The sequence below is a fragment of the Larkinella harenae genome, from assembly GCF_054780515.1.
The window spans coordinates 1-57671 of the sequence record NZ_BAAGWE010000002.1; the positions used below are offsets into that span (position 1 = coordinate 1).

Here is a 57671-nt window from a genome sequence, read left to right on the forward strand (position 1 = left end):
TAGGTAGGTTGCTTACGCGTTACGCACCCGTGCGCCACTAATGCATTGCTGCATCCGTTCGACTTGCATGTATTAGGCCTGCCGCTAGCGTTCATCCTGAGCCAGGATCAAACTCTCCATTGTAAATAATAAACTAACAATTGTACTTGTCAGGTCGCCTTTCTTGGCTTGGTTGCTGTACTGTCCACTACGTCAAAGAACTTAATTTTCCGCGTTTGGAAAATGGCTGATTGAACTGTTATTATTCGTTGCTCAATCTCGGTATGTTGTTTCCCTCATTTGGGATTGCAAAGGTAGCAGTTTGTTTTTGTTTTTCAAAAGAAATTTAAAAATTTATTTTTTCTTTTCTTTTGAACTTTTCCGAGATAACCGACTCATAACCACTTGGTTAGTTCCGCCTGCTACCGGTTGGCTGCTCTGCGCTTCCCCGATTTGGGACTGCAAAGTACCGCATTATTTTCCCGTTTGTCAAGACATAAAACGAAAATAATTGGGTAACTCCTTTTTAAAATTTATTATTCAATTCTTTTTCAAGAAGTTACCCAATAAAAAAACTTCAAAAAAATTATCCGAGACGAATTAAATGGTTCTTTTTGCCCTTGGAAATAACCAAGTACCGTTTCTGAAGCCATTCCAACTCTTCCAATACCGTCGAATCGCTAACTTTCTGTTTATTAATGCTCACCGCATTCTGTGCCAGCGCCCGCCGGGCTTCTCCCTTTGAAGCATATAGCTCTCCACGCGTAGCGACGGCCAACAGATCAATGAGATCCTTGCAGGCTTCCCATTCATCAGTGCTAATCTCCGTTTGGGGCACTCCTTCAAAAATAACCGCAAATTCATCCGCTTGAATGGTACGCAGCGTATCCATCGTCGCTTTTCCGAATAATACTTCCGAGGCTTTGACAGCCAGATCGTATCCAGTCTGCGAATGCACCCGAATCGTTACGTCTTTTGCAATCGCTTTTTGCAAAATCCGCAAATGGGGTGCTTCGTTATGCTGTTGCTCCAGGTCTTCGATTTCCTCACGGGACAAAAGGGTAAACACGCGAATGAGCCGCGGACAGTCGGCGTCGTTGGCATTAAGCCAGAACTGGTAGAACTGATACGGAGACGTCATCGCCGGATCGAGCCAGATATTCCCCCCTGCTGATTTTCCGAATTTAGTTCCGTCCGCCTTTGTGATCAGCGGTGTGGTCAGGGCAAAAGCCTGGTACTCTTCCCTCCCTTCTTTACGCCGAATTAGTTCGGTTCCGGTGGTGATGTTCCCCCACTGATCCGAACCGCCCATCTGAAGTCGAACGCTTTTATTCTTGTAAAGCCAGTAAAAATCGTATCCTTGTAATAATTGGTAGGAGAATTCGGTAAAAGAAAGACCGGTTTCAAGCCGCTTTTTCACAGAGTCTTTCGCCACCATATAATTTACGGTCAGGTGGGTGCCGGCTTCGCGCAGAAACCCTAGAAACGATATCTCTTTAAACCAATCGTAATTGTTGACCATTTCGGCCGAATTTGTTGCCCCATCAAACGTCAGGAAGCGGGCCAGCTGCTGTCGAATCCCTTCCTGGTTATGCCGCAACGTTTCTTCGGATAAAAAATCGCGCTCGGTGGACCGACCGGATGGATCTCCAATCATGCCAGTGGCCCCACCTACCAGTGCAAACGGTTTGTGGCCCGCCCGCTGAAAGTGAACTAGCAGCATAATCGTAGCCAGATTGCCAATGTGCAGGGAAGCCGCCGTTGGATCAAAACCGATATACCCGGCCGTTGATTCTTTACGGAGTTGTTCTTCGGTTCCGGGCATCATGTCCTGCAACATGCCCCGCCAGCGGAGTTCTTCAATAAAATCAATCATACAATTAAAGAAAGAAGGGAGAAAAGCAGAAAAGGAAAGAAATCGTGCGTTAGCCTTTTTACTTTCTCTTGATTTTCAGGTTGCAAAGATAAAATTGTCAGGGCAAAAGCAGTGAGGAGTCACCGTAACTTAAAAAACGATAACCGTTCTGCAAACCTTCCTGATAAATGGTTAGCCAGTTTTCACCCACAAAAGCCGCGACTAATAAAATAAGGGTGGAACCCGGCTGGTGGAAATTCGTCACCAAACCGTCGACGATCCGAAACCGATAACCAGGCATGCAGTAAATTCCGGTATGCCCAATGACCTGCTCCTGCCCCGCTGTAAGAAGATGCGTCAGAATAGCCTGCAATGCTTCCTTTGGTGATGGAACTTCGTTTTCCTGAACAGAATACGCGTATTGCTGATCCAGCTCAAAAGGTTCCGGTTCATTCCTGAGCAGACGCACTCCAAACCAATACAGACTTTCCAGTGAACGCATTGAGGTTGTCCCCACGGCAATCACCGGTCCGGCGTGGCTGATCAGTTTCTCCAGATTTTGACGCGAATATACGACCTGCTCCGTGTGCATCGTATGCTGACGTACATCCGTGGCTTTGATCGGCTGAAAGGTGCCGGCTCCAACGTGTAACGTCAGGTACTCGGTCTGAATTCCGTTCTGGGCAAGCTGTGTCAGTACCTCCGGCGTGAAATGCAACCCGGCCGTTGGGGCTGCCACCGCCCCTTCTACGCGCGAATAAACGGTTTGGTACGTATCCCTGTCGGCGTCGGTGACCTCCCGGTTCAGGTAAGGCGGCAACGGTATTTTTCCGGCTTCGTGGAGAAGGGCCGCAAACGACTCACTCCCGGACCACTCAAACCGGATGTGTGACTGATCGGCACTGTGCCAATGCGCATTTAGCAAAGTCGTCTGATCACCAACCCGGATTTCCTTCGTTAAAACCTCATCCGGCTTCCAACGCTTCCGGTTGCCAATCATACACTGCCAGGTACTTGTATGTCGATCCTGCATAGCCTCCGAAACCAGTCGATCGGCGGGCACAGGATTGAGCAAGAACAACTCGATAACGGCACCGGTTGCTTTCTGAAAATGCAGCCGCGCCGGAATTACTTTGGTGTTGTTGAACACCAGCAGGCTTTTTTCGGGCAACAGGTCCGGCAATTCAAAAAACGAGCGGTGTTCAATCCGACCTCCGCGGTAGGTCAGCAATCTGGACTCATCGCGCCGGGGCAACGGAAACCGCGCAATGCGTTCATCCGGAAGGTCGTACTGAAAATCGGCAAGCTGTAGTTCGTCCATGTTACTCTTCGGGCGTGGGCTTCATGGTTAACCGGATCGGTAAGGAAACGATTACAATTAAAATAATAGCTGCACAAACCGGAAACAGCCACTGATGGCCCGTCAGACTGGTGGATCCCAATTGCGTATTCAGACGACCCAGTACATACAAGGCCAGTGCCATTACGGTATTGACAGCCGCCATGATGCAGTAAAACCAGTTCTGAAAAATTTCGTCCAGTTGTTTCCGGTGTTCCAGCCAAAGCTGCTGATTCGGAATGGGCAGCGCCGTTCCGGATACTTTCGGAAACAGCTTCGTCAACATATTGATCAGTGTATTGTTGATCAGAAAAATAGCCACACAGCCGTAGAACAAATAATCCCGATCAATGAAAACATCCGGGCGGCTATCCGGCGTAAAGCTCACGGCAACGGTGGTTTCCAGCGAAACGTACGTATAAATTAAGATGGAGGCAAACCCGATCAGCGAGGCCAGCCGCCACAAACGAATGGCAAACGTGCTAACTTTCATGAATATAATTTGTTGACCTGATAACAGGCTTTGGGCCGCAAAGGTACGGGCTACAACGGAGTGTTCCCAAATTGGCTTAAAAGTTGACCGGAGAATTCTTTGACAAACTCTGATTTTCAGTCGTCATTTTTGCAAAACCTCTTTTTTACTCAATGAAAATTTACACCAAAACCGGCGATAAAGGCCAAACTTCGCTGATTGGCGGACGACGGGTGAGCAAAGCCTACCACCGAATCGATGCGTACGGAACCATAGATGAGTTAAATGCCTGCCTTGGCCTGGTTCGGGATCAGCCCATAAACACGAACCGAAAGGAGCTGCTCAAAGAAATTCAGGACCGGCTTTTTACCATCGGCGCTGAACTGGCAACAGACCCCGAAAAAACCGTTAAAAAACCGTTGCCCGCTATTCTGGATTCGGACGTGACCCACCTGGAACAGGCCATCGATGAAATGGAAGCCCACTTACCATCCCTGCGGGCCTTCGTTTTACCCGGTGGCCATCCGTCCGTTTCGTTTTGCCACCTGGCACGTACGGTTTGCCGCCGGGCCGAACGCCTGGTCATTGCCCTCAATGACGATGAATTCGTTGATCCGCTGGTGATTCAGTACCTCAACCGCCTGTCGGATTATCTCTTTGTCCTGGGCCGGAAAATGGTTCAGGAGCTCGACGTTGAAGAAATAACCTGGCAACCCCGGATCCCCTAGAAACCGGATCCATGCGTTTTTTTGCCAGTTTATGTAACCGCTAAAAAAATAATTAGCATAACAACTATTTTTCACTGGACACTTCCTGAAGTTTTCTATACATTTGCTGACAATCAACCCGCTGACGACTTTTTTAGTTGATCAGATTTGCCGATTACCATCATGACTACCGACTTATTAAACATCGAGCTGCGCAAAGCAGGACGCTCCCGGATTGAGGAGGTCGACTTCAACAACCTGCCGTTTGGCAAGCATTTTTCGGATCACATGTTTGTGGCCGATTTTGTGGACGGGCAATGGCAAGATCTACAAGTGGTGCCGTTTGACAATTTTACGTTCAGCCCGGCTCTATCGTCGCTCCATTACGGTCAGTCAATTTTTGAAGGCATGAAAGCCTATAAAAATGAAGCTGGTGAAGTGCTGATGTTCCGTCCACGGGAAAACTGGAAACGGATGAATGAATCGGCCAAGCGGATGTGTATGGCAACCATTCCGGAAGAAGTTTTTATGGGTGGTTTGGAAGCCCTGCTGCGCGTTGATGCCGACTGGGTGCCCAGCTCGACCGAAAGCTCGCTGTACATCCGTCCGTTCTTGTTCGGAACGGATACGTACCTGGGCGTTGCTCCGTCGAAAACCTACCGGTTTTGCATTTTTACCTGCCCGGTAGGAGCTTACTATACCAAACCGCCAAAGCTGAAAGTTGAAACGGATTACATTCGTTCGGCACCCGGTGGGGTTGGCTACGCCAAATGCGCCGGTAATTACGCCGGTTCCATGTACCCAACGCTGCTGGCGCAACAGGCGGGTTACGACCAGTTGATGTGGACCGATGCGACCGAGCACAAGTACATCGAAGAATCCGGAACAATGAACATTATGTTTGTCATTGACGGTAAACTGGTCACACCAGCGACTTCCGATTCCATTCTGAAAGGCGTGACCCGCGATAGCATCATTCAGGTAGTGAAAAGTTGGGGAATTGAGGTTGAAGAACGGAAAGTTTCGATCCAGGAAGTAATTGAAGGGATTGAAAACGGCAGCCTCACCGAAGCATTTGGCGCCGGAACCGCCGTGGTGGTTTCACCGTACTCGCTGATCGGTTTTGAAGGCAAAGATTATATGCTGAATGAAGTAGCGAAAGAAAACTCGCTGGCCAGCCGGATTTTTGACTACCTCAGTGATCTGCGGACGGGCCGGATTGAGGACACGTTTGGCTGGATGCACAAAATCTAATAAAGAAAAAATACAGCGCGGGGCGTTGACGGTTTTGAAATCGTCAACGCCCCGCGCCTTTTATTAGTCTTTCTCAGGCATTTGTGGTGCGATCGAACGTGAGTTTGAGGCCAAAATCTTTGCCTTTTGACACATCTTTTAACGTAACCAGGCTGTTGGGCGCAACCTTCCAGCTTTGCTGGGAAGGAGTTCCGTATCGCTTGGTGAAATACGTTTCCAATTCTTGCCGGTGCGTATCAACCGACTGCCGGTTATTGAGATAAATATCTACCTGAATGCGGTTCACTTTTTTGCCGTTATCCAGAAAATATTGAATATCAACCGATTCCAAATTTTCGTATTCAATAGTATAACCCACGTGGGCTGCATCCTCTTCAAACGGCTCGGCATTTTCTTTTTCCTTTACTACGGCCACGCCATCGCCCAGCTTAACGCCCCGGAACAGGCCATCTTCCGACCCAACCAGTTTTTCCAGCCAGTCGCTGACGAGTTCATTTCCCGTGTTGGGCCGAGTCGGTAAAATTTCGGTCGAGTCAGTGGGGGTAGTTGCCTCTGATGCTTGTTGATTGCTTTGGCAGGCATTTAAAAATAGCGCTATGGCAAGCAGCGCCGGGTAAATAAACGTTTGTTTCATATAGTCCAGGTTGTAATTAATAGAGAAAATAAGCGTAAACGCTCAACCGATGCGGGTATTCATTACGATGAAAATCCGCGCGAACGTCCTCCGCCAAAAAAACCGCTCCGCCCACCACTCGGCCGGCTGATTTTGGAACCGTGCACATTGCTACCAATCCGGTTGGCGCGCTCAAATGCCTGCGGACTGCTGTAGGCACCCGCACGATAGCGTTGCTCATTCGCAATGCCCGAGTTATTGGAACGGCCCAGCATATACCCCAAACTACCCCAGAGTAACACACTGGATAGCCCGCTGTGGTGGTGGTAAGCCGCCGGGTTATTGAAATATTGACTGGTCGAAGGATCCGAATGAACCAACTGGCGGGCCGCTTCCACGCTTAGCGTATCACGGTGGCCATCTGCGTAATTGACAATGGCTCCGGCCTGCTTGGGGTCCACCTCGACCTCATCCGTAATTTTAAACTTACCGGGACTCGTTTCGGTAATGAACGTCCTGACGCCCTTTCCAAACTGGTCGGAAGACGTTGCACGGTCAACCTGTTCGGTATCTGATTCGCTGGAGCCGCAACTTTGCAACAGCGCCGAACCGTTCAGCAAGACAAGGCCAAGGGTCGCGCTGAGGGTAATGTCTTTTACCCGGCGTAAGATGGTGTGTTTTCGAACTGGTGTCATGGTTTTTAATATGCTGTCGTAGAAACGAAACTACGCAGAAGCCCTTGTGGTTGCAAGAACTTAGTTGATGAAAGGAAAAAACACTGCAATAGCTTCGCGTTCTGAATTATGAATGTACTGCCGTATTTTTGGGGCTTATGTTCGACAGTAACGCATTTATCGAAAAGTTCCTCTACCGAATTTCGGAGCTTCAGTCGGAGTCTCAGCCCTGTTTTCCGGCGGGACTCGTTCCCTCCTACCGGGCGAATCCGCTGATTCTGGGGTACCACCGGGCAGACACAAATATTTTCTTTACCGCTATCACGGTTTTTACGCTTCAGCAAATCCGTTCGCGGCTCTCGGTGAATTTACAGAAAACCGTTGATCAAATCGTTGAAAAAGCCGTCCGGCACTACCCTGATTTTCAAAACAAAGACGGACTCAAAACTTATAATTTCTACGTAACACCCAAAAATGGCCGACCATCCGGGCACTTTCCCAACGGGCTTTTTCTGAATCGTTTGGAACATTTCCGGCTCCCCGACGATGCCGACGATACGGCCATCGTCTACCTAACCGGCAATCCGTCGCGCGAGGACTTACTGTGGCTTAAACAAAAGCTCATGCAACATGCTAACCTCGCTACCCGACAAGTGGAAGACACATTTCCCGAGTATGTTAACCTGCGCGCCTATTCGACCTGGTTTGGCAAAAACATGCCGGTTGAGTTCGACGTCAGCGTATTGTGCAATCTGCTTTTCTGCATTTTTCATTACCAGCTCCCCCTCAATCAGCACGACTACGACAGTCTTGAGTTCATCCGATCGGTGGTTGCCAAAGGGCAATACCGGACCGATCCGTTTCGCTGCTCGCACTCATACCCGCGCGCGCCCCTCATTCTGTACCACGTTGCGCTGTTGTTGGCGGCATTTCGTCCGGAACCGCTGGAATCCCTTCGGCCTCAGTTGATTCAGGATGCCTATCAACTGCTCAACGACGGTTTGCCGGTCATGGATCAGGTGGTCGTTTCTACCTCACTTCTGCTGCTCGGCGAAAAACCGCCCCGCATCGATGTCAGCACCATTTCTGAAAACGAAGTCCGGCAGTATTCATTCTTTATCGCCGGTATGCTAACGGCATCGCAGAATCCGCTGCTCAACCGTTTGGCCCAGTCCCGGCTGGTTCGGATGGACTGGACCTGCGAAGCCCACTCGCTGGCTCTGCTGGTTGAATACTTGGTGAATGCGGATTCAACCGGATCAACATAACCTGTTTAATCCACAAGCAAAAACAACCCGTCCGGCCACGATTTTATCATCGCGCCGAACGGGTTATCAAAAAAAGTCTGTTGGAATTACCAGCCCGGGTTTTGCTTAATGGCCGGGTTCTGCGCGAGCGTATTCAGCGGAATAGGCCACAGATAATGTTTGTTTTCATCAAAAACGGGATTGGCCCAGTCAGTGCCCTGGTACACATCAATATAGGCTTTTCCGGATACCGGATCGACTTTGGTTTTGACATTGGCTTTCGGATACCGGGCAATAGCGGCTGCATCCCACAGTATTCCAAGGGTGGGCGTAAGCAGTTTTTTACCCTGTTTCCAGCGCTTCAAGTCGTTGTAGCGAAACCCTTCCATGAACAATTCGATGCGCCGTTCGCGCCGGATTTCGGCAATCAACGGTGAGACCCCATCGGCGGTATAACGCGGATCGACGGGCACTTTTCCCATTTCCAGATGCGGCATAGCCACACGATCACGGAGCTTGTTGAGGCTGTTGTCGAGATCAGCCTGCGTGATTTTGCCCAGTTCCGCCTGTGCTTCGGCGTAATTCAGCAGAGCCTCTCCAAACCGCAGAATGATGGCTGGTGACTCTGCGGTATCGAAGGCTTTTCCTATCATGTCGTCCGCGTTGTAATGTTTGATGATGTGGTAACCCGTGGTCGACAAATAACCGCCTTCCATCCCCTGAATACGCGGGTAAGGCCGTCCATCCGCCAGGTGATATTTGTAAGAAGCAGCATCGGCCGGATGCAAAACCGTCTGGCGCAGCCGCGGGTCCCGGTTTTCGAAAACATCTTCGATTTTAGCATCCCCTTTGTAAAGCGGAGATAACGTAATCGGCAACCCGTCTGTACAGAGATAGTCTTCGACAACACTTTTGGTGGCACCACCCGCGTACTCAAAATACGATTGTACGTGGTTGGTGAATACGCCTAGCTGGTATTTTCGCCAGTACATCACTTCCGGATTACCGGCCAGATTCAAGACCCGGTGGTAGGCGTTGTAATCCGTTTTGGGATTTCCGGTGCTGTAAAGCCGGTAAGGCCCTTTGTCCATCAATTCTTTGGCCGCGCTGGCTGCTTCTTCCAGCCACATGGTTGCGTTGGTTCCGCCATGGTACTTGCGCCAGGTCCCTTCGTACAGACACAGCCGGGATTTCACCAGCAGCGCACACCAGCGGTTTAACCGGCCCGGCGCATTGCCATCGTTCCAGGTGTCGGGCAGTTTGGTGGCGGCAAAGTTAAGGTCTTCCAGCACCTTGGTCATGGCTTCTTCGCGCGGAGTACGGCCCGCAAACAACTCCGGAGAATCGACGTTCAACTCCTTATCTACAAACGGAACATCGCCAAACTTCTGTACTTTTTCGGCATAAAACCAGCCTCTGAATAACCGGGCTTCGGCAATGTAACGGTCTTTGATTGCCTGGGACACATTGGCTTTGTCGTAATTTGCCAGCCCGACGTTAATCGCCCGGACAAAATTCCAGCCTTTGTAGCCAAATTGCTGCGGATCCGTCGGAACCGTGTGTTTTCCCGAACGCACCTGCTGGAAGAAAATATGGCGGGCGTTGGTTGGGGCCATGTTGTCGGCAAACTCATCCTGAAACCAGAAGCTCCCCCAGTTGCTATCAAAACCGTTGTAGTGGCCGTGCAAAATGGGCACATTATCGTCGTTGCGGGCCAGGTCGTACAAACTGTTGTTGTACACCCGCAGATCGTTTTCCGTATTCCAGAAGGTCTGGTTGGTAATCCGATCCAGCGGATAGCGTTCGAGAAACTCGTCGTTGCAGCCGCTCACCAGAAAGGCCGTTGCGAAGACCGCACCAAAAAAGAGGTTATATTTTTTCATCAGGAAAGTCATTTGGGGATTAGAAATTAACATTGAGACCCAGCGTAGAAATGCGCTGCATAGGGTATTCGATAGCCGCCGACTGGATGGTTTCGGGATCCAGCGGTTTCCGCATTTTGGTAAACTCCCACAGGTTCATGCCGGTGGCGAATACCTGGGCTCTGCCCACCCCGATTTTCTGAAGTAACTTTTGCGGCAGATCATAGCTCAATGTGATGTTTTTCAGGCGGATGTAAGCGGCATTTTGCAGATAACGGGATTGCACCTGAAGGTTTTTCTTGTCGTTCGTCGAAATGTGAGCCGCCGGAAAATACGCATCCCGGTTGTCTTCGGTCCAGGTGTCGGTGATGTAATATTTCTCAACATGCCCCGCGTTGTAAGGGAAGAACCAAGTCCAGTTGTCAGAGGTCGGCCAGTGGTCTTTTTTACCGATTCCCTGGAAGAAAACCGTCAGACGCAGGTTTTTATAGCCCAGCCCGCCATTGATCCCGAACGAATACCGGGGTGTGCTGTTGCCAATCACCTTCCGATCACCCGGATTAGCCAGCGTGTTGTTGCCAAAACTGATGATGCCATCGCCGTTCAAATCGGTATACCGGATGTCGCCCGGACGCCAGTTGGCACCAATGTTGGTTTGTTTGGGCGCCTGGGCTACCTCATCGGCCGTCTGGAAAATACCGGCGGTTTCAAACCCCCAGATTTCACCCAGCTTCTGCCCGACATAATAGATATTGCTGTTGTTTGGTAAGGCACCGGTTGGGTTGTTGAAACGCGTGATCTCAGCCGTCCAGTCCGAAAGCGCCAGACTCAAATCGTAATTCCAGTTATTCTTGAACTTGTCCCGCCAGGTCAGCGACAACTCCCAGCCTTTGGTCCGCAGATCAGCCGCATTTTCTTTCGGGGCGGTCGTGCCCAGAATAGCCGGATACGATACGTCCATCAACATGTTTTTTGTATCGCGGGTGTACACATCCAGCGATGCATCCAGCCGACCGCGTAGCATCGTAAAATCCAGCCCAATGTTCTTGGAAATCACCGTTTCCCACGTCAGCGACGGGCTTACCAGTCCAGCCGCCGAAACGAACGGAATCAGGGCGTTGGTAAACATGTACGGCGATTGACCCGTGCCCATCGTGGCCACGTAGGGATAATAAATCTGATTGCGGTTGTTGTCCAGCAGAATCTGGTTGCCCAGCGTTCCGTACGACGCGCGCAGCTTCAGGTTGTCGAGCCACGAGCCGGTTCCGGCCATGAATTTCTCGTTGCTGATCCGCCAGCCCGCCGATACCGAGGGAAAAAAGCCAAACCGGCTATCTTTCGGAAACCGGGAGGTTCCGTCGTATCGCCCGTTGAACTCAAGCAGGTAACGTTCCTTGAACATGTAATTCAGCCGGTAGAAGGCTCCGCGCAGCGCCACATGCGACTTGCTCCCGAACGTCTGCTGCACGCCGGTTGTTGCGTTGAGGTCTACCACCTGGGGCGTAATCAACGCCCGGGCCTGTGCCCCCGAATAACGGTATTGCCCGCGCTCCTGGTTGAAACCAACCATAGCCGACAGGTTGTGATCGACCGGCAATGGCAGTTTATATTCCGCAAACGCATTGAACACGTAATACTGGTTGTAATTATTCTCGTTCCGAATCCAGTCGTCACCGCTAAAACCGTTGCTGACAATATTGGCCGCCAACAGGTTAGCATCCACAATATCAATCTTGCTCTGCACGTCCTGATACATGCGGTTGAAGATATTGTACGAGAAATCCGACCGGATTTTCAAGCCTTTCAACGGCGTTAAGGTAACACCCTGGGTCAGCCAGAGGTCATTGTTGGTATAGGTGGTACGCCCGCCATCCATCAGGTACGGGAAGAAGTTGGTGCCTCCAAAGTATTTTCCGATGTAGGGCGCGTATTTTTCGCGGTCGCCGGGCGTGACGTAATAGTCAAGATCGGGAAACTGAACCGGCATGATCGGATTCACCCGAGCGAGGGAATTGATGTTTACATCCCAGTTATAGAAGTGAGGTTTGTCGCTGTTCTGCGAATTAAAAATAATTTTTTCATCCAGACTCAGCCAGTTGTTAATCTGGAAATCAGCCTTCATCAGCACATTATAGCGCTTAAACTTCTCGTTGTTATAACGCAAATAGCCGTCTTTGGAGAAATAACCAAGCGAGACCAGGTATTTTGATTTGTCCGTACCGCCCGAAACCGACAGATCATGCTGGCTCGTGGGAGCGAATTGGGTCATGATGCTGTTCTGATAATCGTTGTACCCATAAAACCGCAGCACGCCGTTGACTACTTTCCACTGCGGAGCCGTTGCCGGATTTTCGGAATAAGCTTTGGTACCGGCTACCATATCCGCATCATAAGCCGGAATGCCGCTGGTTCGGATGTTGGCCTGGTTGCGTGCCTGCACAAACTGGTAAGGGTCAGTTACCACATCCATGTTGAAAATGGGCTTGGCCAGCGAAAACTGTGTATTGAACGATACATTTATCTTACCGCTCTTCCCGCTTTTGGTCGTCACGAGCACCACCCCGAAAGCCGCCCGGGCGCCATACACCGCCGAAGCAGACGCATCTTTCAGTACACTGATGCTCTCAATGTCATTGGGATTCACCCGGTTCAGATCCATCGGGACGTTGTCGACCAAGATAAGCGGGGCCCCTCCATTGATGGATTCATAGCCCCGGATGTTGAACGTAATGGGTTGAGCCGGATCGCCATTCCGGACGTTTACGTTCAGGTTGGGCACAACGCCCTGCAAACCCTCACCCACCGAAGCAATCGGACGGTTTTGCAACCGTTTGCTGTCCACTGTTCCAACGGCACCGGTCAGGTTTACTTTTTCCTGCGTTCCATACCCAACCACCACCACTTCATCCAGGGCTTTCGTGTCATTTTCCAACGCGATGTCGATGGTTGAACGCCCATTGACCACAACTTCCTGTTTGGTATAGCCAATGAAACTGATGACCAGCGTAGCGTTCGAATTGGGGACCCGCAGGGAATATTTTCCTGCGTTATCCGTATTTGTTCCCTGGGTGGTTCCTTTAATCACGACACTAACGCCCGGCAGCGCTTCTCCATTTTCAACGGCCGTAATGCGCCCCGAAACCGTCTGGCCCTGGGCATAACTGGCCCAGGCAATCACAGACAGCATACTGATAAACAAAAGCTTACAAACCTTTTGTTTGTCTAGCGGTAAAGTTCTTTTCATAAAATAGCTGTTAGAGATAGTAGAATAGGGAGCTTAAAATTGAACTTTACAAACATTAAATTATACTTAATAATCATCCGTTTGTAAAAGCGTAAAGGGACTAACACCTTGAAACTACTTAGTGACAACCTAGAATAAATTCAATTTAAACCCAGAATATACATATCAAACAAACAACTTATCATCAAATGAAAAAGTGATACATTGTAGTTTTTTTGCCTAATTTGCCGGATATCGGATACCTGCTGGGAGTAGTCTTTCAGAATCTTATTAGCTTCGTAGTTCCAAGGCAAATTGCTTTCCCATTCTAGTTCAATTAAAATACACAGATAACCGTATGAAAATGTATTTACGCGTCGTGTCGCAGCTTTTGGTGGTTGGTTGTATGGTATTTACGGCCTGTCAGAGTTTGGAAGGTCCCGCTGGGCCTCAGGGTCCGCAGGGGCCAGCAGGAACCCCCGGAGCAAAGGGAGATAAAGGCGATACGGGTGCCAAAGGAGCCGATGGAACAGCAAATGTCCAGCAGATTAATTACTCGGGTCGTAACCACGAAGGGATGGCTGATTTATTGCTGGCGCTGCCGCAGGCGATCAACCGCGATGTTGTGGAAAAAAGTGCGTTTTACATTTATGTCAAGCAATCGGCAAAAAACGCGAACAACCAGGATGAACCGTATTGGTTTGCCATACCCGGTCAAACCCTGAAGGGGAACGAATACAGTTATTTTATATCGCCCGGAGGTGGGCAAACGCTGGCGGGCGTGTTTCTGCGCCGAACGGTGAATTTTCAGGCTGGAAGTGAATACTTTGAATCCATTCGTGTGGTGGTAGTTACCGCTGATAAGGTGAGCAATGGGCGCAAAGCCGCCATTGATTACACCAATTACGAAGAAGTTCGGAAAGTGTATAATTTACCGGAATAAGCCGATATAACGGATTCAACCTGCTGGCAGTAAAGAATTGATAATTAATACATTACACTTATTTCATCCCAACAAATCATCAGGTAACAGTGGCAAGTAGGGAGTTAGCGGTTCGGTTGAGGTGAAAGCCGATAACCGGACCAGCTTGCTCCCCGCAGCGTCGTACTGCAACTCAACATAAAACAAATCCAGTGCGTAGAGGAGAAAAATATGGGTCTCTTCGTAGCGATTGGCCAATACCGCACCCCGGAACCAGAGCTGCTCCTGTTGGTGATCGTGGGGTAGCGTTAGAAAATCTTCAAGCTTCATTAATGTGATTGCACGTTGGATTAAATATCTGTATTTTTCCCGCGTATTCAAGCTTTTTTCCTAAAAACCTTTTCCTAAACCTGTTCTTATGCTGCTTAGAATCCGTTCCGCAGCGGCTATTGGCTTTGCGCTGATAACGTTGCAAACGTGGGCTGATGTTCGTTTGCCCAAAGTCTTCGGTTCCCATATGGTGCTGCAACGCCGGAAAGCCGTTCCAGTCTGGGGCTGGGCCGACCCCAACGAGAAGATAACCGTTCAGTTCAATAATCAGACCAAAACCGTAAAAACTGATAAATCGGGCAAATGGGCCGTAAAATTGGATCCGACGGAAGCCGGTGGCCCCTATGTTATGACGGTTCGCGGCCGAAAAAATACCGTTACACTTGATGATGTGCTGGTCGGCGAAGTCTGGATTTGTTCCGGGCAGTCGAACATGGAGTGGAACGTTAACTCATCGCGGGATGCGGCTCAGGAAATTAAAGAGGCCAATTACCCCCAAATCCGTCACTTTAAGGTTCCGCACGACCTGAGCCTCTCGCCCAAGGAGGACATCCTGGGTGGTGAGTGGAAACTTTGTACGCCCGAAAACACCGGTGACTTTACGGCGGTCGGGTATTTTTTTGCTCGTGAGTTGCAGAAGGAAATGCCCAACATTCCGATTGGCCTGCTCAACACCTCCTGGGGAGGTACGCAGTCGGAATCCTGGACCAGCCGGGAAGCGATGGACAGTTTCGAGGAGTTTAAACCTGCGGTCGCCAGCATGCCCAAATCGCTCGAAGACTTGAGCAAACAGCGCATGGAGCAATTGCAGGCCCAGATTACAAAGGTACAAGGTGGTTTGCCCGCTGTATCGGAGCTCCAACAATGGCCGCAGGCTGACTTCAACGATACGAATTGGTCGACCATTAAATTACCCGATTTATTTGATCGGAAAGCGTTGCCCGGATTCGACGGTGTTGTCTGGTTCCGCCGAGAAATCATGATCCCTGACGAACTGGCGGGTCAGGCTATGACGCTGAAACTGGGCCAGATCGACGACATGGACGAAACGTTTGTCAACGGTATTGCCGTAGGGAAAACCGGTCAGGCTGGCACCGAGCGGAATTATTCCATTCCTGCCGGCACCCTCAAGGCGGGCCGAAACGTGATTACGGTGCGCGTCGAAGACCACGGCGGTGGCGGTGGTTTTATAGCCAAAGAGGATCAGTTTCACTTGACGGCATCGGGGAAGACGCTCCCACTGGCGGGCGACTGGAAATTCCGAATTGCCGATTACAGTCGCCAGGCAACGCTGGTGAATCCCAACATGACAGGCACGATTTTGTACAATGCGATGATCAATCCGCTGATTCCGTACGCCATCCAAGGGGCAATCTGGTATCAGGGTGAAACTAACGCCGGGCGGGCGTATCAATACCGCAAAACATTTCCGCTGATGATCAACGACTGGCGAACCCGCTGGGGGCAGGGCGATTTCCCGTTTCTGTTTGTTCAACTGGCCAGTTTTAATGCCGCGAATGGAAACAGTATAAAGGGCAGTAGCTGGGCCGAATTGCGCGAAGCCCAAACCCTGACACTCAGTCTGCCCAATACCGGCATGGCCGTTACATCAGACATTGGGGAAGCCCGGGACATCCACCCTAAAAACAAACAAGATGTAGGAAAAAGGCTTGCTTATAACGCTTTGAAAACCGTATATGGCCAGAATCGAATGGCATCAGGTCCCGTTTTCAAGAGCATGGAAGTAACGGGTAACAAAGCCATTTTGACCTTCGATAACGTAGGTAGCGGACTCACGACAAACGATAAATACGGGTATTTGAAAGGTTTTGAAGTAGCCGGAGCTGACCAGAAATTCTACTGGGCGAAGGCCGAAATTCAGGGCGACAAGGTGATTGTATCCGCCAGCGAAGTGGGTACGCCCGTTTCGATTCACTACGGCTGGGCTGACGATAACGGCGAGGTTAACCTGTACAATCAGGACGGCTTACCGGCGGTTCCGTTCCGCACCGATACCTGGAAAGGCATTACCGAAGCCGGACGGTTTAAGTAACTGTCACCCGGATAACTATAAACCTGACAGATCTGGACGACCACGCCCAAGACTGTCAGGTTTATAACGGTTTACACCCAAACCGTTCCTTATTGTTTTTTCTCTTGCTTGCGCATGGGCATGCTATCGATCAGGCTAAACAACTCTTTCGGATCGATCGGCTGCGAAAACCGGTGTTTTATTCCACCGTCTTTCCCTACAAGCCATCCCTGCAATCCTTCCGATGGCACCAGACTGAACGGCTCATGCATCAGAAACTGCCGATCCGGTTCGACCAGCTCCGAAGCCACCAGCACGATCACATCCAAATCCCGATCAGCCAGTTGATCCCGCTCTCCATTGAGAGCTTCCTGTTGTTCGATCAGCAAATGCTGGGCGTTATCACGGCCGTAGAGGACCAGAACACGCCGGCTGTCGCGCTTCTCTTCCAGCATGGCCTTAAGCGACTTCTTTTGAACACCAATACCTTCCATCGTTCCAAATACGGTTATGCTATAGACTAGTATAACCATCAACCATCCCGCTCGCATAGTGTTTAAAAGAAGTTTAGCGTTTTGCCACTGCTATCTCCTAAACCTGATTTATTCGAATAGGTTTTCCGAACGCTCCAGCAGCAGAATGGCCGACTGCGGCACGATGAAGAATTTTTCTCCTTCGTACTCCAGTTCAATGGCATTGCGTTGCAAATAAAGCGCTACATCACCCTCCTGAGCCTGCAACGGCATGTACTTCACTTTTTCCTCGGTTTCTTTCCACGGTTCATCCTCGGCTGGGGCCGGAATTGGGTAGCCCGGTCCTACTTTGATCACGTAGCCGCTCTGAACCTGTTCCTTTTCCTGCACGGTAGCGGGTAAATACAAGCCGCTGCTGGTGCGTTCGCTGGGGTTTTTGGGTTTGATCAACACCCGGTCGCCCACAACGATGAGTCGTCTTAATCGGTTATCTGCCGTAATTTCCATGTTTTATCAATCAGTAGTCGTTTCAATCGGTAGGCATGTTTCAACAACAATCAGGCAATCCTGTTTTCGTCCGGGCCGATACGACAAAATGTCAGATTTAACACAACGGAATTGGCGTATCAGGGCACCGGATCGTACCCACTCCCTCCCCACGGATGACAGCGGGCCATCCGTTGCAAGCCCAGTCGCCCACCTTTGACCGCCCCATACTTCTGTACAGCTTCAATCATGTATTGCGAACAAGTGGGCGTATAACGGCAAGCATTTGGCAGATAGGGCGAGATGGCTCCCTGATATACGCGCACAAATGCAATGAGTACGGTTTTCATAGTTTGGTCAACAATCCTTCGTTAAATCTTTTCTATCTTTGCTACCGGTCCGTGCCGATCCGGTTTTATTAGTCGGCCCATTCTGAACGAGTTAAACGCTTTGCCGCCGATGCGGGTCTATTCTTTAACACTCCATTAAATCGAATGCTCTCCTACATCATCTGGGACGTTAATCCCGAATTATTTTCTATCGGTACTTTTTCCGTTCGCTGGTATGGTCTTTTGTTCGCACTTGGCTTTTTGCTGGGCCAGCAGATCATACTATACATTTTCAAACGCGAAGGCAAACCCGTCAGTGACATTGATGCCCTAACGCTTTATATGGTCATTGCTACGGTGTTAGGAGCACGCATCGGCCATTTCCTTTTCTACGAACCCGAGGTTCTGTTCAAAAATCCTCTGGAAGTTATTTTGCCACCCTACCGCGGACTGGCCAGCCACGGTGCCGCCATCGGTATTCTGACGGGTCTTTGGCTTTACTCCCGCCGGAAATCCAGTATAGCCACCAACCAGACTTTTCTCTGGGTGACAGACCGCATCGCTATTGCGGTGGCTCTGGGTGGCTCTTTTATTCGGCTGGGCAACCTGATGAATTCCGAAATTGTAGGACGCCCCACCGACGTTTCCTGGGGGTTCGTTTTTGTTAACAATACTGAGTACCTACAGATTCCCCGTCACCCGGCCCAATTGTACGAAGCTATTTCCTGCCTGGTGCTTTGCCTGGTATTGTTTTGGTTCTGGAACCGCCATAAGCAGAATACCCCCCGGGGCAGCCTGCTGGGCATTTTCCTGATTGTTGTATTCAGCCTGCGGTTTTTCTACGAATACCTGAAAGAAAACCAGGTGGAGTTTGAAAATACGCTGGCCCTGAACATGGGTCAGATTCTGAGCATTCCGGCGGTTCTGGCGGGTATCTACCTCCTGGTTACTAGCTCCCGGAAGCGGCCAAACCTCAAACCCTAGCCAATGTTCAGATTTCAACGTCGTGGGTATTGACGACCGATCAATCAAAAATAGGTAGAAGCACCCAAATTCATTGCTACCTTGTTTTTGAACCAATTCATCCTCACGAATGACACGACTAAAAACGGCCTCTGTTTATTTGTTATCCGCCCTGCTCATGATGAGCTGCGGAGGTAATAAAGAGGAAACCAATGAAGCATCTGACGAAGGCACCTCCATTTCAGCTTCTCAAAGTATTGACGCGCTGAAAAAAATGGCTGATCAGGCGGAAGAAATGCAGAAAAATGGCCCGGTTGAAACCGTTGATTTTCGCAAATTAAAAGATATGCTTCCCGCAGATGCCGCCGGGTTGGCCCGCAGAGAGGCCACCGGTGAGAAAAACGGCATGGCAGGTTTCAATATTTCTACGGCCAAAGGTGACTACCGAAATGACGATGGCACCCAGTCGGTGGAAGTCAACATTGTAGACGCGGGAGGCACCGGCGCTCTGATGGGTCTGGCAGCCTGGTCGATGATCGAAGTCGATAAAGAAACGGAAAACGGTTACGAAAAAACCACCAAGTTCGGTGAGTACAAGTCGTACGAAAAATACAGCAACGACAGCAAAACAGGCGAAGTGGCCGTACTGATCAATAACCGTTTTATCGTCACCGCCAAAGGCACCGGTGTTGACATGAGCACCATCAAATCAACCCTGGAAAAAATCGATCTGGATCAATTGAAAAATATGAAGTGAGTACAAAAGTGAACGGTTTCCTCTTCTTTCCTGAACCCGTCGGAGATAACCTGACGGGTTATTTTTTGTTGAAAGAGATTGACTAACGCAGCCTTCACTTTCATCAACCAACTGACAGTTTTGCCTAATGCACGGTTTGTTCAATGCCCTCCGGCGCCAACCGGAAAAACCGCCTGTTCTGTCCGGGGCGTTTCTTTTACCAGAAAACATGCACCTGCGGCCAGCAGCAGGCAAATACCGCACAAAACCAGCGCATTCAATGGATCATTGCCTAGCACGGTTTTGTACAAAAACCCGATAGTCATGTTGTTGATGATTTGCGGCACCACAATGAAACCATTGAACAAGCCCATATAAACGCCCATTCGATTCTTCGGCACCGAAGTCGACAGCATCACGTAAGGCATCGACATCATGGAGCCCCAGGCCAGCCCCACCAGCGTCATTCCCACCAAAAAGATATGTTTGTCTGCCGATAGCAACATGGACAAAAAGCCCAGGCCACCGATGGTCAGAAAAAGCGCGTGGGTATTGCGTCGGCCCAGCCGGGCAGCAATGGGTGGTAGCAGGAACGATATACCAAAACAGCCGACGTTGAACAGGGCAAAACACAGATTACTCCATTCCAGGCCCTTCGCAAAACCCACAGGATTGGTGGTAGCATCGGGTGCATTGAACGCATGACGTGCAATGGCCAGTGACAAATATTGCCACATCAACGGTAGGCCGTACCACGTAAAAAATTTCACCCACCAGAGCTGTTTCATCGTGGAAGGCATGTGACGCAAGGCATCAACTACTTCGCCAAAGGCGTGAAAAACACCGCGTTTCTCCTGTTTCATCCGCTCAAATTCAGCCATGTCTTCAGGCGGGTACTCATCGGTGGTGTACATGGTCCAGAAAACCGCCCCCAGAACGGCAATCGCACCGATGTAAAATGAATACCGCACAAAATCCGGAATATTGTTGCCCCCAGTGGCCGCCAGCGTGATGCCAAAAATGGGCAAAATAAACGGCATCAAATTGGCCAGCGTTTGCCCAAACCCCACAAAAAAACTTTGGACTGCGAAGCCCAGGTTCCGTTGCTGGATGTTCAGTTTATCGCCAATAAATGCTCGAAACGGTTCCATCGTGATGTTCAAACCCGCATCCAGCAGCCACATCAAACTGGCGGCCATCCAGAGCGCCGACGAATTGGGCATCAAAAACAGAGCGAAGCTTGTGATAAGGGCGCCGATTAGAAAATACGGTTTTCGACGGCCCCATCGTTCTGACCAGGTACGGTCACTCAAAGCGCCAATTACGGGTTGTACCAGCAAGCCTGTCACCGGGCCAGCCAGCCACAGGATGGGAATGGACGATTCTTCGGCGTTGAGGTACCGGAAAATCGGGCTCATGTTGGCCTGTTGAAGCCCAAAACCGTATTGAATACCCAGAAATCCAAAACTCATGTTCCAGATTTGCCAGAAACGAAGACGGGGCTTATCGTTCATGGAGACAGAAAGAAACAGAATGTGCGTTTAGGTTAGCAGAAGAGCCAAAAAATTAGCTCTATTCTGACAATTATAAGGATTTTGTTGCAAGATTTAAAGATTGTTTTTACCTATTTTTTTATTGCGGTATTTTCGCGAGAACCTTCGTTGCTGTGGTCTATTGATGCTACTTTCCTTTTTATTCTGGTCGCTTTCGTTGGCGGATTCCACGGCCGGGCGGCCTGCCGTTTCCGACTCGGTACAACGTAGCTTCTGGGTGGTTCGGTCGGTGCAGATTAGTGGTCACCAGCGAACCCGGGAGCGCATCATTCTGCGGGAAATGGAACTTAAAGCCGGGGATACGATCCAGCCGCAGCAACTGACCGAAAAACTGGCCTGGGACCAGCGCAAGATTACCAACACGAACCTGTTTGTTACCGTCGATGTACTGGCGCGGGAAGTGGGTCCGCAGGAAATCGACATCGACGTAAAACTGAAAGAACGCTGGTACTTTTTTGCCTACCCTACATTTGACCTGGCCGACCGCAATTTCAACGAGTGGTGGTATGAGCGGGGCCGAAGTTTCCGCCGAACGATTTTCGGCGCGCGGGTCAACTACAAAAATGTGACGGGGAATGCCGACAAACTGAACGCCATTTTTGAATTTGGCTTTGCCCACCGGACACAGATCCTGTACACCCTCCCCTACATTGACAAGAATCAGAAAACCGGCTTAAGTGTGGGAGCCTCTTACCAGACCAACAAGGAAATAGCGTACCGCTCGGCCTTTGATAAACTGGTGTATTTCCGGAGTGAAGACCTGATGCGGGAACGGTTTTTTACCAACGTCATCCTGACGCGTCGGAACCAGTTTTACAACTTCCACCGCCTGGAGCTGCGGTACGTCCGCAATTCCATTGCCGATACGGTGGCCCGGCTGAACCCGGATTATTTCCTCAACGGCCAGACCCGGCAACGGTATTTTCTGTTAAGCTACCTCTTCACCCACGACCGACGTGACGCCGTTGCGTATCCACTGCGGGGCCATTACTTCAACTTGGCGGCTAATCAATACGGTTTACTGCCGTCGGATAACATCCGGCTTTTTGAGGCTCTGGCCAGTTATACCCGCTACTGGTCGTTGGGGAACCGCTTTTATGCCAGCAGCAGCCTGCGCGGCAAACTCTCGTGGCCCGACCGCCAGCCGTATCTTAACCTGCGCGGGCTGGGCTACATATCGGACTTTGTACACGGCTATGAATTGTACGTGATTGACGGCCAGCGCTATGGGCTGCTCAGAAACACGTTGAAATACCAGCTCTTCAACGTTCGAAAACAAATCAACTGGTTTCCCAAACAGTTCAATACAATTCCGGTGGCACTCTACCTGAACTTATTTGGAGACATGGGCTACGTCAACAATACCCTGGCGCAGGAATACAACAGTCGCCTGGCCAATGCTCCGTTGTACGGTGGTGGACTGGCGCTGGATCTGGCCACCTTCTATAACATTGTCGGCCGAATCAGCTATTCCGTCAACCGGCAGGGACAGACGGGTATCTTCTTCAGTTTCACCTACGATTTATAAAATGCTTTTTACTGAGTTTGCGACTTTCGGTATTACCATGAATAAGCGATAAAACCGGTTCACGAAAGCCGTTACTTAATTTTCACCCAGGGCATTTTGGTCTTCATCCAGGTCAATACTTCTACCGGAATGTCGGAACAGAGGTAATCACAACCCAACGCAACCCCCAACTGGAAATCCTCAACGGTATGCCCCGGCCAGCAACTGACCAAAATACCGGCAGCCTGCGCATCTTTTACGTTTTTACGGCTCGTTCCGCTCAGATTACAACCAATCCGTTTGACACCCAAATCCAGTGTTTCCTGCAAAACTTCCTTGGTTAACGGAGATGAGGTAATGAACAGCAAATCGACTTCGGGGTGTTTGGCTTTAAGGTATTGCAAGGGCCGCTTATCAAACGAGGTTAATAAATAGGTAGATCCATTCGGCTTTTTAGCCATAACGGCTTTATAGAGCAGATCACAATATTTTTCGAGTAAATCCTGTGGATACGCTTTTGGAGATGTTTTCATCTCAAATTCAAGATAGACACCCGGCTTGTCCGCAAAAAAAGCCAGTAAATCATCCAGAAACAGCAACGGATTGCCTTTTTTCGTTTTCACTTTCCGCAATTCTGCCGCCGTCATTTCTTCAACAATGCCCTGGCTTGTGGTCATTCGACTCAGCGAAGCATCGTGCGAAATAATCAATTGCCCGTCTTTACTGATTCGAACATCGGTTTCAAATCCGCGCAAGCCTTTTGCATAACTATTCTGAAAAGCCTGGAGGGTATTTTCATCCTGTTCATGAGCGCCCCCACGGTGGGCAAAAAGCTGAACGGCTCTATCCTGGGCATATGCGTTTTGAAGCGGTATTCCGAGTGTACAGACGAAGAAAGAGAATAAAAAAACCGATGAAAAACGGCAGGATCGTTTTTTAATCATTGTTATACGTTCAAGTAAGGGTCTGTCTCAAAAATAAGCAAAATCTTCACACGACTCGTACCGTTGCCTCCCTTCTCTTTTCTCCATGATCGAGCTATCTTCGGGCAACGGCCTACACACGAACCGGTTTACTTCTCGTTGATGTAATAAGCACAACAAAAACGAGCTTTTGATACGATAAAAAGAGCCACTTAACTACCCATTCATACTAGAAAAATCAGGTATATTGGTATTTTTATAGCGGGAAATCTGTCGCCTTTTTACTCAGAAGTATAGTAACTTCTTTTCATTGACAGATTGGCCGCAAAGCTAAATGAGTAACTTTTCCAAGACCTTTTCATGACAACGTCCAAACCTGCCGACATTGACGAGTACATCGCCGGTTGCCCCGAAGCGGTCCAACCGATTTTGCAGGAAATTCGGCTCACCATCAAAAACGCGGTTCCGGAAGCCGAAGAAACCATTAGTTACGCCATGCCGACATTCCGGCTCAATAATTCCGTTCTGGTGCACTTTGCGGCTTTTAAAAACCATATCGGCTTCTACGCAACCCCAACCGGTCACGAAGCCTTTCAGCAGGAACTGTCGGGGTATCATACCGGTAAAGGCTCGGTACAGTTTCCGCTCGACCAACCGATGCCATTGAACTTAATAACCCGTATGGTGGAATTCAGGGCAAAAGAAAACCGGGTACGTTCAACCGCCCAACCGAAAAAAGCGTAAAAAAATCATTCTGGATCTGGCCGTGAGCCTCGACGTTTTATGGAAGGACCAAACGGCAAAATTGATTAGTGCCTTATGGACGCCCATTGAGCAAAATTCGATTAATGTTTACCAACTCACGGTTCACCCTATTGTTTTAGGGCCCGGCAAACCACTGTTTTCGTTTGAAAACAATCGGATTAACTTCACCTTGCAGCGGGCAAAAAACGCCCCGATCTGGCTTTACGCTATTGAGTTATGTGGTTATCCGGTAAACCGTCGAGTTACTTCTGAACCTCCCGGTTTTCCACCAGCCCAATCTTTTCGGAATGTCGGATGGCTTCCGCACTATGGGCAAAATAGCAGCATGCAACCCCGGCGGCTACGATCTGATCAACAAACTGCTGCGTGCGGGGTTCGTTTTTCTGGTAGACCCGGCGCAGGTATACACAGTGAATCTGATGGGGAAAATGCGAGACTAAGGAAGCATAAATGTTAGGGTCTTCCTGCGTATCGTCACCGAGCAGCACAAACTTCGTTTCGGGAAATGCTTCCAGCACCCGCACAATCCGCGCAAATTTGGTAATGTGCTTGTTCTGGCCGGTTTTCCAGACTTCCCGCAACCGTTTGATCTGGCTTAGCAGAAAGACTCCATCGGGGATTTCATTTCTCTCACAAAATGTAAGGATGTAATCATACAGATTCCATTCGCTGCTTGATACGAAAAAAAACGGATTAAGCGCTTTTCCGTCGGTTCCGGCGCGTGCCAGCAATTGGTAGTGCTTCACTACGCCCTCGAACGGATCACGGCTATAGGCATTCTGGGTCAGCAACACGTGCAGCCGTTTGCGTAAATTGGCCGAATGTGAAATCAGGAAAGTGTCGTCTATGTCTGAGATAAAACCGTATTGCGTTGGGTACGCACTGAACACTTCGCCTTCGCCCGTCGCAATCGGATCTCCCGGACCCAGATTGGCCGTAATCAAATCAATTTTTACCGGATGCCAACCGGGTTCCAGCGGGCTGTCCGGCGTCCATTCCAATCGAAAAAAACCGTCTTTTTCGGTAACGTACCGGATATCCTGTCGAATGCCGTTCACCTTCACCGTAGCGCCCGAAACAGGTCGTGTCATGAACAACCGCAACAAGGCAAAGGTATTGACCCAGAAGTTTTGCCGGTAGTTTTTGCGGGGCAGCGCGCTCCGTCGCAACACGTGCCCAAACACAACAATCTTCTGCTGATGAACATAGCCCCGGTACACTTTGACGGTTGGTTTGTTACTGATGCGTAGCCAGGTCAAGATTTTATCTTTTATTCCGCCACTTGCCTTCATTCTTTGTTTATTAGTATATCATCTCCAATGCTGGAACATGTCGGAAGCCAAAAAGTTAAAATTTCTGTTCGCCATCAACCCGATTTCTGGCGGACAAGACAAATCTGAGTGGGAAACCGGGATTCATCACTTCTTCGAAAAGCAGCCCCATGCGGCCGAAATCTTCCTGCTCGACGGCAAAACAGACAACAAAAATCTACCCAAGCGCATTGCGGAATACCAACCCGACCGACTGGTGGCCGTAGGAGGAGATGGTACGATCAAGTTTGTGGCCGACCACGCCCTGAAGGCCAACCTGCCCCTCGGCATTCTGCCAGCAGGGTCGGCCAACGGCATGGCCCGCGAACTGGGCATTCCGGCCACGCTAGAGGATAGCTTACCTATTCTGGTCGACGGCGTAGAAAAACCGATCGACCTCATTCGCATCAACGGTACTGAGCACTGCCTGCACCTGAGTGATATCGGTATGAACGCCCAATTGGTGAAATACTTCGAAGAAGGCAAGATCCGCGGCAAAATTGGTTACGCCCGGGGCGTCATGCGGGTTTTGATGCGTCGGCGATTACTCCGGTTGAAGATCAACCTGGAAGACACCACCGTGCTCCGATCGGCGTTTATGGTGGTATTGGCCAATGCCCGGATGTACGGAACTGGGGCGTTGATCAACCCCGACGGTAGTGTAACCGACGGGAAGTTTGAAGTTGTGGTGATGCGCCGGTTGCCGTTCTGGGAAATCATCAAAATGTTTTTCCGTTTCCGCCCGTTCGACCCCCGGCATATTGAAATTTTCCCCGCCACTTCGGTTCATATTGTCACCAAACGAAAAGCGTACTTTCAGATTGATGGCGAATACCGGGGCAAGGTTCGGGAAATTACGGCCGAAATCTGGCCGGGAAAACTGCGCGTTCTGTTGCCGGAGTCAACCTGATTGCCTAAAAACCGCAGCGTTTTTCGCGCGCCAGCTCTGCAGTACTGGCAAGGCGTTCGGCCTAGGCAGTTCACTCCAGGGCGCTGAACGGTTTTTTCCGGAATGTCACCTGGCTCATTGCATCTTTCTCGTACATGGCCAGGCAATAGGCTTCGTATTGCTGATCGAAATTTGGCTGGCCTGGACTCAATTGGGTTGGAGCCGGTTTATTCGCCGGGAAAAAGTAAACTTTGGTTGTTCCGTATTTAGTATACAGCATCAGATCGCCGTATTTCTTCATATCGTCCCAACGTGTTGTGTCACTCACCGTAACAGCATAAATCCGGACAATCGGCCCTGTATTGTTCTCATTCCGGTACATGGCCACTTCCTTGTACGTTCCTTCCAAATCGTCGATACCCGGTTCCGAGATCGAATCATAGAGAACATACCCGATCACCAGCCCAATCACGGCCAGAAAAATAATTTTAACTTTTTTGTTTAGCATACTGGTTCATTTCCTGGCGCTACCGAGTCTTTTCCTTTCAATCGCTTTCAATTTTTCAAAAACGGAAGAGTTTGCTGACCCGCGCCGTCGCTGGCCTGAATATAGTAGCGCCCCGTTGGCAAAGTCATCACATTTACTTCCTGGCGTTCCGATTTAGCAGATCCCTTGAGCGATAGATTTTGCAAGACCTGTCCGTTGAGATTCATTAGTGACAGACGAACCACCCGGCCCGGTGCCCCCTGCCATTCGACAAACACCCGGTTTCCGACCGGATTGGGCCACAAACGCAGGCGGAGCGAGCCCGAATACGCAGGCTCGTTCCCCAATGGTTTCAAAACCGTAACTGTAGCGGAGCCGGAAACGGTTCCCATCCCACAGGCATTTTGCAGGGCAGTTACCCGGTAATCCGTCGTTTCCTGAGGCTTAACCACCACTCTAACCGGACTTTGGCTGGCGGTGCGTGATTGGCCGTTTGAAAGCGTGTACGACCACGGCGGTTCGCCTGTCAAAGCGATGGTCAGCTGAGTACTGTCTCCCGCATAAATCGATGCCGGTTCGGCGGTTAATGCAGCTTGCGGACGGGGCCGGATGGTGAGTGGTTCACTTGTTTCGCCCGCGATTTTCCCCTGGGGCGTCGCCACCAGCAGCCGGACCCGATAAGCATTTCCGGCGGAGAGATTGCCCGGAAAAACCGCCTGAATGGCACTAGCCTGATTTTGTCCGATGATCCGCGTCGAATCATCCAAAAACCGTCCTTGCTCATCGGAAAGCTGAAGCTGGTACTTCTCTTCGATCACATGCGCCTGAATATCAGTCTGGAAGGGGGTGGAAAAAGCCTGACCCGCACAGGCCGAAAAACCGGCGGGTAGTTGCACCCGGAGCTGCGGAGGTTGCACACTCACTTTCAGGAGGCCCACCCGCTCGGTCTGTCCGCCCACCACCCGGACGTTATTCAGACGAACCGTACTGTTTTTGAAAAAGCCCAGATCCCGGTAATAATCCCTGTACAATACATGCGGAAAATCCGGATGGTTTTCAAGAAAGGGCACTGATTGCTCATTGACCAAGAGCGACACTGACTGAAAGCTATTGACCTGTTCCGGATTCCAGATTCGCAAAGAAACCGAATCGCCAAACCGAACATGAATCGAATCAGACTCGGTTTCTCTAAAAGCGAGCTTTGTGACCGGCGGATCAACTATCGATAAGTAAGTAGCGTTGGGACAGCTCAACAGATTCGGGTCGTTCGAGTTGACCTTAAAATTGTACATGTACACCGAAGAAGAATGTTCTTCCGGGATTTTGAATGCGATGGTATTGGGACGACCCGCCACCACGGTCGCAGATACCTCCCGCGATAAGTAACCCGAATACTCATACGTTGCCGTCAAGTGTGACGGCAACAGGGTTACGGTGAAAGCGTGCTCTTTCAGGGTAACATCCCGCGTCTGGTAGGTAGCCAAGACAGTGGCATTTCGGGCCACCCGCTGGATGTTGGAATAAGGAGAAACGATTCCATCGACAATCTCAATTTCGGCGGCAGAACCAAGAGCCGGGGCCGGTTTTTGGGGCGAAATGCTATATTTTTTGTTGAGTGGACAATGTAATCGCATCAACAAACCGGCCTTCATCCGGAGGTATTGCCCGGGTGTAAAGGAAGGCTGGCCTGGGCAGGAGAACATGTTATAGTAAGACATGATGTTCTTGAAATCCGGCTGATAAACATTATTCCGGGCATCTCTGGCATCACATACTGTGAAACACTGTTTGTTTATAGTGTAACTAAAGCAACTCGGATTTTCAGTGCCATACGGGTCAGCAGGGGTGTCACAAATCAGATCCCCCGCTACGGCGCAATTGCCCTCCGGTCCCCGGGCTACCAGTTCCTGACCATTTATTTGGTCAAACGTGTGTGCAAGTCCAAAATAATGGCCAAACTCATGCGGAAGCATGTAGGAATTCAACCGCTCGCCGAGGTTTTCTCCCGAAATAAAGACAACATTACTGGCCGGAAGATCGGACCCTATATCAGGTAGATAGGAAAAACCGCCGTAATGAACTTGTGGAAAGAAAAACAAATTAACCGCATCGTCTACCTTGTATGCGTTAAAAACCGTTTCCAGTTTTTCTTGCGGTATTCTCGCCAGGCTATCATTCCGGACATAGTTTGTTGCCCCGGCCCATTGAAACCGAATGTTAGCTGGTTGAAAGGCGCGGTTCAAATACGCCAGGGTCGTATCTAGTTCGACCTGAGGAAAATCGTTCGGTCGTACAGTCATCAGAAAAACATGCACTTTGACCCGAACCGTAGTTACTTCTTCTGCCACTCGGGCGCTGGTCCGCTGACGAAGGTACTGCTTTTCAACCTCCAGCAGCTGCTGTCCGAAAGCCCGCGTAGGTGCCGAAGTCCGGCAATTGAGCGTTTGACCGTGTACTCCAATCATAGACAGGGCCACGCAACAGAGCGCAGCCCACAATCGTCCCCAAAAAAACATCTTCTTATTTGGCAGCCACCATTAATTTATACATTTCGTCGGCTACCAATTGATTTCCGGCATCGTTCAGGTGAACCCGGTCGGTCGTCAGAATGCCCTTTTCTTCGTTTTTGGGGTTGTTTTTCAGGTTATACTCCAGAAACGCTTTCCGAAGATCGCACAACGGCAGATTGTGCTTAGCCGCCAGGTCGCGGATTAATTTAGAATACTGCTGCAAATCGCCGTCCTGATCGTTGGAATAATCGGTTTTCTCGCCAATGACAGCGGGAGTACACAGAATGACTTTGCTGCCCGCAGCCTGTAACTTCTTGATGACGGCATCGTAAAATTTCACAAACTTATCCGGATCGGTACCGGTTCCGTACGAACGTTTGTGCCAGACGTCGTTGACGCCTACGTATACGAAGGTGATATTCGGTTGTTTGGCCAGCACGTCCTCGTCCATCCGCAAAAACAGGTCATAAATTTTATTACCGCCAATACCCGCCCCGATCAGTTCGTAATTATTTGCCAGGTTGTTTTTCTGTAGCATATCCCCGATTCGGGTAATGTAACCGCCGGGCTTTACCCCCGCCTGGGTGATGGAATCGCCGAAAAAGACAACCCGAGTCGGTTTACTGGGAGTCAGGGCCATCCACATAAAAGTCAGTAAAAGAATCGGAAAGGTACGCATGATGGAACGTCTCAGAGTTAGGGGATATAATGGAGCAATTAAGTTATCGGTTTTCTCACGGATTCCGATAACCTAATCGCTCAGGAATAGCAAATTAATACGTAATCCGGCGTTTGCGGGCATCAATAGCCCACCGCTCGACCGCTTCGCCACTGCGGATGACCTGCGCTTCGTCGTGAAGGGCAACCGTAGGGCAAATATGATACGGCACACCATACAGCACATCGCCAATCTGAATCGATTCCCAGTCTGCTACGCGCAAAACCAGGTGTTCTTCACTCTGACCGGCAATTTCGTACCCAGCCAAGTTTAAAAGCTTGACGCGCTTGCCCAACGGGTTTTCGGCCGCGACAGCTTTGTGCCCCAGATCGGTCGTAACAACGCCAGGCGACGGTTTCGAGATCACCCGGGTCAACAACAGCGCTGCCCACTCAAACGTTTGCTCCGGCAGCAGGTCGCCATAGCCCCAGTCCCACAGCAGACAGGTGCCGGGGCTGCACCAGACATTCGGACGGCTGGCGTGATTGGAGAACGTCGGGGTTCCGCCCACAATAATGACTGGACGTTGCTCTCCCTCCTGCTCCAGTTGGTCGGCAAAGGCTTCCAGCGGTTGCAAACCCGCGTCGGCTTTAGCCTGCCGAACCGCTACATCGGCATCGTGCAAATGCCCATCGTAGGCATGAAAACCGCGCAGATCAAACCGTTCGTCGGCTTTCAACTGCCGGTACAACGCTTTCAGTTCATCATCGACCACGTGGCCCGTTCGGTTCATTCCAACGTTCGTGTCGATGTACACCACGGGTCTGTGGGTGGTCTTCTCGAATTCACGGGACAGCTCTTCGGCCGACTCCCAGTTGTCGATCAGTGAAGCCCACTCCACCCAGTTGTAAGCCTGCACCAGTTCGCAAAACCGCCGAAGTTTCGGTCCCGTCAGCTGGTAGGCCAGTACAACGTGACGCGCGCCGGTATCAGCCAGCATTTCGGCCTCGGCAATGGTGGCACATTTGAATTTTGTAATCCCGGCTTCGACCTGCATCTTAGCCACTTCAGCCATTTTGTGCGTTTTGACGTGCGGCACCAGCTTGTCGGCATCGCCACCGACCATGTCCAGCATTGCCTGTATATTATGCGCAATGCGGTCGGGATAAATCAATAAAGCGGGAGAATCAATGACCTGAACGTTCTGAACCCGGTATTCGTCCATGTCAGTCTTCAAGTTCAAACATCACTTCAATTTCTACCGGAATATTCTCCGGCAAGGTACCCATGCCAACCGCCGACCGAACGCCAACGCCTTTATCTTCGCCCCAAACTGCTACAAACAGCTCGCTGCACCCGTTAATAACAAAAGGATGCCGTTCAAAGTCGGGGGCGGCATTCACCATCCCGAGGGTTTTGATGACGCGCTTGATTTTGTTCAGGCTGCCCAGATTGGCTTTCAGCGTCGATAAAATCGTCAAGCCAACTTGTTGAGCGGCCAATTTGCCTTCCTCAATGTTCATGTCAGCACCCACCCGGCCAATAATCCGGCTGCCATCGTCTTTCACGGGTCCGTGTCCGGAAACATAAACGAAGCGGTCCACAATCAGGAACGGTTTGTACACGCCCATCGGTTTTGGTGCGGGGGGCAGATTCAGGCCCAGTTTGGCAAATCTCTCGTCTGGAGTCATAGTAGTTGTATCAGGAATAAGCTCTTCCTCTGGCTCAAAGTTTAAATTTTTATCCGGCTCAAAGCCCGCATTGAGGTACATGTGCGACGTGTATTCCATGGCAACAAATTGGTTGGTGATCAGCAAAAACCGCAAACAGACTGCTGCTTGACGGCATTAAACCACCAAATTTAGCGCTAAAACCCCAAACAGACCAACAATGGAAACAATGGTTTCCATCACTGTCCAGGTTTGCAGGGTTTCCTTGATGCTGAGGTTAAAATATTCTTTAAACAGCCAGAAACCGCCGTCGTTCAGGTGCGACATCATGAGGCTACCGGAGCCAATGGCCAGCACCATCAATTCGGGTTTTACGTTGGTGTTCTGCTCAATCAACGGCAAAATGATTCCGACAGTGGTCAAACCCGCCACGGTGGCCGACCCCACACAAATCCGGATAACGGCGGCAATGCCCCAACCGAGTAACAAGGGAGAAATATCAACGCCCTGCAACAGAAAACCGATGTATTTGCTGGTGCCGCTGTCGATAAATATCTGCTTGAGGGCGCCAGCCCCGGCAATGACCAGTAACACCGGCGATGCGGCTTTGATGGCTTCTTCGAGGTCTTTCATCACGGCTTTCATGGTCAAGCCCCGCTGAATACCCAGGTAATAAACCGCCACCAGCACCGACAGCAACATGCCAATATACGGCTCGGCCAGCAATGTAACGATTTTATCGGCCACCGAGTCGTCCGGAAAAACCGTCTTCAACGGTCCGGTCAGAGTCAGCAGCAGTACCGGCAGCAAGGCCACGAAAAAACTGATGCCCGCGCCCGGCAATTCTTCGCTCGGAATCTGACGAACTTTGAAAAGGTCGCGATCGATTCTGGGGCTGTATTTCGTGAGGGTTTTCCCGAAAATAGGTCCGGCGATGATGATGGCGGGAATCGAGACAATAATCCCGTAAATCAGCGTCCGGCCAATATTTGCGCCCAGCTGGCCAGAGATGGCCGCGGGTGACGGATGCGGGGGTAAATACCCGTGCGCTACCGACAAAGCCGCCAGCATTGGCACGGCCACCGTCATCATCGGCAGGCCCGACGAAGCCGTGATAGCGACAATCAACGGAAAAACGATGATGAAGCCAGCGTTATAAAACAAGGGTATACCAATGATGAAACCGGCCAGAGCCAGCCCCCAGCGCAGGTTTCGGACCCCAAAAATCTTGATCAGCACATTGGTAATTCGCATGGCCGCTCCGCTTTCGGCGACCAGCCGCCCCAGCATGGCCCCGAAACCAACAATCAAAACCAATTCGCCGAGTGTTCCGCCGATACCGACCTGGATGGACTTACCCACGGCCACCACATCCATTCCCGACGCCAGCCCAATGGCGAGCGAAACGAGGACAAAGGAAATAAAGGTGTCGATTTTGACAAATGCGATCAGAAAAACCAGGGCCAGAATGCCCAGAAAGGTGAGTACAAGTGGCATTTAAACAAATTGAGGTTGTTTAGGAAGCCGTAAGATAATCAGGAATGATGAGTTATGAACGATGTACGACAAATTATGTACGCGGAACGGTTTCCTACACTTGCCGCGTCATGACACTCAAAACCGCCGTTTCCAACGGTAGGTTGATGTCGAACGGAACCACATGCAGGTGCATCGTTTCGTCGTAGCCAAAGAGGTCGAGTGGCTCCTGAAACTGGTCAGTAGCCGGGTAGATCAGCACCAGTTCGGAAGCTTCGTATTTCTTGCCATAAGCGTACAACTGGTACAGATCCGACTGATCAATACCGTAGTTACCAGCGGCATTGGTCGCATCGATTCGCTTCCATTTGGTGTCCAAAACCGTCGTTTTTCCGTTCTGACGAAGCACAATATCCGGGCGCATTCGAAATTTGCGCGAGCCACCATGGTTTGCAATCAGGTGTTCGGTCCCCTCCTGAATCGTCACGTTTCCGTCAGTGATGTAGCGTTTAAAACCGGTCGCTACGTAATCCTCAAACACCTTTTCCATCGGAAAAAGCAGTGACAATGTCATGTGCCGACCCGGCACCAGCCCAAACGCCCGACCGGTTAGCAGGGCCTCCGCCCAACGCAGGGCGGGTTGGTAATGCGTAAAAAACCGGTTGCTGGTTGCCACGGCCAGTAAATCCTCCGCAATCCGTTCGGAAAACGGCACCTCTTCCATCGCAAACAACAGCTGCCGGATGCGGCTTTGGTTCGGAATGGTCCGGGCGCGTTTTTGCACGAACGCCAGGGCCGATTTCAGCAGGCGATTGGCGGGCAGATTGGTCGTTTGTTCATCAAACGTTGTTACCATTCGCTCCGCGTGAACACTGTTTCGCCGAATCTGGGCCGCCAGTTCCAGTTTGCCCTTGATAAACCGTTGGTTGGACGTTTGGGACACGTAGGATTTCTGTAAGCCTTTTGTCACCAGGGGCGTTACTTCGTCTAGGAATAACGTAATGAAAATCTCCCACAAGGGCAGACGGTTGGTGCCCAACCATACTGAATCGATAAAGCGAAAGGGATTATTGCCCAAGTGCTGCAACATCCGCAGCAATGTGGCGCGGGCCCGACCGGCATCCGCTGCTTTGGGCAGAATTTCCAGCAAGGTACCATCACGGGTTTCGAGCAACCCCACGAAATTCTTCACCCGAATGGTTTCGCGACCTTTTTGCAGAAAAAAACTCATGACTGCATCGGCTTCGTTTTCGGTCACAAAATTTCGCAGGGCATCAAAAGGAATATCCGGTAAGTACAGCTCGGTTAACGAATTGATCCCATCCGGAAAATCCCGGCTGCGTCGGATGAGGCCGTATTCGGTAATGGCGTGGGGCACTGTTCAGCTTTTTATGGTCCGCTAACTCCAGTTTCTCTGGATTCTTTTCTAACGGTTTTTCGAAATGACATGACGTATTTCCCATCGGCCAACAGCGTTAGGCGGTTGTTGCTGATCCGGTAAAGGGTTACACTTTGCAGAGCCGCCAGAAAACCGGATTCAAAATTGTAAGGACAGGCCCGGCGCGTCGTCGAGATGGCTTCGAACCGCAGGTTATCGCCTTCAGCCTTTACCTGTCCCTGCATCGCATTACAACCCGTAAACCCCGCCAACCGCTTCTCTTTCAAATCAATGGCGAGGGTTGGCATTTGCCGGTTGACAAACTGCTCGGCATGGAGCCGCTGCCCACGGTAGGTTTCCAGCACCCACTGGCTATTCAACCGGGTCGTGCCGTTGAGAAAGGTGCCACACCCGCTGTATCGTTGCCCATGGGCCTCTACCGACACCTCGTAGGCATGGGCCTTGCCCGTCCGGCTGTCTCGGCACGCAACCGGACTGATCACCACCTTTAAGCGGCCATCGGACCGATTGGCGGCAACCGAGCGGCTGGTCATCCGTCGGGTCCCTGATGGTTCCGTAACCAGTTGGGCATCCAACAAAATGCCGTTTCCGTTGGGGGCTCGCTGCGATTTGGGAACAGTTGCCGTTAGTACTGCTCCATTGGGAGCCTGAAATCGAATTGCTTTGGCGAAATCAATGTCGAGCGCCCAAGTTGACGTGCTCCCTTTGGCGGTAAAATCAACGCCCTGCCGGCGTTTGCTACCCAGATCGGGCGAAATCTTTTCGCCCGAATTATGGGCTGTGGTGTTTCTAACCGGGGTTTTCTGGCAACCGTCCGCCAATACAATCCAGCCAAAGAGGCAAAAGAGTCGTGTCAGTTGATTCATGATCCGATGAGTTGCTTTTACAACGTATACACATCGGATTTTGTTGAATCCGCCTGTTTAACTCCATCGAACGGGCTGATTGGTGCGGGTTGATTCGTAAATGGCGTTGAACAGGGCTACCACTTTCCGCCCCTCTTCACCGGTTACCAGCGGTTGCCGACCCTCGCGAATGGCCTGGCAAAAATCCGTCAGCTGCCGCGCGAAATAATGGCTCGAAGAATCGACACTGTTGAAAACCGCATCATCCTGCGCCTTCCAGATGCTTTGCTGATCGGCTTCGCCCGGCACTGACCAAATGTCGTTGTAGGGCGCATCCTGAATGGACGTCATCCCGGCAATGAACATGGATCCGCCGTCGGTCTGTACGCCAATGGAGGCCCCGTTTTGGCCGTGAATGTGCACTTTTCCATAGATCCCGGGTGCCTGCGAATTGCTGACGATGACATTGCCAATACCGCCATTTTTGAACTTAATGACTGCCACCGCCGTATCATCCACTTCAATATAGGGGTGGTTCAGGTTTTTCCAGACGCCGTAAACCTCTTCCATTTCGCCCATGTACCACAACAACAAATCCAGCTGGTGCGGAGCCTGATTGACCAATACCCCCCCACCCTCGTACTCCCACGAACCGCGCCAGGGATCGCTGCGGTAATATTCTTCGCTGCGCCAGCCAAACAACTGCGCTAGACCAAGAACGGGTTTACCGATCTTGCCATCGTCAATGGTTTGCCGCATCCGCATGCAAGGTTCGTAAAACCGACGCTGACTCACCACGGCCAGCTGACGGTTTGCTTTCCGGGCTGCTTCAATCATGGCATCACAATCTTCCAGCGACGACGCCAACGGTTTTTCAACCAGCACGTTTGCGCCGGCTTCAAAAGCCGCTACGGTCACTTCACGGTGGGCCGGGTGGGGAGTGCAGACAATGCAGATGTCCACATTCTCGCGATCGACCATGTCGTAGATGTCAGAATAAGCCGCAATTTGGTAGTGATTGGCAAATTCTTCCGCCCGCGTGTGGTTTCGTCCATACACGGCAACAAGCTGCGTATCGGGAGTTTCTAAAACTGCTCTGGCGTGATTATGAGCGACCTTGCCAGGACCTATCAGGGCAATATTTAGGAGTTTGGGCATAACAGGAAAATCAATTCAGTGCTTTTTGGCCAAAATCAGGTATTGAAATTGAACGTTCCAACGCTCCAGCTGAAAAATGGCTCTTCTTTATAAATGTAGAAACATCATGAAACTACTGCTTCTCCTTTCCCTGATTTTGACGGTTTTTAGCGGCTGTACAAAAGACAAACAAGCAACAACGCCTTTGGATCCATTGTATAAAACTTGGCGGCTGACAGAAACCAAAAGCCTCCAGGGAAACTGGGAAACGGTTTCTGATGAACCCTGGATCGAGTTTCGGGCCGATGGCACCATCCAGTACCAGCGACCCGAACCAGTCTGCTGTGCTCCTACACGTTTTGAACGCCAGTCGCAGGTGCTCCGGATCACCGAAACTTACGGCGGAGGTAATTGCATTTACGTCGATTGTGCTCCGCCTTCGGCGTACAATATCGTGTCCGTCAACGACAATGAATTGATTCTGGAAAGCGTCTATGGCACATTGAATCCCACTTCGTACGACCTTCTGAAGTACAAACCGACCGGAAAATAGTCGGAACGGTTTGCGCCCTCCTGCCTGCTGCACGGGAAAACCGTAAACCGTTCCGTTCCATTCAGGGTTTCAACACCACCTTGATCAGGCCCTTTTCTTTTTCGTACAACCGTTGAAACCAGCTCGCCCCTTCTTCCAGCGGCACTTCAGCACTCAGAATGGCTTCGACATTGATTCTGCCGGACGAAATCAAATCCAGGGCGGCTTCGTATTCGCCATTAATTGCGCAGGAACCCTGCAACCGCAACTGGCGCGTCACAACAGCCTGCAACGAAATCTCTACGGATTTGGCCAGATTCCCTACCAGCGTAACCGTGGCGCCTTTACGAACACAATCGATGGCGGTTTTTACCGCCGGGGCAATGCCTACGACTTCAAAGGAAACGTCGGCTCCGCGGCCATTCGTCCGTGCCTGCACTTCCGCCGTCACATCCTGCCGACCAGCGTTAAGAGCCACATCCGCCCCAAGTTGCTGAGCCAGCGCCAGCCGATCATCATCCAGATCAACAGCTATGATGGAGCCACAACCGGCCAGTTTTAGCGCCTGAATCACGAACAACCCGATCATGCCCGCACCGACCACAACCGCTGTGTCATTCACCTGAAGGGGTGTTAGACTCACCGCGTGCAAGGCTACCGCCACCGGTTCTACCAACGCAGCCTGCGTGAAGCTTACGTTTTCCGGAATCTGGTACAGGATATGCTGGGGCACCACAATGAACTCGGCAAACGCGCCCTGCCGCCGGAAATCCGGCGTCGAAACACCCAGTACTTCGCGGCCATCGCTGAGGTTATACATACCCCGGCGGCTATACCAGTCGTCGAGTGCATAAACCGTTGAATCGAACGTCACTCGATCACCAGTCTGCCAGTTTTTAACGTTTTTGCCCGTTTCTACAATAATCCCTGCGGCTTCGTGTCCCATGACAATCGGCGGAATCCGGCGCCCGCTGCTGCCATCCATCCCGTGAACATCGCTGCCGCAAATGCCAACCGCCTGCACTTTTACCAGTACATCGGATGGGCCGGGTTGAGGACGGGGTAAATCCTGCAACTCAAAATGGTTATATTCCGTCAAAACGAGCGCTTTCATATTATTTTGTGTATCTATAAAACGATGTAAACCCTACGGTTTTTGATAAATAGCAATAAATGCTCCTTTGGGCACCTGCTGGTAGTCTCTTTGCAGCAAATACGGATTGATTTCAAACGTGGTTACTTCGGTCAGTTCGTCGGGCTCTTCGCCAAAGAGCTCTTTGGTCAAAGCCGGACGGTATTGCTTTTTTACCCAAACCAGTTTCTGATCGGGCGATTTGCCCCAGGCAGCGTTGTCGCCCAAAACAAACTGGATCTTCCGCCAGTCGTAGTAAAAGTATTCCTGCAACAACGGTATGATCCGGTCAATGAACACATCGCAAAGTTCGTCGTACGACTGAACGTTCATCAGGTAGGCATGTCCTAGTAAGTGATCGCGGTCATAAAGATACTCAATCCGCTCGTTCAACGTCCGCAGCAAAGCGCCCAGATCAATTCCGTCGACGACCGCAAGCAGCGTTGCATCCGGCACCACTTCCCGGAAATAAAACCGTCGGCGCAGCGCAATATCCAGGAGAGCGATCGACCGGTCGGCGGTGTTCATGGTGGCCATCAGGTAAAGATTGGCCGGAACCCCGAAACGCTCCTGCGAATAAGGCAATGTCAGCCACAACTCATTCGGTGCACCCAACCGTTTATCCGGTTCAATCAGGGTGATCAATTCCCCAAAAACTTTTGAAATATTCGCCCGGTTGATTTCATCGATCACCAGCACATGCGCATCAGCCCGCGCCAGTTTCTGCTGACGGGTTTCGGCGGAATCGTTGAGGCAATCGGCCAGGGTCGCATAGCCAGCTTTTTGCAGCGCAGCCACACAAGCCTTGTAGAAAATACCCTTCGCTACTTTGTAGCTGACCTGCCCGTTTCGGGTTTCGGGCCGGATTCCCTCAACAAACTCTTCGTACCCAAACGACGGATGAAAGGTAATCCATTCACTATCAAACGATTTCTTTAGCTGCTGGGCTTCAAAGGATTTGCCGGTTCCGGGCGGGCCATAAAGAATCAGGTTTTGAGGAATTGCCGGACGGATTGGTTCGCTACGCTCGTAAACCGTGGGTTCTTCCTCTACCCGGTTTTCCGTTGCGGCCATTTGCTCAGGCCGGAAGATCGTCGTCATAATCTCCCCACGAACGGCGTCGTCATCGGCGGCCTGGTAAATCAGCGGGTTATGGCTGGCCGTATGCGGCCCCCGTTTCGTCGTCACCAGCAACTCCATCAGGCAATCTTCCCAACAACTTCGCAGTACGGGATGATTGAGCAAATGATCCGACGATTGCCCGACGACAATCGAAATATAGTCCGACTTTTCGGTCAACGGCACTACGTCAACATCGCCGATGGATTCAATTCGTTCCCGACACCCTTTCTTAACCGTCAACCAGAACTCAACTTCACCCTGCCGGGGTCGGAAAAGCCGTAAGGCCTGAAAAAAGTTGATGTGGGCCGCAATTGCTTTTCGATCCCGTTCTACCACGAATGCCAGCCGGGCATCCCCATTGGGCAAATTGACCATTTCGATCAACTCCTTGAGCAAGCCAAAGAATTTTCGGGTTGCCTCCGGCTGATCAATCGTTCGCAATTTTTCAAGCAGCTGGGATCGTTGCTGGTTCAGAGTCATATTTTTGTTTGGCGATCAAATCTACGTTATTCTGCCAAAATGTTCGTATTTTGGCAGTTTCGTTGATGCTTTGGGCGTACTACACATGAGAAAATGCTTGGGTTACGGGTGGATCGTGTTTTTGGTAGCGGCTTGTACGCTCCGTGACCCCACTCCCTCCGACCGCGTTTGCCTGGTTACGGAAATTATTCGATACCAGCAACTGGATTCTGTTCAACAGGAAATAAGCCGACAGAATTTCAATTATGAAAATGGCAATATCATCCATTATACCTATAAAACCCCGGGGACTTCCCTTACCTTTAATTTCAAGTACCTCGGAGGAAAAGTAGCCTCGGTTTATACCACCGATAGCCGGGCTTCACTCCACTTCGACTACGACCATTTAGAACGTGTTGTTGCCGCTTCATACATTGTAGATAACAGAGAGCAAACGGTTTTCACGGTCGATTATCCCTTGAATGATGTGTCGCACCGGGTGTCCAAAATAGTCGAAACGCGCGGAATCCTGGCCCCAGGCTCCCAAATTGGCAGCCGTATTTTTCAGTTTTCCCACCAGCCTATCGCAACCAACACCCAGGATGTAGTTTCGCAAACCATCCAGAATATCTACAAAGATGGCTCCCGAACGGAGGAGGTTTTTACGTATGAGCAGGATGCACAATACCATTCGCCATTTTATGACTCCAGCCACGGCATCATTTTCTCCTTACTGGCCCTCACCAATTCGGAATCCAATGTAGCCCCCTACTTACAACGCTATTTCTGCAAATCAGTCAAGCGGGAAATGGTAAACGTTCAAGGCGCTGTATCCCTGAGCGAATTCAGTCAGTTCACGACCGATTTTGACGTCAATTTCAATCCCGTCAAATCCAATCAGTTTTTGCACTTGACAATTCCGAAGGATACCTTCCCTGCCGACCGTCACTACCAGCATTTGCTCCAGTATAACTGCATTGAATGAATACGGTTTTTTGATTTACCGCAGTGCATCAAAGAGAATTTCGGCCGGGTGTTGCGCAATCCGGTCCGTACCATCTTTGATCTGATGACGGCAACTGGTGCCGGGGGCTGCAATCAGCACCTCGGCGGGCTGCTGCCGAACCGTCGGAAACAAGACCAACTCGCCGACCTGCATCGACAGCTCGTAATGTTCTTTCTCGTAACCAAATGAGCCCGCCATTCCACAGCAGCCGGACGGAATCAGCTGTACTTCGTAGTTTTCCGGCAATGACAGCATTTTTTTGGTCGGCACCAACGACGCCAGGGCTTTCTGGTGACAATGCCCATGAAGCTTGATCAAGCGCTTCTCCGTTGTGAACGTACGTTTTGAAATGCGACCGTTGTCTATTTCCTGGGCGATAAATTCATCGAGCAGCAGCGCGTGTCTGGCCAGGTGTTGCGCATCGGCTTTCAGCGACTCCGGTACCAAATCCATGTATTCATCCCGAAACCCCAGAATCGCCGACGGTTCAATTCCGATGAGAGGAGTCTCTTCTGTTACGAGTTCTTTCAACCTGATAACGTTTTCAATCGCAAGCTTTTGCGCATCGCGAACCAGCCCTTTTGATAAGTAAGTGCGACCGCTCTCCAGGTGCTCCGGAATTACCACCTCATAGCCCAGCCGTTCCAGCAATTGGACGGTTTTGATGCCAATCTCAACGTCGTTGTAGTTGGTGAATTCGTCGCAGAATAAATAGACCTTCCGAATCGCCCGGCCATCGGCAATCGCAGTTCCTGTTCGACCTTTCGCCCACTTCCGCAGCGTCGTTTTCCCCAACTCCGGCATGGTGCGTTCGGGGTGAAAACCGGCCATTCGGTTGGCAATTCGCCGGAGAGCGGGGGTGTCGTAAATAGCGTTGTAAGCCCAGGGAGCCAGACTCGCCAACGACATCAGCTTGGTAAAGTTGCCAACCATCCGCGAGCGCAGCGGTGTGCCGTTGGCATCATAGTAATGTTGTAAAAACTCAGCCTTCATTCGGCTAATGTCTACACTCGACGGGCATTCGGACTTGCATCCTTTGCACGAAAGACACAGGTCCATTACTTCTTTGATCTCCTCGTGGTCGAAGCGATTGTCCTTCTCCGAATGGGTCAAAAACTGCCGCAGGATGTTGGCCCGCGCCCGCGTTGTATCGCGCTCCCGGCGGGTTGCCATGTAGCTCGGGCACATCGTTCCGCCCGTTACGGCTGTCTTGCGACAGTCGCCCGAACCGCTGCATTTCTCGGCCAGATTCAGAATACCCTCCTCGGCCGAAAAATCGAAAACCGTTGCAACCGGAGCAGGTTGCTGATCGGACTCATACCGCAGGAAATCATTCATAGCGGGCGTATCAACGATTTTGCCCGGATTAAAAATTCGCTGTGGGTCCCACAGTTGCTTGACCTGCTGTACCAACCGGAAATTAGCCTCCCCAATCATAAACGGAATAAACTCGCCCCGAAGTCGTCCGTCGCCGTGCTCGCCCGAAAGCGAACCGCCGTACTTCTTCACCAGGGCTGCCGTATCCGCTAACAAATCCCGGAACTGCTGACGCCCTTCAGTCGATTTCAGGTTGATCAGCGGCAACACGTGTAGTTCTCCCGCTCCGGCATGGGCCGAATACTCGAGCGTTAATCCGTGCCGTTCGGCGGCCATCCGATCCAGTTCGTCAATATAATCGGGCAAGTCCCGGACATCAACCGCGCAGTCTTCAATCACGTTCGCCGGTTTCTGATCCCCCGGAATGTTGTACATAATGCTCAATCCGGCCTTCCGCAGGTTCCAGGCTTTGGTAGCATCTCCACCAAACAAAACCGGAAAAGCATAACCTAGTGTTCGTTGTTGCAAGGCTAAAATGAACCGATCGGCTTGCTGAGTAACAACATCCAGGGAATCGGCAAAAAACTCAACCATCAACACGGCCTTCGGATCGCCTTCGACAAAATCCCGGTTTTTGGCCTGTTCAATATTGCCTTTCGTCAACTGCAAAATGTAATCATCCACCAATTCCGAAGCCGAACACGCGTGTTCCAGCGCCACCAGATTCGCTTCCAGGGACTGGCGAATGGTCATAAAGTGCGCACAAACCAGCGCACTGAATTTTGGCGGCAATGGTAAGAGGTTCAGCTTGGCTTCCGTAACGAAACAAAGCGTTCCTTCCGACCCAGCAATCAGGTGGCAGAAGTTGAAGGATTCCGGGGTTATCGGGTTTCGCTGGTCGGGATTTTCACGCTCAAAAAACGGCACCAACGCATCCAGTGCGTAGCCCGTATTTCGCCGGGTAATGGTAGGTTTTGGAAAACCGTCCTGAATTTGCCGACGATTGGTTGGGCTACCCAGCATATCCCGCGTTTGCTGATATAGCCGCTGCTCCAGCGGACTGACCACGTTTTCGCCCCGGCACTTCTGGTCGAACTCTTCACGGCTTAACGTTTTGAAGGTAACCTCGGCGCCATCACTCAGAATCGCTTTCACTTCCAGCAAATGCCGGCGTGTATCCCCCCAGACAATCGAGTGCAATCCGCAGGAATTGTTCCCAATCATGCCACCCACCATCGCCCGGCTGGCCGTCGAGGTTTCTGGTCCAAACATCAAACCGTGTTGCCTCAGCACCGCGTTGAGGTCATCACGGATCACGCCCGGCTGCACGCGCACCGACTGTTCCTGTGCATTGATTTCCAGGATGTTTGAAAAGTATTTGGAACAATCGGCGACGATTCCGGCACCGACAACCTGGCCTGCCAGTGACGTCCCGGCGGCCCGTGGAATCAGCGATGTACGGTTCTGGCGGGCAAAGCGCACCAGCCGTTTGATATCTTCCGCGGTTTTCGGGATGGCTACGGCCAACGGTTTTTCCTGATAAACCGATGCATCGGTAGCATACAGCAACCGCATGGCCTCGTGCTCGGGCGAATCATCGAAATATAAATCACCATCAAACGATTGCTGAAGCGACGAAAATGTAGGGGGCGGAATTCTAAACATAAAAGGTATATCCGGTCTGGGAACCGGCAAAATTACCGATGAATTTACCGAAAAAAAACAAAAAACGGGTTGTAGTTCACCCGCTTTCGGAAAAGACGCCCGGAGAAAAAGTCTCGTCTTATTGGCTTGTGCGAATGCCTTTGCCGAAAGAGATAACTCCTTTTTTCATGGTCAGTCACCCAAATTCCTGAACAGGCTGCCCTTTCACAGGAAAACCGCTTCAACCAGGATCAGAAAAAACCAACCTGGGCCTGTCATGGCGACATGTTCAACAGGAAGAGCACGGAAAACGAGGATTGAAGACAATAAGAGCATCAATTTCTGAGGTTTCGGAATGCCTTTTTCCTGAATCTGGCTCTGTTTCTCCTATGTTTTCAACGGTTTTACAGCCATTTTTCACCGAAACTAGTTATAGGAACTAAACCATATTCATTCGATAACGATGAGCGTAAAAAGTATTTTCGGTATTGTATTGACTCTCCTCGGCCTGGTTGGCCTGATTTACGGTGGGATGGACCTTACCAGCGGAGGGGTAGCCCGAGCATCGTGGGTATACCTTTTTCTGGGCGCTATTTTCTTTTTTTCCGGTATTAGCCTGATCCGCAGCACAAAAGACGCTACCTGAGTCAACGTGTCAGGACTGGCGTTTGGCTCGCCAAAGATAAAACGCAAGGGTTCCGACGAGGGAGGCTCCCAGAAAAACCATCGGGATTACTTTATCCCGAACCAGCTCGGTATTCTCCGCCGAACGCAACCAGTCCCAAAGCGTCCAGAACATAAAAATCATCGTGATAAACAACAGCATGGCGAGCATTTCGTGCGTGTTTCGAAGCTGTCGCTCTTCATTTTCGGGGGTGACCCGAGCCGGCATGTTATAAAATTCGGCGGGAATCTGTCGAATAGCCCAGAACAGAAAAAACATACCCGTGGAAATCGCCGGAGCTACGAACAAGGTGGATCGTCCACCCCAGCGATCAGGCTGGCCGTTTAGTCCAAAATGAACAGGAATGGTTTGGGGTAAATGGATATAATACCCAATAACCAAGCCAAACTGGCCAACCAGAAGCAACACCGAGAAGGCGTTCAAAAACCGTTCTACGGCTGGCACTGTGGATGAAAACAAGGGCTTCATCATGTCAGAAGATGGTTAGGAAGAAGCGGCCGTTAAGGGTCTGGCCCTCAATCGTTTTATCAGCCGGAAAAACCGGATTGGTAACAAGATAGCGGCCATGGTTAAGCCGCCCAGCAGCCCGAACCAGATACCCGTGGCATCGAGATGCAGCCAGAACGCCAGCACATAACTCAGTGGCAATCCCACGATCCAGTAAGCAAATAAGGTGATGATGGTGGGAACATTAACGTCCGATAAACCACGCAGCACCCCAACACCAACCACCTGAACCCCGTCGGATAGTTGAAAAAAACCGGCCATGATTACCAGGGCTGCCGCCATACTGGCCACCGGCGCATTGTCGCGAATATACAAACCAACGAGCCAATCGTTGCCCGTCAGAAACACTAAAGCGCATAAACTCATGAAAACCGTTACCAGTACCAAAGCCGCTACACCCGCCCGACGCACAGCCTCCTGGCTGGACCGTCCGAGCGCATTGCCAACCCGAATAGCCCCGGCCGCCGAAATGCCGGTTGCCATCATGTAGGTCGTCGATGCCATGTTGATGGCAATTTGGTGCGCGGCCAGTTGATCAGCTCCCAACCACCCGGCCATCATGGCAGCCAGTGAGAACGTAGCCACTTCAAAAAACAACGTAAAACCGCCCGGTAATCCTAACCGCAGGATCCGGCGCACATGCTCACCCACCCGATTACCCTGCCATTCAGGTTGAAAATAGCGTCGAAACCGTTCTGCCTTCCTGACGTAAACAATCATGGCAATTGCCATGTATAGGCGCGACAGCAACGTTGCCAGCGCCGAACCATACACGCCCAACTCAGGAAATGGGCCCGTTCCGGTGATCAGCAAGTAATTAAATAAGGCATTCAGAACCAGCGCCGACAGCGTAATTGACATGGCAACCCGCGGGTACGACAGCCCATCGCACAACTGCCGTGCCGCCACGAACAGGAAAAGGGGAATGTTTGACAGACTCAGAATCATCATAAAATTCCGGCCAATGGCCGTTACTTCCGGCGTTTGCCCAAACAGATCAAAATAAAAAGCCGATACGATGCCGATGAATCCTAAAACAACGCCCAGCAACAGCGCCACGCGTAACCCGGCCCGGAACAACCGATTGATTTCGGCACCATCGCCCCGACCGCGAGCCTGCGACACCAACGCGGCCACGACCGACAAACCGCCTACGCCAATACTCGACACCAGAAACGCCAGTGAAACCGACAAACCGGCTCCCGCCAGCGGAACCGCCCCCAGCAACCGCCCCACAAACAGGTTATCAGTCACCCCCATCAACACCACGCCCAACTGCGCTATTACAATCGGAAAACTCAACCGGATGGTATCACTCAACTCCGGTTTATAAATTTGGTACCACTGCTTCATATTTTTCCAACAGTAACTTTTTACGGCTTGTTCCGGTCATGGGTCTTCCCGGAAGGATTCGTTATAGCGCAAGACTTTTTTTTCTTACTTTTGTCAAAACACATATAGACGCTCCAATCGTTTGAAAGAGTACGGCAGCAACATCCAAAAATTAGTCGAACATCTCCAGACTATCGAAGACCGCGAGAAGCGCACCCGCTACGCGCACATCCTGGTAGAACTGATGCGGCAAATCCATCCCAATATGCGGGATAATCAGGATTATTATAATAAGCTCTGGGATGATCTCTACATCATGTCGGAGTTCAAGCTCGATGTAGACAGTCCCTACCCTCCCCCGACGGCGGATGTGCTGGGAAAGAAACCGCAACCCGTGCCGTATAATACCCACGGTTTGCGTTACAAACATTACGGCCAGAACATTAATTTACTGATTGCCAAAGCCATATCATTGGACGACACGGAAGAGCGTCTTGCTTTTGTTTCCTACATGGCCCGGCTGATGAAAACGTTTTATTCGACCTGGAACAAGGAAGCGGTTGAAGATGAAACGATTCTGACCAACCTCGATGAAATGTCCAACGGCAGGCTTCACGACGATATTATGTCTATTCGGACGAACGGTTTTGTCGATGCAACCCCCCGCGAACGGACCGGCGATCAACCCCCTCGTCGGAATCCAGGTGGTCAATCCTACGGACGTAACGACAATACTTCGCACGGTCGGCACGACGGCCCCTCTTATGGCCGCAATGAAACGTCGGGCAACCGCCAAAACAATTATTACCAGCAGAATCAGGGATCTCGCAATCGCGACAACCGTGATAACCGCGACGGTGGCCACCGCAACGACCGCTTCCGGGGTAATAATTCCAATAATCGTAATAAAAGACGTTAACAGAGTTAAGAACGAAGAGTTAAGAATTAAGAATGGGTTCATCCCGAAAGATGAGCCACCATTCCTGCTTCTTAACTCTTACCTTTTACCTCTCAACTTTTAATTCCACATATGGCATCTTTCCGAATTGCCGGTGATCAACATTTGAAAGGAGATATCAACCCGCAGGGCGCCAAAAATGAAGCCCTTCAGATACTCTGTGCAGTTTTGCTAACAGATCAGCCGGTTACGATTCATAATATTCCCAACATCCGCGACGTCAACAAACTCATCGAACTCCTGGGCGATCTGGGAGTGAAAGTCGAGCGCTTATCCGAATCGTCATACCGTTTTCAGGCCAACCAGGTCGATGTTGCAGTTCTTGATACTCCTCAATACCGGGAAAAAGCTTCTGCGTTGCGCGGATCGGTCATGCTGCTGGGTCCTATGCTGGGGCGCTTCAAAACCGGACGGATTCCCCGACCCGGCGGTGACAAAATCGGTCGTCGGCGCCTGGATACGCACTTTCTCGGCTTTGAGAAACTAGGGGCTAAATTCAATTACGACTCCGAAGACAGTGGCATGTATAACGTTGATGCCAGTCACCTGAAGGGAACCTACATGCTTCTGGACGAAGCTTCGGTAACGGGAACGGCCAACGTCGTAATGGCGGCAGTTCTGGCCGAAGGCATTACCACCATCTACAATGCCGCCTGCGAACCGTACCTGCAACAACTTTGCGCGATGCTCAACCGCATGGGCGCCAAGATCAGCGGGATTTCGTCAAACCTGCTTACCATTGAAGGGGTTGAAAAATTGGGTGGCACCGATCACACCATGCTCCCCGACATGATCGAAATCGGATCGTTTATCGGGTTGGCCGCCATGACGCAATCGGAAATTACCATTAAGAATTGCCAGATACCGCAATTAGGCATCATTCCGGATGTCTTTAAACGGCTGGGCATCCAAATGGAATTTCGCGGAGACGATATTTTTGTTCCCGCTCAGGAACATTACCAGATTGAAAGTTTTCTGGATGGCGGCATGATGACAGTTTCGGATGCCCCCTGGCCGGGGTTCACACCGGACCTGCTGAGCATTGTTCTGGTTACGGCTATTCAGGCGCAGGGTACGCTGCTCGTTCACCAGAAAATGTTTGAAAGTCGTTTGTTTTTTGTTGACAAACTGATTGAAATGGGGGCACAGATGATTCTGTGCGATCCGCACCGGGCCACGGTCATCGGCCTGAACCGGCAGCAGCAACTAAAAGGAATCCGGATGTCATCCCCCGATATTCGCGCGGGGGTAGCCCTGCTGATCGCGGCCTTATCAGCGAAAGGCGACAGCATCATCGACAACATTGAACAAATTGACCGGGGTTATCAAAACATCGACGGCCGTCTGAACGCCATCGGTGCCGTTATCGAACGGTTGTAACCAGAATACCTGTTTCTTAACAAAAAGCCGTTCGCTCCACGAACGGCTTTTTTGTTGAATGTTTGTGCCAAAAAAATAGACAAATCCAATATTAAGCTCCACTCATGTGATGAGCGAGCTTATTTTTTTATGAGTGGCTAGTACATTTTCTCAAAACTGTCGTTATAGTTAATAAGGGTGCCTGAATAACGGAACCGTTTTTTACCAGTTCATTCATTCCTAGACAACAAATCCATGAACCTCACTAGTGAACTCTACCAGCGGCTAAGCGCCCGCCGAAATGCGCTTCTTATTCATTACAGCCATAATGATTCCCTGAAAAACAGTGACCCCACCACGTATCGGAAATACCAGAGTGAACTTCGGGACTTGAACCGCAAACTACGTTTAATTCGCGGTCAGTTGGAAGACAATCCCATTCTGTAACACCTGTAGCTTTCTGACAATAGGAAGTACCGTTTTCCCCGGTTCTACAAATTGCTATGTCTTTTAGTACGATCCCTTGGGTTGTGGAGACGTATCTTTCATTGTTGCCGGTTCGGAATCGGGCGTATTTTTATGCAGATAAAACGTACGCTGGCAACGGCGGCATCGAAAGTGCTTCAGTGGGAGGTAGTCGTAAAAACGTCGGACATAAAGAGGGCGGTTGGTTCGTTCCAGATGCATGGCCGTCTGGCAATTCTGGCATATGCATGTCTTTTGCGTGTTGATTCTTATAAAAAGGAGTCCAGAGAGGTACAGTCCGGCTAAACCGGCTGCCGTATAAAGTAAAAAATCCATCAATAATTATATTTGGTGCGGATACAGTGATCACCCGAACAAACAGACAGACAATGATTTTGCTTTTTTGGTTGCGTTTATGATCAGATTATCTCTAAAATATACGCTAAAGAAACCCAAATCGATCTTGTTTATCCCGTAATTAATAAAACTATTTAAGCATAAAGACAAAAATTATACCAGTCGTCTACTTTCCGATTCTTTGTACATCTTTCCTAGTTGTATCTTTGCCCATTCATTGTAGCTACCGGTAATGGCCAAATTGTCCAAATATTACGTTGTCTGGAAAGGGCGACAAAAAGGGGTGTTCGATACCTGGGAAGCCTGTCAGGAACAGATTCAAAATTTTCCGGGGGCTTTGTACAAATCGTTTGAAAGCCGTACAGTTGCGGAAAAAGCCCTGGGTGAAAAACCGCATGTCCATCTTCAGGGCAAAGGACCGGGCAGCCCGGGGAAAGAGCAAAAACTATTTGTTGGCAAACCCATTGCCGACAGCATTGCGGTTGATGCCGCCTGGAATACCGCGACCGGCGATATGGAATACCAGGGCGTACACGCAACAACCAAGCAATTGTTGTTTCGGCAGGGGCCTTTTCGTGATGGGACCAACAACATTGGTGAATTTCTGGCCATTGTTCATGCGCTGGCCTGGCTAAAACAACGCAACAGCGATTTACCCATTTATTCTGATTCCAGAACGGCTATCAGCTGGGTCCAGAAGAAAAAAGCCAACACCAAACTGGAAGAGACCGCCCACAACGCCCAACTTTTCGAAATGCTGGACCGGGCCGAAAACTGGCTAAAAGCGAACGTTTTTTTGAATAGAATCCTGAAATGGGAAACGGAATACTGGGGCGAAAATCCCGCTGACTTCGGACGTAAGTAATTAAGAGCGATGAATGAAGAGTTAAAAATTAATTACCCAGAAAAAACTCTTAGCTCATCATTCCTAACTCATCACTTTCTCGTGTTCCAGTTCAAGCAATTTACAATTCAGCAGGATCGCACTGCCATGAAGGTCTGCACGGACTCGTGCATTTTTGGGGCCTTTGCCGATCCGGGAATCGGGGGCCGTCTGCTCGATATTGGTACGGGCACGGGCTTACTGGCGCTGATGGCCGCTCAACGCAACCCTACAGGCCAGATTGATGCGGTGGAAATTGACGCCAATGCTTTTGGGCAGGCCGTTGAAAATGTACAGCAAAGCCCATTTGCCAGCCGAATTCAGGTTTTTCATTCATCGATTCAATCGTTCTCGGCGGGACAGTATGACCGTATTTTTTCGAACCCGCCGTTTTACTCCAATCATTTGCGCTCCCCCGACCCGGCGGTTAACCGGGCACTGCACAACGCGGAACTCCCCGCTGACGACCTATTAACCAGTGCGTTACGTTTATTGAAACCGGATGGTCAACTCTGGGTTCTGCTGCCTCCATTCGAAATGGAAGAATTTGTGAAACTGGCCCGGTCTGCTGGGTTCTATGTGTTTCATCAACTAGCCATGCGCCACCAGGACCAAAAATCTGTTTTTCGGACAATTAGCGGCTTTTCGTTCAACCGTTTGGATGAACCGGAAAAGCAGGAATTATCCATTTTTAATCCGGACGGAAAAACGTATTCCGATGCATTCCGTCAGTTATTGAAAGGTTTTTACCTGATTTTATAAAAACTTACGACCTTTGTGTATTCTTTGCGGAGCCTGCCATCACGAAAGGCCGCAAAGCCTGTCTCTAAAGGAGGCTATTTACATGACTGACATACTTCAACTTTCCATCGTCATACCGCTTTACAACGAAGAGGAGTCGTTACCAGAATTGCACGATTGGATTGTGCGCGTGATGACAGAACAGGGATATACGTACGAACTTTTGCTGATTGACGATGGCAGCACCGACCGTTCCTGGGAGGTAATCAGCCAGCTTTCTGCGGGCAATTTAAACCTGCGGGGCATTCGCTTCACCCGCAATTATGGCAAAACGGCGGCTTTACAGACTGGGTTTCAGGCGGCTCGTGGGAAAGTAGTCATTACACTGGATGCTGACTTGCAGGATAGTCCCGACGAGATTCCAGAACTTTACCGCATGATTACCGTCGACGGTTACGACCTGGTGTCGGGCTGGAAACAAAAACGCTACGACCCGCTGACTAAAACTCTTCCAACCAAACTTTTCAATGCCGTGTCACGCTGGGTATCGGGGGTGCAGCTGCACGATTTCAACTCCGGCATCAAAGCCTACCGCCTGCCCGTTGTTAAGTCCATGAATCTGTACGGCGAGATGCACCGCAACCTGCCCATTGTGGCCCGGTGGAACGGTTTCACAAGAATTGGGGAGAAAGTAGTCCAACACCAGGCTCGAAAATACGGCAGTACTAAATTCGGGCTGGACCGCTTTATCAACGGTTTTCTGGATCTGCTGGTTATTGCCTTTGTTCAGAAATTCAGCCGACGCCCAATGCACTTTTTCGGCACCTTCGGCACCCTGTCATTTTTTATCGGCACCTTGATCACTATTTACCTGATTGGGGAAAAATTATACAATATTGCGAACCAGTTGAAATACCGAAACGTAACCGATAATCCGCTGTTTTTTCTGGCACTAGTTGCCATTATTATCGGCGTACAATTATTTTTAGCTGGTTTTTTGGGCGAGATGCTTGTCCGTCAATCAACCCAGAAAACCGGCGATTACTTAATTGCTGAAAAAGCAGGATTCTAGCCATAAACCCACAACCATTTTAAATCAGTCACCATAATCATTTAAGCTATCACAACGCTTCAGCCACCAACCGATTTACCCGAATTAAGTATGAACAATCAGTTTAAAGCACATCCCTGGCACGGGATTCCCATTGGTGAAAAGGCACCGAATCAGGTAACCGCCTTCATTGAAATTGTACCGACCGATACGGTCAAATACGAAGTTGACAAGGATACCGGCTATCTGAAAATTGACCGACCCCAGAAGTATTCCAACATCGTTCCGGCGTTGTACGGTTTTATTCCGATGACGTATTGCGACGAGCAAGTCGCTTCGCTGGCCCGCGAACGGTCCGGCCGCGAAATCGAAAAAGGCGACGGTGACCCGATCGACATCTGCGTATTGAGCGAACATGCCATCACGCACGGAAACATCATCCTGCAAGCCATTCCGATCGGCGGTTTCCGGCTGCTCGACAAAGGCGAAGCCGATGACAAAATCATTGCCATTCTGAAAGGCGACGGCATGTACCAGGGCTACGATGACCTGAGTCAGCTCCCCGATAGCGTAGTACAGCGGCTGAAACACTACTTCCTGACGTACAAAAACTTACCCGGCGAACCGATGACTTGCGAAATCGTTAACGTGTACGGCCGGGAAGAAGCCCACGACGTGATCCGCCGGTCGGTAGAAGACTACTGGATGCTGGTTCGGAATTGGGCGAGTTGAGTGTACGGAGACAGGCAGAAAAGCAAATTGGAAGCAATGTGTTATCAGGCGGGAAGTTGATTCTTTTTTCTGTTTCTCCTCCCTTCCTCCCTTTTCTCCACTCCTCCTTAAATACACACATTCAACACAAATTCAGGAGATGGGAAGCCGTCTCCTTTTTATTTTTGTTTAGGAGATAGGATGAAGGATTATCTTTTATCTTTCATTCAATTTACCTGATCATCCATTTGCCAACCGTCGTCCGCGACATAAAACATGCGTCAGTTTTTTAAGTACGTTTTTGCCACCATCATCGGTTTATTCGTTTTTACGTTCATTACCTTTTTGATGTTGCTAGCCATCGGTTCCGCGTTTTCTTCGGCATCCGGTGATGAAATTACCGTAAAAGAAAAATCGGTTCTGAAACTCAACCTGAACAGCCCCATTCGTGAAATTGGCGTTGAAAATCCATTTGGCGGTTTTGGCCCTCTGAAATCAACGGGCGACGTAATCGGCCTTATCGACCTGAAACAGGCACTCGCCAACGCCAAACTTGATCCGAACATCAAAGGGATTTACCTCCAGACCGAATACCCCCAAACTGGCTGGGCATCCCTTGAAGAAATCCGGACGGCGCTCCTTGACTTCAAAAAATCGAAAAAATTCGTTGTTGCCTACGGTGAAGTAATGACGGAGAAGGGCTATTACATCGCTTCGGTAGCCGACAACATTTACCTCAATCCGGCCGGAGCCCTGGAATGGAACGGGTTAGATGCCGAATACACCTTCTTTAAAGGCACATTCGACAAGCTGGGCATCAAACCGGAGATTTTCCGGGTCGGTGAATTCAAAAGTGCTGTTGAACCGTTCATCCGGGAAAATATGAGCGAGGCCAACAAAATTCAGACTACTTCTTTCCTGAATTCGCTCAATGATCATTTTCTGACCAATGTGGCCCAAAGCCGGGGATTGCAGGTACCGGTTCTGAAAAAACTGGCTGATGACCTGAGCATTCAGACCGCCGGCGACGCGCTACGAGCAAAATTGGTTACCAAAGTGGGCTACTACGACGAAGTGGAAGCCGATATGCGCAAAAGCCTGAAAATTGAAGAAAAGAAGAAAATTGACTTCATTTCATTGAGTAAGTACGGCAATGCCAAGAAATACGTCGAAGAAGGGAATAGCAAAAATCGGGTAGCGGTTATCGTGACTGACGGCGAAATCGTAACCGGAAAAGACGAAGACAACATCGCTTCTGATCGCGTGGCGGAGCAAATTCGCAAAGCCCGGCTGGATGATAAAGTGAAAGCCATCGTGATCCGGGTCAACTCACCGGGTGGTAGTGCACTGGCTTCGGATGTGATGTGGCGCGAAGTCGTACTGGCCAACAAAGCCAAACCGGTCATTGCTTCTATGTCCGATTACGCGGCCTCGGGCGGTTATTACCTCGCAATGGGTGCCCGCCAAATTGTGGCCGAACCCAACACCATCACGGGATCGATCGGTATTTTCGGGATGCTTTTCAACACTGAAGGTTTCTTCAAAGACAAGTTGGGTATTACTTACGACCGCGTTGTCACCAACACGTATTCCGATTTCCCCTCGTTCACGCGCGAGATGTCGCCCTTCGAGAAAAATGTACTGCAACAGAGTGTTAACCGGGGCTACGAAATCTTCACCACCAAAGCCGCACAAGGTCGTAAAATTCCGGTCGACAGCCTGAAAGCACTGGCGTCGGGACGGGTTTGGTCGGGCGTACAAGCCAAAGCCAACGGTTTGGTTGATGAACTCGGTGGTCTGGACAAAGCTGTTCAACTGGCGGCTAAAGCTGCTAATCTGAAAGAAGGCGACTACCGGGTCCGGTACACACCGGAAAAGAAAAATGCGGTGGAAGAACTAATCAAGGCGTTTACTGGCAACGAAGAGGAACAATTACAGGCGAAACTGGGTGACCTTGCTCCGTACGTCAAATACCTCAAAATGTTGAAACGAATGGAAGGCACACAGGCTCGCTTACCATTTGGGCTGGATGTTAAATAAATCAGTCTCGCCAGACGTTAGCCCTAGCGCGGAGACCTGTCAGGTTTTAAAAACCTGACAGGTCTTTCTTTTTTGTATCTTACGAACTCATTTTGGTTGCTTTATGAAGACACTCCCAATACAGATGGACTTGTTTGCCCTCATCATCCTGATGGGCGTAATGCAGGGGCTGTTTCTGGGCGTTTTCTTTCTGACCGGCAAACGGGGCCGGAACGTAGCCAACCGCTGTCTGGGCTGGTTTACGCTGGCACTGGCGGCAATCAGCGGTGAAATTTTTCTCAATTACAGCAACTACACCTTTCTGGCGTTGTGGACGGTCGACTTTGCCGAACCGCTCAACTTTGTGATTGGTCCGTTGTTCTATTTCTACACATTCTGTCGCATCTGGCAACGCCTGCCGCGTCGGTGGGGCTGGCATCTGGTTCCATTTGCCATCTGGCTGATCAATTCGGTCACCTGGTTTTACCAGCCCATTGAATTCAAATACAATTCATACCTTCATTCGCAGCATCCGGAGATGTCGTATATCCACGCCGATCCGTACCTGGAAGAAGACTTTACCGAATTACGGGCCTACATCAACGAGATGACGTTGGTCAGTTGCCTCATTTATGCGATCCTTTCCCTGCTGACCATCCGAAACGCAATCCGCCGGAAACCCGAGTTCCGATCATCGGAGCAGTTGCTGTCGCTACGGTTTTCGAGCTGGTTATTTGCACTGGTTCCTTTTCTGATTATTCTGGTAAAACCGCAATTTGAACGGGATGCTGGCGATTACCTACTGGCTACGTACATCGCGGCCACTATTTACGCGACCAGCTTTCTGGTCATGCGCGGATCTGATTTTTTCCGGGACGAACTAATCTCCGAACCCAAATCTGTAGACCAGGAACCGTCAGTTGAACCCAAAAAGAAATACGAACGGTCATCCTTATCGGAGGAAATTGAAGAAAACCTGCTGAACAAACTCACCCGGCTGCTCGACGAAGAAAAACCGTACCTGGAAAGCGACTTGTCCCTGCCCAAACTCGCCCAGCGGCTCAATACCTCACCCCATCACCTTTCTCAATTGCTCAACGACCGCCTGGAGCAAAGTTTCTTTGACCTTTTAGCGACCTACCGCGTGCGGGAGGCTCAGCACTTGCTACTGGATTCGGCCACCATGAACCTGAAAATTGACGAGATTGCCGAACGCGTCGGCTACAACTCCAGTTCAGCGTTTCACACGGCATTCAAGCGGCTGACCGGCCAAACTCCGGCCCAGTTTCGGGCCACGGCGACTTCGTCCCGTTCGGCACGAACTTCATAAGGATCGGGAAATAGCGTTTCTGGGGCAAATTACCCCCATGTTTGCAGCATCGAAACCAACACGTTCAAACCGATGCAGCAGCCAATCAGTGCACCAGCCAATCCGGTCATTCTCCTACCCTCCGATGCCCCCGCGACCACATCCGCCCGACGCTACGACCTCGACTGGCTACGGGTTTTTGCGATCATCCTTTTGTTATTTTACCACACGGGTATGATCTACGTCAGCTGGGGATTTCATATCCAGAGCCAGGATACCAGCCCGCTATTCGAAGATATTATGCGCTGGCTCCACCGCTGGCGGATGCCGTTGCTGTTCTTCATTTCAGGAGCCGGAACGTATTACGCCCTCGGTCGAAAAACCAGCCGGGCGTATGCCAGCGAACGCTTCAAACGGCTCTTCGTCCCGTTGTTGTTCGGAATGTTCGTTATTGTACCGCCCCAGATTTATTTTGAATGGTTATTTCGGGGACGGTTTTCGGGAAGTTATCCGGAATTTTACTCCCACGTTTTCAACTTTGAACCGTACCAGGAAGGCGGCAAGGGGGGCGCTTTCAGTTGGCACCATCTCTGGTTTATTCTGTATTTGTTTCTTTATTCGCTGCTGAGCCTCCCCCTTTTCCGCTACCTCAAAACGCTTCCAGGGCAACGCCTGACGGACCGTATTGAACGGCTTATCGTCCAACCGGGCGGAGCCTTGAGTTTTGTCTTGCCCATCTTACTCAGTCAGTTTCTTCTACAACCATTCTTTCCGCACGAAACTCATGCTTTGGTAAACGATTGGGCTTATTTTGTATTCAACCTGCTGCTTTTCTGGCTAGGTTACCTGCTGGTCAGTCGGCCCCATTTCGCAAAAATTCTATCCAGTCAACGGCGCATTTTTCTGTTCGGAACTCTGTTGTGCACCATTTACCTCTATGCTTCCCGCGCCTATCTACATCGCCATCCGGACCTGGAGGGGCTACTTCGGTGGCAGATTCTTTATCACCTTAACGTCGATTGCCTGACCTGGTTTTCGGTGCTCACTTCGGTCGCATATGGGTATCGGTATTTAAATGTAAAGCGCCCTATCCTTCCCAACCTGACCGAAGCGGTTTATCCGTTTTATATTTTGCACCAGACCGTTATCATTGCTATTGGCTACTATGTGTTGCAATCAAACCAATTCGGTATTTACGGTGGTTTCTGGCTGATCAGCTTTGCAACACTCCTGATTTGCCCAACAGTTTACTGGTTTCTCATTCGCCCATTCAAAGTCACCCGATTCCTTTTTGGTTTAAAATAAACGTATTGTATTTACCTCATTACACGATGAAGCACGTCATTTCATTTCTGGCAATTATTCTTTCTTTCTCTGTCAAACCGACCGTAGGACAAGTTACGCCCCAGCAGGGATGGCCCGCTTACGGCAACGATGCGGGGGGAATGCGGTTTTCG

At 50.4% G+C, this 57671-nt stretch carries 51 protein-coding genes, 1 rRNA gene and 1 pseudogene (1 of these 53 running past the window's edge); 24 read left to right on the forward strand and 29 right to left on the reverse strand.

Annotated features, from left to right (window positions below):
- From ACYVH9_RS11350 to ACYVH9_RS11365, 4 genes are all read right to left on the reverse strand, one after another.
- Positions 1 to 123 (reverse strand): 16S ribosomal RNA (locus ACYVH9_RS11350); the annotation flags it as partial.
- Between the two features lie 442 nt (positions 124 to 565).
- Positions 566 to 1852 carry a tyrosine--tRNA ligase gene (gene tyrS / locus ACYVH9_RS11355; RefSeq protein ID WP_460637579.1) on the reverse strand — a complete coding sequence of 429 codons (1287 nt, stop codon included), beginning with the start codon at positions 1850 to 1852 and terminating at the stop codon, positions 566 to 568.
- Positions 1853 to 1952: 100 nt separating this feature from the next.
- A complete protein-coding gene (locus ACYVH9_RS11360; protein WP_460636471.1) occupies positions 1953 to 3155 on the reverse strand; it encodes an S-adenosylmethionine:tRNA ribosyltransferase-isomerase in 1203 nt (400 codons plus the stop codon).
- A 1-nt stretch (position 3156) separates the two neighbouring features.
- Positions 3157 to 3666 (reverse strand): hypothetical protein, encoded by a 510-nt coding sequence (locus ACYVH9_RS11365; protein ID WP_460636472.1) that lies wholly within the window; start codon positions 3664 to 3666, stop codon positions 3157 to 3159.
- Between the two features lie 152 nt (positions 3667 to 3818).
- On the opposite strand from ACYVH9_RS11365, the gene ACYVH9_RS11370 reads away from it, so the two are divergent.
- Both ACYVH9_RS11370 and ACYVH9_RS11375 read left to right on the forward strand, forming a co-directional pair.
- A complete protein-coding gene (locus ACYVH9_RS11370; protein ID WP_460636473.1) occupies positions 3819 to 4373 on the forward strand; it encodes a cob(I)yrinic acid a,c-diamide adenosyltransferase in 555 nt (184 codons plus the stop codon).
- Positions 4374 to 4535: 162 nt separating this feature from the next.
- The gene (locus tag ACYVH9_RS11375; protein ID WP_460636474.1) at positions 4536 to 5606 is read left to right on the forward strand and encodes a branched-chain amino acid aminotransferase; all 1071 of its coding nucleotides are present in this window, start codon (positions 4536 to 4538) and stop codon (positions 5604 to 5606) included.
- 73 nt (positions 5607 to 5679) lie between these two features.
- On the opposite strand, the gene ACYVH9_RS11380 is transcribed toward ACYVH9_RS11375, so the two are convergent.
- Both ACYVH9_RS11380 and ACYVH9_RS11385 read right to left on the reverse strand, forming a co-directional pair.
- Positions 5680 to 6240: a hypothetical protein gene (locus tag ACYVH9_RS11380; protein ID WP_460636475.1), complete on the reverse strand. Its 561-nt coding sequence runs from the start codon at positions 6238 to 6240 to the stop codon at positions 5680 to 5682.
- Between the two features lie 62 nt (positions 6241 to 6302).
- Positions 6303 to 6914 carry a hypothetical protein gene (locus ACYVH9_RS11385; RefSeq protein ID WP_460636476.1) on the reverse strand — a complete coding sequence of 204 codons (612 nt, stop codon included), beginning with the start codon at positions 6912 to 6914 and terminating at the stop codon, positions 6303 to 6305.
- Between the two features lie 137 nt (positions 6915 to 7051).
- Here ACYVH9_RS11385 and ACYVH9_RS11390 point away from each other — a divergent pair, with 137 nt between their 5' ends.
- Positions 7052 to 8161 carry a hypothetical protein gene (locus ACYVH9_RS11390; protein ID WP_460636477.1) on the forward strand — a complete coding sequence of 370 codons (1110 nt, stop codon included), beginning with the start codon at positions 7052 to 7054 and terminating at the stop codon, positions 8159 to 8161.
- Between the two features lie 86 nt (positions 8162 to 8247).
- On the opposite strand, the gene ACYVH9_RS11395 is transcribed toward ACYVH9_RS11390, so the two are convergent.
- Together ACYVH9_RS11395 and ACYVH9_RS11400 are read right to left on the reverse strand one after the other, a co-directional pair.
- The gene (locus ACYVH9_RS11395; RefSeq protein ID WP_460636478.1) at positions 8248 to 10023 is read right to left on the reverse strand and encodes a RagB/SusD family nutrient uptake outer membrane protein; all 1776 of its coding nucleotides are present in this window, start codon (positions 10021 to 10023) and stop codon (positions 8248 to 8250) included.
- Positions 10024 to 10042: 19 nt separating this feature from the next.
- A complete protein-coding gene (locus tag ACYVH9_RS11400) occupies positions 10043 to 13246 on the reverse strand; it encodes a SusC/RagA family TonB-linked outer membrane protein (RefSeq protein ID WP_460636479.1) in 3204 nt (1067 codons plus the stop codon).
- 337 nt (positions 13247 to 13583) lie between these two features.
- On the opposite strand from ACYVH9_RS11400, the gene ACYVH9_RS11405 reads away from it, so the two are divergent.
- Entirely contained in the window at positions 13584 to 14168 is a 585-nt protein-coding gene (locus tag ACYVH9_RS11405) for a collagen-like triple helix repeat-containing protein (protein ID WP_460636480.1), read from the forward strand.
- Positions 14169 to 14231: 63 nt separating this feature from the next.
- Here ACYVH9_RS11405 and ACYVH9_RS11410 read toward each other — a convergent pair whose 3' ends face one another.
- Positions 14232 to 14477: a hypothetical protein gene (locus tag ACYVH9_RS11410; protein WP_460636481.1), complete on the reverse strand. Its 246-nt coding sequence runs from the start codon at positions 14475 to 14477 to the stop codon at positions 14232 to 14234.
- Between the two features lie 88 nt (positions 14478 to 14565).
- On the opposite strand from ACYVH9_RS11410, the gene ACYVH9_RS11415 reads away from it, so the two are divergent.
- Positions 14566 to 16530, forward strand: coding sequence for a sialate O-acetylesterase (locus ACYVH9_RS11415; RefSeq protein ID WP_460636482.1), 1965 nt, complete (start codon positions 14566 to 14568; stop codon positions 16528 to 16530).
- An 89-nt stretch (positions 16531 to 16619) separates the two neighbouring features.
- Here ACYVH9_RS11415 and ACYVH9_RS11420 read toward each other — a convergent pair whose 3' ends face one another.
- The 3 genes from ACYVH9_RS11420 to yidD form a co-directional block, all read right to left on the reverse strand.
- A complete protein-coding gene (locus ACYVH9_RS11420) occupies positions 16620 to 17060 on the reverse strand; it encodes a DUF4174 domain-containing protein (protein WP_460636483.1) in 441 nt (146 codons plus the stop codon).
- Positions 17061 to 17111: 51 nt separating this feature from the next.
- On the reverse strand, positions 17112 to 17489 hold the full coding sequence (locus ACYVH9_RS11425) for a co-chaperone GroES (protein ID WP_460636484.1): 378 nt from the start codon (positions 17487 to 17489) through the stop codon (positions 17112 to 17114).
- A 119-nt stretch (positions 17490 to 17608) separates the two neighbouring features.
- Positions 17609 to 17818 carry a membrane protein insertion efficiency factor YidD gene (gene yidD, locus ACYVH9_RS11430; RefSeq protein WP_460636485.1) on the reverse strand — a complete coding sequence of 70 codons (210 nt, stop codon included), beginning with the start codon at positions 17816 to 17818 and terminating at the stop codon, positions 17609 to 17611.
- 144 nt (positions 17819 to 17962) lie between these two features.
- Here yidD and lgt point away from each other — a divergent pair, with 144 nt between their 5' ends.
- Both lgt and ACYVH9_RS11440 read left to right on the forward strand, forming a co-directional pair.
- Positions 17963 to 18781: a prolipoprotein diacylglyceryl transferase gene (gene lgt, locus ACYVH9_RS11435; RefSeq protein ID WP_460636486.1), complete on the forward strand. Its 819-nt coding sequence runs from the start codon at positions 17963 to 17965 to the stop codon at positions 18779 to 18781.
- A 109-nt stretch (positions 18782 to 18890) separates the two neighbouring features.
- On the forward strand, positions 18891 to 19517 hold the full coding sequence (locus ACYVH9_RS11440) for a transposase (RefSeq protein WP_460636487.1): 627 nt from the start codon (positions 18891 to 18893) through the stop codon (positions 19515 to 19517).
- Positions 19518 to 19657: 140 nt separating this feature from the next.
- On the opposite strand, the gene ACYVH9_RS11445 is transcribed toward ACYVH9_RS11440, so the two are convergent.
- A complete protein-coding gene (locus tag ACYVH9_RS11445; protein WP_460636488.1) occupies positions 19658 to 21010 on the reverse strand; it encodes an MFS transporter in 1353 nt (450 codons plus the stop codon).
- Between the two features lie 163 nt (positions 21011 to 21173).
- Between ACYVH9_RS11445 and ACYVH9_RS11450 the strand changes: the two genes are divergently transcribed.
- The gene (locus ACYVH9_RS11450) at positions 21174 to 22577 is read left to right on the forward strand and encodes a BamA/TamA family outer membrane protein (protein ID WP_460636489.1); all 1404 of its coding nucleotides are present in this window, start codon (positions 21174 to 21176) and stop codon (positions 22575 to 22577) included.
- Positions 22578 to 22648: 71 nt separating this feature from the next.
- On the opposite strand, the gene ACYVH9_RS11455 is transcribed toward ACYVH9_RS11450, so the two are convergent.
- Positions 22649 to 23500, reverse strand: coding sequence for a glycerophosphodiester phosphodiesterase (locus tag ACYVH9_RS11455; protein ID WP_460636490.1), 852 nt, complete (start codon positions 23498 to 23500; stop codon positions 22649 to 22651).
- Between the two features lie 339 nt (positions 23501 to 23839).
- Between ACYVH9_RS11455 and ACYVH9_RS11460 the strand changes: the two genes are divergently transcribed.
- The gene (locus tag ACYVH9_RS11460) at positions 23840 to 24223 is read left to right on the forward strand and encodes an iron chaperone (protein WP_460636491.1); all 384 of its coding nucleotides are present in this window, start codon (positions 23840 to 23842) and stop codon (positions 24221 to 24223) included.
- A gap of 263 nt (positions 24224 to 24486) precedes the next feature.
- On the opposite strand, the gene ACYVH9_RS11465 is transcribed toward ACYVH9_RS11460, so the two are convergent.
- Positions 24487 to 25536 carry an App1 family protein gene (locus tag ACYVH9_RS11465; RefSeq protein ID WP_460636492.1) on the reverse strand — a complete coding sequence of 350 codons (1050 nt, stop codon included), beginning with the start codon at positions 25534 to 25536 and terminating at the stop codon, positions 24487 to 24489.
- A gap of 37 nt (positions 25537 to 25573) precedes the next feature.
- Between ACYVH9_RS11465 and ACYVH9_RS11470 the strand changes: the two genes are divergently transcribed.
- The gene (locus tag ACYVH9_RS11470) at positions 25574 to 26464 is read left to right on the forward strand and encodes a diacylglycerol/lipid kinase family protein (protein ID WP_460636493.1); all 891 of its coding nucleotides are present in this window, start codon (positions 25574 to 25576) and stop codon (positions 26462 to 26464) included.
- 70 nt (positions 26465 to 26534) lie between these two features.
- Here the strand turns inward: ACYVH9_RS11470 and ACYVH9_RS11475 are convergent, their stop codons facing one another.
- The 9 genes from ACYVH9_RS11475 to ACYVH9_RS11515 all read right to left on the reverse strand — a co-directional run bounded on the left by ACYVH9_RS11475 (position 26535) and on the right by ACYVH9_RS11515 (position 36646).
- Positions 26535 to 26951: a hypothetical protein gene (locus ACYVH9_RS11475; RefSeq protein WP_460636494.1), complete on the reverse strand. Its 417-nt coding sequence runs from the start codon at positions 26949 to 26951 to the stop codon at positions 26535 to 26537.
- A gap of 47 nt (positions 26952 to 26998) precedes the next feature.
- Positions 26999 to 29395 (reverse strand): zinc-dependent metalloprotease, encoded by a 2397-nt coding sequence (locus ACYVH9_RS11480; RefSeq protein WP_460636495.1) that lies wholly within the window; start codon positions 29393 to 29395, stop codon positions 26999 to 27001.
- A 55-nt stretch (positions 29396 to 29450) separates the two neighbouring features.
- Positions 29451 to 30119, reverse strand: coding sequence for an SGNH/GDSL hydrolase family protein (locus ACYVH9_RS11485; RefSeq protein WP_460636496.1), 669 nt, complete (start codon positions 30117 to 30119; stop codon positions 29451 to 29453).
- A 94-nt stretch (positions 30120 to 30213) separates the two neighbouring features.
- Positions 30214 to 31341 carry a D-TA family PLP-dependent enzyme gene (locus tag ACYVH9_RS11490; protein ID WP_460636497.1) on the reverse strand — a complete coding sequence of 376 codons (1128 nt, stop codon included), beginning with the start codon at positions 31339 to 31341 and terminating at the stop codon, positions 30214 to 30216.
- Positions 31325 to 31789 carry a RidA family protein gene (locus tag ACYVH9_RS11495; RefSeq protein ID WP_460637580.1) on the reverse strand — a complete coding sequence of 155 codons (465 nt, stop codon included), beginning with the start codon at positions 31787 to 31789 and terminating at the stop codon, positions 31325 to 31327. The genes ACYVH9_RS11490 and ACYVH9_RS11495 overlap by 17 nt, the downstream gene beginning before the upstream one ends.
- A 156-nt stretch (positions 31790 to 31945) precedes the next feature.
- Positions 31946 to 33265, reverse strand: coding sequence for a gluconate:H+ symporter (locus ACYVH9_RS11500; protein WP_460636498.1), 1320 nt, complete (start codon positions 33263 to 33265; stop codon positions 31946 to 31948).
- A gap of 94 nt (positions 33266 to 33359) precedes the next feature.
- The gene (locus ACYVH9_RS11505) at positions 33360 to 34622 is read right to left on the reverse strand and encodes an McrC family protein (RefSeq protein ID WP_460636499.1); all 1263 of its coding nucleotides are present in this window, start codon (positions 34620 to 34622) and stop codon (positions 33360 to 33362) included.
- An 11-nt stretch (positions 34623 to 34633) separates the two neighbouring features.
- On the reverse strand, positions 34634 to 35509 hold the full coding sequence (locus ACYVH9_RS11510; protein WP_460636500.1) for an META domain-containing protein: 876 nt from the start codon (positions 35507 to 35509) through the stop codon (positions 34634 to 34636).
- Between the two features lie 57 nt (positions 35510 to 35566).
- Positions 35567 to 36646 carry a Gfo/Idh/MocA family protein gene (locus ACYVH9_RS11515; RefSeq protein ID WP_460636501.1) on the reverse strand — a complete coding sequence of 360 codons (1080 nt, stop codon included), beginning with the start codon at positions 36644 to 36646 and terminating at the stop codon, positions 35567 to 35569.
- 106 nt (positions 36647 to 36752) lie between these two features.
- Here ACYVH9_RS11515 and ACYVH9_RS11520 point away from each other — a divergent pair, with 106 nt between their 5' ends.
- On the forward strand, positions 36753 to 37178 hold the full coding sequence (locus ACYVH9_RS11520; RefSeq protein ID WP_460636502.1) for a hypothetical protein: 426 nt from the start codon (positions 36753 to 36755) through the stop codon (positions 37176 to 37178).
- A 61-nt stretch (positions 37179 to 37239) separates the two neighbouring features.
- On the opposite strand, the gene ACYVH9_RS11525 is transcribed toward ACYVH9_RS11520, so the two are convergent.
- Both ACYVH9_RS11525 and ACYVH9_RS11530 read right to left on the reverse strand, forming a co-directional pair.
- Positions 37240 to 38271 carry a galactitol-1-phosphate 5-dehydrogenase gene (locus ACYVH9_RS11525; RefSeq protein WP_460636503.1) on the reverse strand — a complete coding sequence of 344 codons (1032 nt, stop codon included), beginning with the start codon at positions 38269 to 38271 and terminating at the stop codon, positions 37240 to 37242.
- Positions 38272 to 38304: 33 nt separating this feature from the next.
- On the reverse strand, positions 38305 to 39891 hold the full coding sequence (locus ACYVH9_RS11530) for an McrB family protein (protein ID WP_460636504.1): 1587 nt from the start codon (positions 39889 to 39891) through the stop codon (positions 38305 to 38307).
- Positions 39892 to 39976: 85 nt separating this feature from the next.
- Between ACYVH9_RS11530 and ACYVH9_RS11535 the strand changes: the two genes are divergently transcribed.
- Positions 39977 to 40855, forward strand: a complete 879-nt coding sequence (locus ACYVH9_RS11535; RefSeq protein WP_460636505.1) for a hypothetical protein — start codon at positions 39977 to 39979, stop codon at positions 40853 to 40855.
- A gap of 15 nt (positions 40856 to 40870) precedes the next feature.
- Here ACYVH9_RS11535 and ACYVH9_RS11540 read toward each other — a convergent pair whose 3' ends face one another.
- The gene (locus tag ACYVH9_RS11540) at positions 40871 to 43858 is read right to left on the reverse strand and encodes an FAD-binding and (Fe-S)-binding domain-containing protein (protein WP_460636506.1); all 2988 of its coding nucleotides are present in this window, start codon (positions 43856 to 43858) and stop codon (positions 40871 to 40873) included.
- Between the two features lie 442 nt (positions 43859 to 44300).
- Between ACYVH9_RS11540 and ACYVH9_RS11545 the strand changes: the two genes are divergently transcribed.
- A complete protein-coding gene (locus tag ACYVH9_RS11545; protein ID WP_460636507.1) occupies positions 44301 to 44483 on the forward strand; it encodes a hypothetical protein in 183 nt (60 codons plus the stop codon).
- 9 nt (positions 44484 to 44492) lie between these two features.
- On the opposite strand, the gene ACYVH9_RS11550 is transcribed toward ACYVH9_RS11545, so the two are convergent.
- Entirely contained in the window at positions 44493 to 44990 is a 498-nt protein-coding gene (locus tag ACYVH9_RS11550) for a DUF1648 domain-containing protein (RefSeq protein ID WP_460636508.1), read from the reverse strand.
- A 15-nt stretch (positions 44991 to 45005) separates the two neighbouring features.
- Complete coding sequence (locus tag ACYVH9_RS11555) at positions 45006 to 46382, reverse strand: MATE family efflux transporter (protein WP_460636509.1); 1377 nt, start codon at positions 46380 to 46382, stop codon at positions 45006 to 45008.
- Between the two features lie 109 nt (positions 46383 to 46491).
- Here ACYVH9_RS11555 and ACYVH9_RS11560 point away from each other — a divergent pair.
- The 11 genes and pseudogenes from ACYVH9_RS11560 to ACYVH9_RS11610 all read left to right on the forward strand — a co-directional run.
- Positions 46492 to 47280, forward strand: a pseudogene (locus tag ACYVH9_RS11560) (DUF4290 domain-containing protein); the annotation flags it as partial.
- A gap of 111 nt (positions 47281 to 47391) precedes the next feature.
- On the forward strand, positions 47392 to 48699 hold the full coding sequence (murA, locus tag ACYVH9_RS11565) for a UDP-N-acetylglucosamine 1-carboxyvinyltransferase (protein ID WP_460636510.1): 1308 nt from the start codon (positions 47392 to 47394) through the stop codon (positions 48697 to 48699).
- A gap of 234 nt (positions 48700 to 48933) precedes the next feature.
- Positions 48934 to 49125: a hypothetical protein gene (locus ACYVH9_RS11570; RefSeq protein ID WP_460636511.1), complete on the forward strand. Its 192-nt coding sequence runs from the start codon at positions 48934 to 48936 to the stop codon at positions 49123 to 49125.
- Between the two features lie 607 nt (positions 49126 to 49732).
- A complete protein-coding gene (locus ACYVH9_RS11575; RefSeq protein ID WP_460636512.1) occupies positions 49733 to 50365 on the forward strand; it encodes a ribonuclease H1 domain-containing protein in 633 nt (210 codons plus the stop codon).
- An 81-nt stretch (positions 50366 to 50446) separates the two neighbouring features.
- Positions 50447 to 51145 (forward strand): tRNA1(Val) (adenine(37)-N6)-methyltransferase, encoded by a 699-nt coding sequence (locus tag ACYVH9_RS11580; protein WP_460636513.1) that lies wholly within the window; start codon positions 50447 to 50449, stop codon positions 51143 to 51145.
- Positions 51146 to 51227: 82 nt separating this feature from the next.
- The gene (locus ACYVH9_RS11585) at positions 51228 to 52196 is read left to right on the forward strand and encodes a glycosyltransferase family 2 protein (protein WP_460636514.1); all 969 of its coding nucleotides are present in this window, start codon (positions 51228 to 51230) and stop codon (positions 52194 to 52196) included.
- Positions 52197 to 52286: 90 nt separating this feature from the next.
- Positions 52287 to 52907, forward strand: a complete 621-nt coding sequence (locus tag ACYVH9_RS11590) for an inorganic pyrophosphatase (protein ID WP_460636515.1) — start codon at positions 52287 to 52289, stop codon at positions 52905 to 52907.
- A gap of 255 nt (positions 52908 to 53162) precedes the next feature.
- Positions 53163 to 54926, forward strand: a complete 1764-nt coding sequence (gene sppA, locus ACYVH9_RS11595; protein WP_460636516.1) for a signal peptide peptidase SppA — start codon at positions 53163 to 53165, stop codon at positions 54924 to 54926.
- A 103-nt stretch (positions 54927 to 55029) separates the two neighbouring features.
- Complete coding sequence (locus tag ACYVH9_RS11600) at positions 55030 to 56235, forward strand: helix-turn-helix domain-containing protein (protein WP_460636517.1); 1206 nt, start codon at positions 55030 to 55032, stop codon at positions 56233 to 56235.
- Between the two features lie 72 nt (positions 56236 to 56307).
- Positions 56308 to 57519, forward strand: a complete 1212-nt coding sequence (locus ACYVH9_RS11605) for an acyltransferase family protein (protein WP_460636518.1) — start codon at positions 56308 to 56310, stop codon at positions 57517 to 57519.
- A gap of 26 nt (positions 57520 to 57545) precedes the next feature.
- A protein-coding gene (locus ACYVH9_RS11610; protein WP_460636519.1) for a pyrroloquinoline quinone-dependent dehydrogenase crosses the window boundary here: on the forward strand, positions 57546 to 57671 show its 5' end (the start). 1809 nt of this gene lie beyond the right edge of the window; the window shows 126 of its 1935 coding nt (coding positions 1-126); it begins with the start codon at positions 57546 to 57548; the stop codon falls past the right edge of the window.

Excerpts from the sequence above, each read along its gene's own strand:
- ACYVH9_RS11360 (WP_460636471.1), bottom strand. The coding sequence starts at position 3,155 with ATGGACGAACTACAGCTTGCCGATTTTCAGTACGACCTTCCGGATGAA.
- ACYVH9_RS11365 (WP_460636472.1), bottom strand. The coding sequence starts at position 3,666 with ATGAAAGTTAGCACGTTTGCCATTCGTTTGTGGCGGCTGGCCTCGCTG.
- ACYVH9_RS11370 (WP_460636473.1), top strand. The coding sequence starts at position 3,819 with ATGAAAATTTACACCAAAACCGGCGATAAAGGCCAAACTTCGCTGATT.
- ACYVH9_RS11375 (WP_460636474.1), top strand. The coding sequence starts at position 4,536 with ATGACTACCGACTTATTAAACATCGAGCTGCGCAAAGCAGGACGCTCC.
- ACYVH9_RS11380 (WP_460636475.1), bottom strand. The coding sequence starts at position 6,240 with ATGAAACAAACGTTTATTTACCCGGCGCTGCTTGCCATAGCGCTATTT.
- ACYVH9_RS11385 (WP_460636476.1), bottom strand. The coding sequence starts at position 6,914 with ATGACACCAGTTCGAAAACACACCATCTTACGCCGGGTAAAAGACATT.
- ACYVH9_RS11390 (WP_460636477.1), top strand. The coding sequence starts at position 7,052 with ATGTTCGACAGTAACGCATTTATCGAAAAGTTCCTCTACCGAATTTCG.
- ACYVH9_RS11395 (WP_460636478.1), bottom strand. The coding sequence starts at position 10,023 with ATGAAAAAATATAACCTCTTTTTTGGTGCGGTCTTCGCAACGGCCTTT.
- ACYVH9_RS11400 (WP_460636479.1), bottom strand. The coding sequence starts at position 13,246 with ATGAAAAGAACTTTACCGCTAGACAAACAAAAGGTTTGTAAGCTTTTG.
- ACYVH9_RS11405 (WP_460636480.1), top strand. The coding sequence starts at position 13,584 with ATGAAAATGTATTTACGCGTCGTGTCGCAGCTTTTGGTGGTTGGTTGT.
- ACYVH9_RS11410 (WP_460636481.1), bottom strand. The coding sequence starts at position 14,477 with ATGAAGCTTGAAGATTTTCTAACGCTACCCCACGATCACCAACAGGAG.
- ACYVH9_RS11415 (WP_460636482.1), top strand. The coding sequence starts at position 14,566 with ATGCTGCTTAGAATCCGTTCCGCAGCGGCTATTGGCTTTGCGCTGATA.
- ACYVH9_RS11420 (WP_460636483.1), bottom strand. The coding sequence starts at position 17,060 with ATGCGAGCGGGATGGTTGATGGTTATACTAGTCTATAGCATAACCGTA.
- ACYVH9_RS11425 (WP_460636484.1), bottom strand. The coding sequence starts at position 17,489 with ATGGAAATTACGGCAGATAACCGATTAAGACGACTCATCGTTGTGGGC.
- yidD (WP_460636485.1), bottom strand. The coding sequence starts at position 17,818 with ATGAAAACCGTACTCATTGCATTTGTGCGCGTATATCAGGGAGCCATC.
- lgt (WP_460636486.1), top strand. The coding sequence starts at position 17,963 with ATGCTCTCCTACATCATCTGGGACGTTAATCCCGAATTATTTTCTATC.
- ACYVH9_RS11440 (WP_460636487.1), top strand. The coding sequence starts at position 18,891 with ATGACACGACTAAAAACGGCCTCTGTTTATTTGTTATCCGCCCTGCTC.
- ACYVH9_RS11445 (WP_460636488.1), bottom strand. The coding sequence starts at position 21,010 with ATGAACGATAAGCCCCGTCTTCGTTTCTGGCAAATCTGGAACATGAGT.
- ACYVH9_RS11450 (WP_460636489.1), top strand. The coding sequence starts at position 21,174 with ATGCTACTTTCCTTTTTATTCTGGTCGCTTTCGTTGGCGGATTCCACG.
- ACYVH9_RS11455 (WP_460636490.1), bottom strand. The coding sequence starts at position 23,500 with ATGATTAAAAAACGATCCTGCCGTTTTTCATCGGTTTTTTTATTCTCT.
- ACYVH9_RS11460 (WP_460636491.1), top strand. The coding sequence starts at position 23,840 with ATGACAACGTCCAAACCTGCCGACATTGACGAGTACATCGCCGGTTGC.
- ACYVH9_RS11465 (WP_460636492.1), bottom strand. The coding sequence starts at position 25,536 with ATGAAGGCAAGTGGCGGAATAAAAGATAAAATCTTGACCTGGCTACGC.
- ACYVH9_RS11470 (WP_460636493.1), top strand. The coding sequence starts at position 25,574 with ATGTCGGAAGCCAAAAAGTTAAAATTTCTGTTCGCCATCAACCCGATT.
- ACYVH9_RS11475 (WP_460636494.1), bottom strand. The coding sequence starts at position 26,951 with ATGCTAAACAAAAAAGTTAAAATTATTTTTCTGGCCGTGATTGGGCTG.
- ACYVH9_RS11480 (WP_460636495.1), bottom strand. The coding sequence starts at position 29,395 with ATGATTGGAGTACACGGTCAAACGCTCAATTGCCGGACTTCGGCACCT.
- ACYVH9_RS11485 (WP_460636496.1), bottom strand. The coding sequence starts at position 30,119 with ATGCGTACCTTTCCGATTCTTTTACTGACTTTTATGTGGATGGCCCTG.
- ACYVH9_RS11495 (WP_460637580.1), bottom strand. The coding sequence starts at position 31,789 with ATGACTCCAGACGAGAGATTTGCCAAACTGGGCCTGAATCTGCCCCCC.
- ACYVH9_RS11500 (WP_460636498.1), bottom strand. The coding sequence starts at position 33,265 with ATGCCACTTGTACTCACCTTTCTGGGCATTCTGGCCCTGGTTTTTCTG.
- ACYVH9_RS11510 (WP_460636500.1), bottom strand. The coding sequence starts at position 35,509 with ATGAATCAACTGACACGACTCTTTTGCCTCTTTGGCTGGATTGTATTG.
- ACYVH9_RS11515 (WP_460636501.1), bottom strand. The coding sequence starts at position 36,646 with ATGCCCAAACTCCTAAATATTGCCCTGATAGGTCCTGGCAAGGTCGCT.
- ACYVH9_RS11520 (WP_460636502.1), top strand. The coding sequence starts at position 36,753 with ATGAAACTACTGCTTCTCCTTTCCCTGATTTTGACGGTTTTTAGCGGC.
- ACYVH9_RS11525 (WP_460636503.1), bottom strand. The coding sequence starts at position 38,271 with ATGAAAGCGCTCGTTTTGACGGAATATAACCATTTTGAGTTGCAGGAT.
- ACYVH9_RS11530 (WP_460636504.1), bottom strand. The coding sequence starts at position 39,891 with ATGACTCTGAACCAGCAACGATCCCAGCTGCTTGAAAAATTGCGAACG.
- ACYVH9_RS11535 (WP_460636505.1), top strand. The coding sequence starts at position 39,977 with ATGAGAAAATGCTTGGGTTACGGGTGGATCGTGTTTTTGGTAGCGGCT.
- ACYVH9_RS11540 (WP_460636506.1), bottom strand. The coding sequence starts at position 43,858 with ATGTTTAGAATTCCGCCCCCTACATTTTCGTCGCTTCAGCAATCGTTT.
- ACYVH9_RS11545 (WP_460636507.1), top strand. The coding sequence starts at position 44,301 with ATGAGCGTAAAAAGTATTTTCGGTATTGTATTGACTCTCCTCGGCCTG.
- ACYVH9_RS11550 (WP_460636508.1), bottom strand. The coding sequence starts at position 44,990 with ATGAAGCCCTTGTTTTCATCCACAGTGCCAGCCGTAGAACGGTTTTTG.
- ACYVH9_RS11555 (WP_460636509.1), bottom strand. The coding sequence starts at position 46,382 with ATGAAGCAGTGGTACCAAATTTATAAACCGGAGTTGAGTGATACCATC.
- murA (WP_460636510.1), top strand. The coding sequence starts at position 47,392 with ATGGCATCTTTCCGAATTGCCGGTGATCAACATTTGAAAGGAGATATC.
- ACYVH9_RS11570 (WP_460636511.1), top strand. The coding sequence starts at position 48,934 with ATGAACCTCACTAGTGAACTCTACCAGCGGCTAAGCGCCCGCCGAAAT.
- ACYVH9_RS11575 (WP_460636512.1), top strand. The coding sequence starts at position 49,733 with ATGGCCAAATTGTCCAAATATTACGTTGTCTGGAAAGGGCGACAAAAA.
- ACYVH9_RS11585 (WP_460636514.1), top strand. The coding sequence starts at position 51,228 with ATGACTGACATACTTCAACTTTCCATCGTCATACCGCTTTACAACGAA.
- ACYVH9_RS11590 (WP_460636515.1), top strand. The coding sequence starts at position 52,287 with ATGAACAATCAGTTTAAAGCACATCCCTGGCACGGGATTCCCATTGGT.
- sppA (WP_460636516.1), top strand. The coding sequence starts at position 53,163 with ATGCGTCAGTTTTTTAAGTACGTTTTTGCCACCATCATCGGTTTATTC.
- ACYVH9_RS11600 (WP_460636517.1), top strand. The coding sequence starts at position 55,030 with ATGAAGACACTCCCAATACAGATGGACTTGTTTGCCCTCATCATCCTG.
- ACYVH9_RS11605 (WP_460636518.1), top strand. The coding sequence starts at position 56,308 with ATGCAGCAGCCAATCAGTGCACCAGCCAATCCGGTCATTCTCCTACCC.